The sequence below is a fragment of the Microcoleus sp. Pol1C5 genome (assembly GCF_036701115.1).
In the GTDB taxonomy this organism is placed as follows: domain Bacteria; phylum Cyanobacteriota; class Cyanobacteriia; order Cyanobacteriales; family Microcoleaceae; genus Microcoleus.
In genome coordinates this window covers 1-57,671 of the sequence record NZ_JAUBQE010000048.1, presented here as the reverse complement: position 1 = coordinate 57,671, position 57,671 = coordinate 1, and the positions used below count along the sequence as shown (strand labels likewise).

52 protein-coding genes and 2 pseudogenes (1 of these 54 running past the window's edge) are annotated in these 57,671 nt (G+C 45.7%); 24 read left to right on the top strand and 30 right to left on the bottom strand.

Going from position 1 to position 57,671, the window contains the following annotated elements; all coding sequences use genetic code 11:
* The 5 genes from QUA23_RS23615 to QUA23_RS23595 form a co-directional block, all read right to left on the bottom strand.
* Window positions 1-260: the 5' portion of a phycobilisome linker polypeptide gene (locus QUA23_RS23615; RefSeq protein ID WP_333062033.1), read on the bottom strand. It extends 37 nt beyond the left edge of the window; the window shows 260 of its 297 coding nt (coding positions 1-260); its start codon is at window positions 258-260; the stop codon falls past the left edge of the window.
* A gap of 101 nt (window positions 261-361) precedes the next feature.
* Window positions 362-1,231 (bottom strand): phycobilisome linker polypeptide, encoded by an 870-nt coding sequence (locus QUA23_RS23610; RefSeq protein WP_333078450.1) that lies wholly within the window; start codon window positions 1,229-1,231, stop codon window positions 362-364.
* 193 nt (window positions 1,232-1,424) lie between these two features.
* Window positions 1,425-2,240, bottom strand: a complete 816-nt coding sequence (locus QUA23_RS23605; protein WP_333078452.1) for a phycobilisome linker polypeptide — start codon at window positions 2,238-2,240, stop codon at window positions 1,425-1,427.
* A gap of 149 nt (window positions 2,241-2,389) precedes the next feature.
* On the bottom strand, window positions 2,390-2,878 hold the full coding sequence (gene cpcA, locus QUA23_RS23600; RefSeq protein WP_015175793.1) for a phycocyanin subunit alpha: 489 nt from the start codon (window positions 2,876-2,878) through the stop codon (window positions 2,390-2,392).
* Window positions 2,879-2,980: 102 nt separating this feature from the next.
* Window positions 2,981-3,499 carry a phycocyanin subunit beta gene (locus QUA23_RS23595; protein ID WP_333037001.1) on the bottom strand — a complete coding sequence of 173 codons (519 nt, stop codon included), beginning with the start codon at window positions 3,497-3,499 and terminating at the stop codon, window positions 2,981-2,983.
* A gap of 1,364 nt (window positions 3,500-4,863) precedes the next feature.
* Here QUA23_RS23595 and QUA23_RS23590 point away from each other — a divergent pair.
* From QUA23_RS23590 to QUA23_RS23575, 4 genes are all read left to right on the top strand, one after another.
* On the top strand, window positions 4,864-7,686 hold the full coding sequence (locus QUA23_RS23590) for a cation-transporting P-type ATPase (protein ID WP_333078455.1): 2,823 nt from the start codon (window positions 4,864-4,866) through the stop codon (window positions 7,684-7,686).
* A 300-nt stretch (window positions 7,687-7,986) separates the two neighbouring features.
* Entirely contained in the window at window positions 7,987-9,240 is a 1,254-nt protein-coding gene (locus tag QUA23_RS23585; protein WP_333078505.1) for a DNA replication/repair protein RecF, read from the top strand.
* 147 nt (window positions 9,241-9,387) lie between these two features.
* Complete coding sequence (gene psb27, locus QUA23_RS23580; protein WP_333078456.1) at window positions 9,388-9,786, top strand: photosystem II protein Psb27; 399 nt, start codon at window positions 9,388-9,390, stop codon at window positions 9,784-9,786.
* 472 nt (window positions 9,787-10,258) lie between these two features.
* Window positions 10,259-11,902: a family 10 glycosylhydrolase gene (locus QUA23_RS23575; RefSeq protein WP_333078457.1), complete on the top strand. Its 1,644-nt coding sequence runs from the start codon at window positions 10,259-10,261 to the stop codon at window positions 11,900-11,902.
* A gap of 38 nt (window positions 11,903-11,940) precedes the next feature.
* On the opposite strand, the gene QUA23_RS23570 is transcribed toward QUA23_RS23575, so the two are convergent.
* Entirely contained in the window at window positions 11,941-12,645 is a 705-nt protein-coding gene (locus tag QUA23_RS23570; protein WP_333078458.1) for a Uma2 family endonuclease, read from the bottom strand.
* Between the two features lie 102 nt (window positions 12,646-12,747).
* On the opposite strand from QUA23_RS23570, the gene QUA23_RS23565 reads away from it, so the two are divergent.
* From QUA23_RS23565 to QUA23_RS23555, 3 genes are all read left to right on the top strand, one after another.
* Entirely contained in the window at window positions 12,748-13,647 is a 900-nt protein-coding gene (locus QUA23_RS23565; protein WP_333078459.1) for a polysaccharide deacetylase family protein, read from the top strand.
* A gap of 108 nt (window positions 13,648-13,755) precedes the next feature.
* Window positions 13,756-14,379, top strand: coding sequence for a restriction endonuclease subunit R (locus QUA23_RS23560; protein ID WP_333078460.1), 624 nt, complete (start codon window positions 13,756-13,758; stop codon window positions 14,377-14,379).
* Window positions 14,380-14,452: 73 nt separating this feature from the next.
* On the top strand, window positions 14,453-15,724 hold the full coding sequence (locus tag QUA23_RS23555; RefSeq protein WP_333078461.1) for a bifunctional sterol desaturase/short chain dehydrogenase: 1,272 nt from the start codon (window positions 14,453-14,455) through the stop codon (window positions 15,722-15,724).
* Between the two features lie 110 nt (window positions 15,725-15,834).
* Here the strand turns inward: QUA23_RS23555 and QUA23_RS23550 are convergent, their stop codons facing one another.
* Entirely contained in the window at window positions 15,835-16,650 is an 816-nt protein-coding gene (locus QUA23_RS23550) for a phytanoyl-CoA dioxygenase family protein (RefSeq protein WP_333078462.1), read from the bottom strand.
* Window positions 16,651-16,832: 182 nt separating this feature from the next.
* Window positions 16,833-17,432 (bottom strand): glyoxalase-like domain protein, encoded by a 600-nt coding sequence (locus QUA23_RS23545; protein ID WP_333078463.1) that lies wholly within the window; start codon window positions 17,430-17,432, stop codon window positions 16,833-16,835.
* A gap of 120 nt (window positions 17,433-17,552) precedes the next feature.
* Here QUA23_RS23545 and QUA23_RS23540 point away from each other — a divergent pair, with 120 nt between their 5' ends.
* A complete protein-coding gene (locus QUA23_RS23540; protein WP_333078464.1) occupies window positions 17,553-17,957 on the top strand; it encodes a gamma-glutamylcyclotransferase in 405 nt (134 codons plus the stop codon).
* Window positions 17,958-17,977: 20 nt separating this feature from the next.
* On the opposite strand, the gene QUA23_RS23535 is transcribed toward QUA23_RS23540, so the two are convergent.
* A complete protein-coding gene (locus tag QUA23_RS23535) occupies window positions 17,978-18,697 on the bottom strand; it encodes a response regulator transcription factor (RefSeq protein ID WP_333078465.1) in 720 nt (239 codons plus the stop codon).
* Between the two features lie 54 nt (window positions 18,698-18,751).
* Window positions 18,752-19,018, bottom strand: coding sequence for an ATP-binding protein (locus tag QUA23_RS23530; protein WP_333078466.1), 267 nt, complete (start codon window positions 19,016-19,018; stop codon window positions 18,752-18,754).
* Window positions 19,019-19,560: 542 nt separating this feature from the next.
* On the opposite strand from QUA23_RS23530, the gene QUA23_RS23525 reads away from it, so the two are divergent.
* Entirely contained in the window at window positions 19,561-21,975 is a 2,415-nt protein-coding gene (locus QUA23_RS23525; RefSeq protein ID WP_333078468.1) for an NACHT domain-containing NTPase, read from the top strand.
* Window positions 21,976-22,117: 142 nt separating this feature from the next.
* Window positions 22,118-23,616 (top strand): annotated as a pseudogene (locus tag QUA23_RS23520) (IS5 family transposase).
* 203 nt (window positions 23,617-23,819) lie between these two features.
* Here QUA23_RS23520 and QUA23_RS23515 read toward each other — a convergent pair.
* The 3 genes from QUA23_RS23515 to QUA23_RS23505 form a co-directional block, all read right to left on the bottom strand.
* Complete coding sequence (locus QUA23_RS23515) at window positions 23,820-24,425, bottom strand: zf-HC2 domain-containing protein (protein WP_333078470.1); 606 nt, start codon at window positions 24,423-24,425, stop codon at window positions 23,820-23,822.
* Between the two features lie 139 nt (window positions 24,426-24,564).
* Complete coding sequence (locus QUA23_RS23510; RefSeq protein ID WP_006631278.1) at window positions 24,565-25,224, bottom strand: sigma-70 family RNA polymerase sigma factor; 660 nt, start codon at window positions 25,222-25,224, stop codon at window positions 24,565-24,567.
* Between the two features lie 122 nt (window positions 25,225-25,346).
* A complete protein-coding gene (locus QUA23_RS23505) occupies window positions 25,347-25,838 on the bottom strand; it encodes a molybdenum cofactor biosynthesis protein MoaE (protein WP_333078506.1) in 492 nt (163 codons plus the stop codon).
* 636 nt (window positions 25,839-26,474) lie between these two features.
* Between QUA23_RS23505 and QUA23_RS23500 the strand changes: the two genes are divergently transcribed.
* A complete protein-coding gene (locus QUA23_RS23500) occupies window positions 26,475-26,873 on the top strand; it encodes an SH3 domain-containing protein (protein ID WP_333078472.1) in 399 nt (132 codons plus the stop codon).
* Window positions 26,874-27,010: 137 nt separating this feature from the next.
* On the opposite strand, the gene QUA23_RS23495 is transcribed toward QUA23_RS23500, so the two are convergent.
* On the bottom strand, window positions 27,011-27,991 hold the full coding sequence (locus QUA23_RS23495; RefSeq protein ID WP_333037021.1) for an aspartate carbamoyltransferase catalytic subunit: 981 nt from the start codon (window positions 27,989-27,991) through the stop codon (window positions 27,011-27,013).
* A 639-nt stretch (window positions 27,992-28,630) separates the two neighbouring features.
* Here QUA23_RS23495 and QUA23_RS23490 point away from each other — a divergent pair.
* Window positions 28,631-28,849 carry a DUF4327 family protein gene (locus tag QUA23_RS23490; RefSeq protein WP_006631282.1) on the top strand — a complete coding sequence of 73 codons (219 nt, stop codon included), beginning with the start codon at window positions 28,631-28,633 and terminating at the stop codon, window positions 28,847-28,849.
* Window positions 28,850-29,007: 158 nt separating this feature from the next.
* On the opposite strand, the gene QUA23_RS23485 is transcribed toward QUA23_RS23490, so the two are convergent.
* The 9 genes and pseudogenes from QUA23_RS23485 to QUA23_RS23445 all read right to left on the bottom strand — a co-directional run bounded on the left by QUA23_RS23485 (window position 29,008) and on the right by QUA23_RS23445 (window position 40,656).
* Window positions 29,008-30,249: a protein kinase domain-containing protein gene (locus QUA23_RS23485; RefSeq protein WP_333078474.1), complete on the bottom strand. Its 1,242-nt coding sequence runs from the start codon at window positions 30,247-30,249 to the stop codon at window positions 29,008-29,010.
* 808 nt (window positions 30,250-31,057) lie between these two features.
* Window positions 31,058-33,361, bottom strand: coding sequence for a serine/threonine phosphatase (locus QUA23_RS23480; protein WP_333078476.1), 2,304 nt, complete (start codon window positions 33,359-33,361; stop codon window positions 31,058-31,060).
* A gap of 349 nt (window positions 33,362-33,710) precedes the next feature.
* Window positions 33,711-36,266, bottom strand: a complete 2,556-nt coding sequence (locus QUA23_RS23475; RefSeq protein WP_333078477.1) for a DHH family phosphoesterase — start codon at window positions 36,264-36,266, stop codon at window positions 33,711-33,713.
* 221 nt (window positions 36,267-36,487) lie between these two features.
* Window positions 36,488-37,303, bottom strand: a complete 816-nt coding sequence (locus QUA23_RS23470; RefSeq protein ID WP_333078478.1) for a PD-(D/E)XK nuclease family protein — start codon at window positions 37,301-37,303, stop codon at window positions 36,488-36,490.
* Window positions 37,304-37,454: 151 nt separating this feature from the next.
* Window positions 37,455-38,600, bottom strand: a complete 1,146-nt coding sequence (locus QUA23_RS23465) for a GUN4 domain-containing protein (RefSeq protein ID WP_333078480.1) — start codon at window positions 38,598-38,600, stop codon at window positions 37,455-37,457.
* Window positions 38,601-38,724: 124 nt separating this feature from the next.
* A complete protein-coding gene (locus QUA23_RS23460; RefSeq protein WP_333078482.1) occupies window positions 38,725-39,072 on the bottom strand; it encodes a hypothetical protein in 348 nt (115 codons plus the stop codon).
* A 100-nt stretch (window positions 39,073-39,172) separates the two neighbouring features.
* Window positions 39,173-39,460 (bottom strand): annotated as a pseudogene (locus QUA23_RS23455) (DUF433 domain-containing protein); the annotation flags it as partial.
* 136 nt (window positions 39,461-39,596) lie between these two features.
* Window positions 39,597-40,265 carry a Uma2 family endonuclease gene (locus QUA23_RS23450; protein ID WP_333078484.1) on the bottom strand — a complete coding sequence of 223 codons (669 nt, stop codon included), beginning with the start codon at window positions 40,263-40,265 and terminating at the stop codon, window positions 39,597-39,599.
* 130 nt (window positions 40,266-40,395) lie between these two features.
* A complete protein-coding gene (locus tag QUA23_RS23445) occupies window positions 40,396-40,656 on the bottom strand; it encodes a hypothetical protein (protein WP_333078486.1) in 261 nt (86 codons plus the stop codon).
* Between the two features lie 164 nt (window positions 40,657-40,820).
* Between QUA23_RS23445 and QUA23_RS23440 the strand changes: the two genes are divergently transcribed.
* Entirely contained in the window at window positions 40,821-41,060 is a 240-nt protein-coding gene (locus tag QUA23_RS23440; protein ID WP_006631291.1) for a helix-turn-helix domain-containing protein, read from the top strand.
* Between the two features lie 118 nt (window positions 41,061-41,178).
* Here QUA23_RS23440 and QUA23_RS23435 read toward each other — a convergent pair whose 3' ends face one another.
* Together QUA23_RS23435 and QUA23_RS23430 are read right to left on the bottom strand one after the other, a co-directional pair.
* Complete coding sequence (locus QUA23_RS23435; protein WP_333078487.1) at window positions 41,179-41,763, bottom strand: PAP/fibrillin family protein; 585 nt, start codon at window positions 41,761-41,763, stop codon at window positions 41,179-41,181.
* A gap of 149 nt (window positions 41,764-41,912) precedes the next feature.
* On the bottom strand, window positions 41,913-43,589 hold the full coding sequence (locus QUA23_RS23430; RefSeq protein WP_333078488.1) for a glycosyltransferase family 4 protein: 1,677 nt from the start codon (window positions 43,587-43,589) through the stop codon (window positions 41,913-41,915).
* Window positions 43,590-44,000: 411 nt separating this feature from the next.
* Between QUA23_RS23430 and QUA23_RS23425 the strand changes: the two genes are divergently transcribed.
* The 9 genes from QUA23_RS23425 (at window position 44,001) to QUA23_RS23385 (ending at window position 54,138) form a co-directional block, all read left to right on the top strand.
* Entirely contained in the window at window positions 44,001-44,240 is a 240-nt protein-coding gene (locus QUA23_RS23425) for a DUF3134 domain-containing protein (RefSeq protein ID WP_006631296.1), read from the top strand.
* 130 nt (window positions 44,241-44,370) lie between these two features.
* Window positions 44,371-45,486: a phospho-N-acetylmuramoyl-pentapeptide-transferase gene (mraY, locus tag QUA23_RS23420; protein WP_333078489.1), complete on the top strand. Its 1,116-nt coding sequence runs from the start codon at window positions 44,371-44,373 to the stop codon at window positions 45,484-45,486.
* Between the two features lie 248 nt (window positions 45,487-45,734).
* Window positions 45,735-46,439, top strand: coding sequence for a L,D-transpeptidase (locus QUA23_RS23415; RefSeq protein WP_333078491.1), 705 nt, complete (start codon window positions 45,735-45,737; stop codon window positions 46,437-46,439).
* A 65-nt stretch (window positions 46,440-46,504) separates the two neighbouring features.
* Window positions 46,505-47,470 carry a glycosyltransferase gene (locus QUA23_RS23410; protein ID WP_333078492.1) on the top strand — a complete coding sequence of 322 codons (966 nt, stop codon included), beginning with the start codon at window positions 46,505-46,507 and terminating at the stop codon, window positions 47,468-47,470.
* Window positions 47,471-47,794: 324 nt separating this feature from the next.
* A complete protein-coding gene (locus tag QUA23_RS23405) occupies window positions 47,795-49,654 on the top strand; it encodes an NAD(P)H-quinone oxidoreductase subunit F (RefSeq protein ID WP_333078493.1) in 1,860 nt (619 codons plus the stop codon).
* Between the two features lie 104 nt (window positions 49,655-49,758).
* Window positions 49,759-50,478 carry a carbonic anhydrase gene (locus tag QUA23_RS23400; RefSeq protein WP_333078495.1) on the top strand — a complete coding sequence of 240 codons (720 nt, stop codon included), beginning with the start codon at window positions 49,759-49,761 and terminating at the stop codon, window positions 50,476-50,478.
* A 112-nt stretch (window positions 50,479-50,590) separates the two neighbouring features.
* Entirely contained in the window at window positions 50,591-52,147 is a 1,557-nt protein-coding gene (locus QUA23_RS23395; RefSeq protein WP_333078496.1) for an NADH-quinone oxidoreductase subunit M, read from the top strand.
* 177 nt (window positions 52,148-52,324) lie between these two features.
* Window positions 52,325-53,647 carry a CO2 hydration protein gene (locus tag QUA23_RS23390; protein WP_333078497.1) on the top strand — a complete coding sequence of 441 codons (1,323 nt, stop codon included), beginning with the start codon at window positions 52,325-52,327 and terminating at the stop codon, window positions 53,645-53,647.
* A 284-nt stretch (window positions 53,648-53,931) separates the two neighbouring features.
* Window positions 53,932-54,138: a hypothetical protein gene (locus tag QUA23_RS23385; protein WP_333078498.1), complete on the top strand. Its 207-nt coding sequence runs from the start codon at window positions 53,932-53,934 to the stop codon at window positions 54,136-54,138.
* Here the strand turns inward: QUA23_RS23385 and QUA23_RS23380 are convergent.
* The 3 genes from QUA23_RS23380 to QUA23_RS23370 form a co-directional block, all read right to left on the bottom strand.
* Window positions 54,135-54,353 (bottom strand): type II toxin-antitoxin system HicB family antitoxin, encoded by a 219-nt coding sequence (locus QUA23_RS23380; protein WP_333078499.1) that lies wholly within the window; start codon window positions 54,351-54,353, stop codon window positions 54,135-54,137. The genes QUA23_RS23385 and QUA23_RS23380 overlap by 4 nt on opposite strands.
* On the bottom strand, window positions 54,350-54,571 hold the full coding sequence (locus tag QUA23_RS23375) for a type II toxin-antitoxin system HicA family toxin (protein ID WP_333078501.1): 222 nt from the start codon (window positions 54,569-54,571) through the stop codon (window positions 54,350-54,352). The genes QUA23_RS23380 and QUA23_RS23375 overlap by 4 nt, the downstream gene beginning before the upstream one ends.
* A 98-nt stretch (window positions 54,572-54,669) precedes the next feature.
* Window positions 54,670-55,140 (bottom strand): hypothetical protein, encoded by a 471-nt coding sequence (locus tag QUA23_RS23370; RefSeq protein ID WP_333078502.1) that lies wholly within the window; start codon window positions 55,138-55,140, stop codon window positions 54,670-54,672.
* 190 nt (window positions 55,141-55,330) lie between these two features.
* Here QUA23_RS23370 and QUA23_RS23365 point away from each other — a divergent pair, with 190 nt between their 5' ends.
* Together QUA23_RS23365 and QUA23_RS23360 are read left to right on the top strand one after the other, a co-directional pair.
* On the top strand, window positions 55,331-55,543 hold the full coding sequence (locus QUA23_RS23365; RefSeq protein WP_006631307.1) for a helix-turn-helix domain-containing protein: 213 nt from the start codon (window positions 55,331-55,333) through the stop codon (window positions 55,541-55,543).
* A 154-nt stretch (window positions 55,544-55,697) separates the two neighbouring features.
* The gene (locus QUA23_RS23360) at window positions 55,698-55,892 is read left to right on the top strand and encodes a hypothetical protein (protein ID WP_236506337.1); all 195 of its coding nucleotides are present in this window, start codon (window positions 55,698-55,700) and stop codon (window positions 55,890-55,892) included.
* 110 nt (window positions 55,893-56,002) lie between these two features.
* Here QUA23_RS23360 and QUA23_RS23355 read toward each other — a convergent pair whose 3' ends face one another.
* Window positions 56,003-56,344 (bottom strand): hypothetical protein, encoded by a 342-nt coding sequence (locus QUA23_RS23355; protein WP_333078503.1) that lies wholly within the window; start codon window positions 56,342-56,344, stop codon window positions 56,003-56,005.
* 1 nt (window position 56,345) lies between these two features.
* Entirely contained in the window at window positions 56,346-56,885 is a 540-nt protein-coding gene (locus QUA23_RS23350; protein WP_333078504.1) for a group 1 truncated hemoglobin, read from the bottom strand.
* Window positions 56,886-57,671 lie beyond the last annotated feature (786 nt).

The window sequence follows — 57,671 nt, the reverse complement described above, 5'->3', positions numbered from 1 at the left end:
TGGGATGACTCATGGGATGATTCTGCACCCGCGTTTAAAGGATGAATGCTGACAATTTTCCCGCCCATGCGAGTAATCCGCTGCATTTCTTGATTCATCCGATTGTAAGGCACGGTGATAAATGTACTCGCGCTCGATCGAATCGAATAATCCACATTATCTGTTTCATCGCTTTGGCGCAAGCCGACAACTTCATACCGAAAGCAGCGACCAGCCGAAGCTGTATTGCCACTTTTTCCAGCTACAATTTGACCCAACATAAGCTTCTTGGTAATTGGTAATTCTGACTGTTGACTGTTGACTGTTGACTGTTGACTGTTGACTAGAAGCTAGTAACTACCAACTGCCAACTGCCAACTGACTAAATTGGAGTAATGCTGGCGATTTTCGCGCCCAGGCGTTGAAATTTCTGAATTTGCGAGGACAAATCCTCAACAGGTACGATGAAAGCCTTGCTGCTTCGGCGCACGCTGGGATAGCCGCCCGTGCGAATTCCCGAAACTTCCACGCGCAACAGTCGCCCTTCTTTGCCGTAAGCTGCCGCGCCGCCGAAAGTGCTGCTGGGAGTTACGTTTCTGGCAGAAGGCCGATATGCCCAACCTTCGTTACCGCCGGAGGGACCGACTACAGGCGTAGCGGTGTTAGTGCCGAGTTCGACAGCTAAGCGAGAGTTATTGCCTTCTAGTTGAGATGTATCGCTGTTTGCATAGCCGCGATACAACCGGAACATCCGGGTAAAACCGACGGTTTTTTGACCGCGCTGCGTGTTAAAGCCGCGGTAGTAAGGCACGATACTTTCGCCAAAGTTTTCTTGATACTCTACTGAATCGATGTAAGAATCAATATCAGCGTCGTAGCCTTGTGTTTGGTACAAATCTAAGTGTTCAACTACTTCAGATTCGTCGTAGGGAGCGCGACCGAGCAAGTGTTTGTAGTTTAGTTCGATCGTCCGAGTTTGGAAGCTGTTGTAGAAAAACTTGGTTTTGTACAGTTCTGACTTAGCTACAGCGCGTACAAATTCTCGTACCGTCAAACTGCCGTCCCGCAGCAAAGACTCGGAACTTATAAGTCGCTCGGATTTCATTAAATAGTCGTTGCCTAGCACCTGACGGTAAACCGCACGAATCACAGTTTCAACGTCGTCTTTGGTGTAGTTTGGGCGCAGTTCAACCTTCGGCGCATCGCTCAATGCGGATGTTCCTAGTCTGGACGCTGCTGTTGTAATCGCCACCAGATTTTCTCCTAAATTATTAATGACAAAAGTTTAATGCTTGGTTGCACTTGAAATTTTTAGGACTAAGGATAATATGCCTCAAAGTAGGGTGTGCACTGCACACCTTACCTATACACATAAAATTGAAGAATTTTTTAGCCTTAGTCCTACTTTGCTAAAGACGTTTCAAAAAAACGTCAATACACAAACTTTAAGCTGTGGTAATACTTACCACTTTGCCGCCACGTTTGTTGATTTGCTGCAAACGGCTCGAAAGTTGCTCGTAAGGCACGAGATATTCGGTAGTTGTCCGGCGCACTTGAGGCGAAAACTTAGCCGCACCTTGCATTGCGGTGACTCGGTAGAGTTGGCCGCGAGAACCGCCGGAAGTCCCGCCAAGGGCTTTTCCGGTGGAGGCTGTGTGTATCGGCGAAGCCATATTTCTCGCTACTTCCCAAGTCAGCCGGGCTTGGGTTTGGTTTTGCGATCGATCGCTAGAAGCAAAACCCCGGTACAGTTGAAACATCCGGTTAAAACCGACGGTTTTTTGACCTCTTTGAGTCGCGAAACCGCGATAGTAAGGCACTACACTGTCGCCAAAATTTTCTTGATACTCAACTGAGTCAATGTAAGAATTGATTTCAGCTTCGTAGCCTTCTGCATTGTACAAATCAACGTGGAAAGCAATTTCCGACTCGTCGTAAGGAGCGCGGCCCAACAAATGCTTGTAATTAAGCTCAATTAACCGCGTTTGCGAGTTCGGATAAAAAAACTTTTTCCGATAAGTTTCGGAATGTGCAAGTGACCGCACAAAATCTTTCACTGAAATCTGCCCTTGCATCAGCAGAGATTCAGCACTGGTAAGTCGTTCGCTCGACATTAAATACTCGTTGCCGAAAACTTGGCTGTAAGCAGCGCGAATTACTGCTTTCGCATCGTCTTGCGTCCAGTGGGGACGCAGTTCTACCCGTCCCGCTTCTTCAAATGCTTTTATTCCCAACCGTTCTGCTGCACCTAATCCCGCCATCTTCGCTTCTCCCTTTTTTGCTTTAAAAACTGAAAACTGCTTAAAAAAAGTATTTGCAAAACTAGGCTTAGATCGCAGATGCCCGGAATTCTAAACAACCGCTAACACTTAAGCTAACAGCAGCTTACAATTCCGGGCATCACGCAAATCTAGCTCAGAGCGTTGATTGCGTAGTCGATGTAGGAATTCGCTTCAGTTGCAGCGTCGCCACTGAGACCGTGGTTGCCTTTGATGTACTTGAGAGCTTCAACGTACCAGCTAGGAGACAATTCAAATGTCCGGTTGATTTCGTCAACACCTGCAATCAGGTACTCGTCCATGGGACCTGTACCGCCTGCAACTAAGCAGTAGGTTACCATCCGCAGGTAGTAGCCGATGTCGCGAGCGCACTTTGCTTTACCGGTTGGGGTAGAAGCGTAGTTCGGGCCTTGCATTTGTTGGGTGTACGGGAATTTGTTGTACACAGCTTGAGCTGCACCGTCGATCAAGCGCTGAGAGTTGGCGGTCAAAGCTTTGGCTGCTTCCAAACCTGCTGCTGCTTGGCGGAAACGGCCGAAGGCGACTTGGAGTTCTGTGCTGCTCAGGAAACGGCCTTGAGAATCGGCTGCGGTTACTGCTTCAGTCAAAGGGGTTTTCATTGTTCTGGTTTCTCCCTAATGTTGTGTTGTTTTTGTACAAAAATGATTGTTTGCAAAAATGCGATGCTCGCTTCTTTACAAGAAAGGTTCGCTTGGCTATTTTTAGCCGACTGCATTGGCAGCGCGGTCGAAGTAGCTGCCGATTTCAGACATCAGCGAGCTGCAATCACCACGGGTAACGCCGTTGGGGTCGTTAGCGATCGCGATTGCTGCTTCCTTCATTTTTTGCACGCCGGCTGCAACTGAGCCACCGGGAACTCCCAGAGCTTGGTATGTTTCACGCAGACCGTTCAAGCAGCGGTCATCCAAAACGCTGGCGTCGCCTGCAAATGTTGCATAGGTGACGTAGCGCAAAATGATTTCCATATCGCGCAAGCAAGCTGCCATGCGGCGGTTGGTGTAAGCATTGCCACCAGGAGCGATCAGTTGAGGCTGTTCGGCGAACAGGGTGCGAGCTGCATTGGCTACGATGCTGGATGCGTTGCCGGTGATGCGGTTTACTGCGTCAATCCGTTTGTTGGCGTCGGAAACCATGCTGCTGAGAGCATCTAGTTGACCCTGAGCTAGAAATTCGCCCCGAGCGTCAGATTGGGAAACCACTTTTGTAAATGCGTCAAACATGAAAGAACTCTCCTATTTGAGTTAATTGAGTTTGGTTGCGGTATAAAACCGTTAAGTTAAATTTGTTCAGGCTACGAGTGCCTGCAAGGGTTGAAATTTGATGCCAGCTAATCTGCTGGTCCCATCGATCTCTCCCTTTCCGCTACCTGCACTATTGTTACATTGCAACGGAGGTTTAAGAAACCTTAGAAAATTTTACACCTTTTATGAGATGCGACAAACCTTGTCAATCAGGGTTTTTGTTAACTTTGGCCTGTCGTTTCAACCCTCTGATAATCTTTATACAATGCTCGCCTGCGTTTGTTTATTACAAATTATTACAGAAACTTATCTCTCTAAGAAGGTAAATATTTGGGGTGCAAGTGCGGGCAAATCTCCTTCTAAGGGTAGATGCGCGAGGGTACTCATAAACGAAGAGTTTGCTTCAATTGCCCTGCAGTGGCGGTAGAACCCCCCGGAACCGTCCCATAAGCCGATCGCCTTTGTCGGCTTTCTTTGGAAAAGCCCAATTGTTAAGAAGCATTAAGTAAATTAAAGTTGTCGTAAAAGAAGGCTGGGGGAATAGGGAAAAAACCAAAAATTCTGCCCAATGTCAGGATGGCTGCAAAATTCCGTGTCGGCAAAATCCAAAAGATTGTGAACCCCCTCGCCACAGCCTCAGCTTTTGCCGGAAATATCAGCATTTAGTGACAAAACTCAGCCGTTGGAAGTTGGAAGACCGGGCCCGGTCTTTCATAACGCGGGGATTCTTGTATCATGGGGAGTCCTTGAACTTGACGCCAGAGCCAGCATCTACGGTGTGTCCCCGCAGTGGTTGCAAAAAAACTTTCTTCATCTATATTTTTCTATGTTCTGCTTCCTACAGGCTAGTCGCACAGAAGGGTGTCGGAACCAGATCATTGTCGATGGTGAGACAATTAACAGAGGCGATCGAGACCTGTCGAGGCAGCGCAATTTTTATTTTAAGATAAAATAATAAAAATGGATGAGTTCGGATACGCCCCTTTTATTACGTTTTTTTTAAGGTAGGTTTTGACCTGCGATGCACGCTTTCATCCCCAGACTAAAGTCACTTATGCTCTCCGCTTCTTTTCTGTGTAAAAGCCGAAGGAATTGCTAATTTTTAGTAGTAAGGTGGATAGGTGCTATCAGCCGTAGGCCTACAAACGGCGCGATCGAGCAGCCAGAGGCAGTGAAGTTAAAAGCTTTTTGCTTCCTCGGCATCGAACCGCCCAAAACCAGTCCCAAGTTAAACAGTTTTTTATTCAGAACTCAAAACTTAAAACTCTCTTACTGTAATCAGCCAGATCGATCGGCTGTAGCTGTCCGGCCGCAACCACCTTTATGCCCCACGATCGTAATTTATGTCTTCAAATTCTCCCTCTTCTTGGCACACCGTAGCAATTGACCAAACTCTCCAGCAGCTAAGCAGCAACAAAGACGCTGGCTTGAGCAGCCAACAGGTATCAGAACGCTTGCAGCAATACGGCCCCAACGAACTAGAAGAAACAGGAGGCCGCAGTCCGTGGTCGATTTTTGTCGATCAGTTCACCAACATCATGTTGTTGATGCTGATGGGTGTGGCCGTGATTTCGGGTTTTTTGGACTTTCGGTCGAATACTTTTCCCAAAGATGCGATCGCCATTTTTGCGATCGTCATACTCAACGGCATTCTCGGCTATTTACAAGAAAGCAGCGCCGAAAAAGCCCTCGCAGCCCTCAAAAACCTCGCTTCCCCCCTAGTCAGAGTCGTGCGGGAGGGCAAAACTTCGGAAATAGCAGCCAAGGAACTCGTACCCGGAGACGTGATGCTGTTGGAGGCTGGGGTAAAAATAGCAGCAGACGCACGCTTGATCGAAACATCAAATCTGCAAGTCAGAGAATCTGCTTTGACAGGAGAAGCTCTAGCAGTAACCAAGCAAGCAGAGCTAGAACTTCCAGAAGATGCTTCCTTGGGCGATCGACTCAACCTGATTTTTCAAGGGACAGAAGTTGTTCAGGGACGAGCAAAGGCGATCGTCACCAACACTGGAATGCAAACTGAACTGGGCAAAATTGCCACCATGCTTCAGTCAGTAGAAAGCGAACCGACTCCCCTGCAACAGCGGATGAGCCAGTTGGGAAATGTTCTAGTCTCCGGAGCCCTAAGCTTAGTCGCAATTGTCGTCATCGGCGGCATGATTACCTTCCAAAACGGCAGCATTGGGTTCGATACCAGCAGGTGGGAAGAGTTGTTAGAAGTTTCTCTAAGCATGGCTGTGGCTGTGGTTCCCGAAGGACTCGCAGCAGTCGTGACAGTTACTCTGGCACTCGGAACTAGGCGGATGGTGAAACGAAACGCCCTGATTCGCAAACTGCCGGCCGTAGAAACTTTGGGCTCGGTAACTACCATTTGTTCTGACAAAACAGGTACTCTGACTCAAAATAAAATGGTTGTTCAGCTAGTGTCTACGGGCGACTGCACTGTCGCCGTCGCAGGCGATGGCTATGCGCCGATCGGAGATTTTACCGATCGGCTGACATCGGCCAAAATTAATAATTTAGAGGAATATCCAGAACTCGAATCTTTATTAATTGCCTGTGCAGTTTGCAACGACGCAGTATTGCAACAAGAACAGCAAGAATGGCAGATTTTAGGCGACCCCACAGAAGGAGCTCTGCTGTGTGTAGCGGCAAAAGCAGGCATTTATAAGGAAAAACAGTCTCAATTGCTGCCGCGGACGGCGGAATTTCCTTTTTCTTCGGAACGCAAGCGGATGAGCGTGATTTGCGAAGTGCCGGGCCGATCGGGAAATTCGGGATTTCCCGCAGCAGAAGGACAGCAGTCAAATTATTTGATGCTGACCAAAGGTTCTCCAGAGTTGACTTTGGAGCGCTGCAAAGGCATTATAGTCGGCGATCGAGTACAACCTTTAACCCAGGAAATGCGCGATCGCATCCTCGTCGAAAACAACAACATGGCAAGCGGCGGTTTGCGAGTCCTCGGCTTTGCGTACAAACTCTGGGAAAACGTGCCCCCCGAAGGTTCTGAGGAAACCAGCGAACAAGACATGATTTGGCTGGGACTCGTCAGTATGCTCGACGCCCCGCGCCCGGAAGTGCGGGAAGCAGTGGTGAAGTGCCGCAATGCTGGCATTCGGGTGGTGATGATTACAGGAGACCACCAGTTGACAGCAAAAGCCATCGCCTACGATTTAGGTATTGCAACAGAGGGCGATCGAGTTCTCACCGGTCAAGAATTAGAAAAGCTCAGCCAAGAAGAACTCAAACAGCAAGTCGAACAGGTTAGCGTTTACGCCCGCGTTTCCCCGGAACACAAATTGCGAATAGTCCAAGCTTTGCAAAGTTGGGGCAAATTTGTCGCAATGACCGGCGACGGAGTTAACGACGCCCCCGCCTTGAAACAAGCCGATATCGGCATTGCCATGGGAATTACCGGCACCGATGTCAGCAAAGAAGCTAGCGATATGGTACTCCTCGACGACAACTTCGCAACTATTGTCGCCGCCGCTGAAGAAGGGCGAGTGGTTTATAGCAATATTCGCCGCTTTATTAAATACATTTTGGGCAGCAACATCGGCGAAGTTTTGACAATTGCGGCCGCACCTTTAATGGGTTTGGGAGGAGTGCCGCTGACACCGCTGCAAATTTTGTGGATGAACTTAGTAACAGACGGCGTTCCCGCTTTGGCCTTGGCCGTGGAACCGGGGGAACCGAACGTGATGAAAAGGCCTCCTTTCAGTCCGCGAGAAAGTATTTTTGCGCGGGGTTTGGGTTCTTACATGATTCGGATCGGGATTATTTTTGCAATTTTGACGATCGCGATGATGTCCTGGGCTTACGGATATACCACCAGCCCTAACCATGTTGGAGATCCCGAGGCTTGGAAAACAATGGTGTTTACAACTCTTTGTTTGGCACAAATGGGTCACGCGATCGCAATTCGGTCTAACACTCAGCTAACTATCGAGTTAAATCCCTTGACTAATGTTTTTGTTTGGGGGGCTGTAATTGTGACTACTATTCTGCAATTGATGCTGATTTACGTTCCGCCGCTGAGAGCTTTTTTTGGCACTCATTATTTAACGGGGTTTGAGCTGCTAGTTTGCTTCGGTTTCAGCGCTCTAATGTTTGTCTGGATTGAAATGGAAAAACTGTTCTTGCGCTTTTACAAATCTAGAAAATAGTGTTAACGGCTGACGAAGGTTGAACGAGGTTTCATTATTAGCTATAACGCTCGATTGGGTACTATTTTCAAGAATATCCGCCAGGGGCTGAAACCCCTGGCTTACAGCGAAATTAATCCCTATGAAGACTAAATAGATTGTCTCACGATTAAACATTTATTACTTCGTTATAATGTCATTGCGAGCGTAACGCTGGGCGAAAACCGCCAGACCCAAGGCTCGCGGTTACCAACCCGTAAGGTGCGCCCTACGATGACTGTATTACCAATTACCAATTATCGATTACCACTTACTAATATTATGTATTTGAAAACGCTGCACCTACGGCAGTTTCGGAACTACTTCGATCAAAAGGTAGCGTTTGACGCTCCCAAAACTATTTTAGTAGGAAATAACGCGCAAGGAAAATCTAACTTGTTAGAAGCGGTAGAGTTGCTTTCTACCTTAAAAAGCCACAGGGTAGGGCGCGATCGCGATTTAATACTCGACTCAAAGCCGATCGGGCAAATTGATGCTACACTCGAACGCCAAACCGGAGCGATCGACTTAGCTTTAACTCTTCGCTCTGGGGCGCGTCGAACACTGAAGATCAACGGTGAACCGCTGCGCCGCCATTTAGACTTTTTGAGCGTCTTAAATGTAGTGCAATTTTCTTGTTTGGATTTGGACTTAGTGCGCGGCGGACCCGAAGGAAGGCGCAATTGGATCGATCGCCTAGTCATCCAATTAGAACCGATTTACGCTCACATTTTGCACCAGTACAACCAAATTTTGCGCCAGAGAAACGCTCTGTTGAAACGTTCTAAAGAAATCCGCAAAGCGGAATTTTCCGACAGTTTTGACAAGATGCGATTTATGACACCCGAAAGTCCCGAACCGGAAAATACAGAAGACTTACCCATCCCCAATTCCCAATTTCCAATTCCCAATTCCCAATTCCCAATTCCCCGGTCGGAATTAGCTTTGTGGGACGCGCAGTTGGCGACAGCGGGAGCTCGCGTCATCCGCAGGCGCGATCGAATATTGGAGCGATTGATGCCTTTAGCTCGAAATTGGCACCGTTCAATTAGCGGTTCAGCAGAAGTTTTAGATGTGAAATACGATGCTAATATTGAAGTAGGGGCGGAATTAATCGCTAAAGATAATCTCGAAGGAGTGCGACAAGCATTTTTAGAGAAAATTCAAAAAAGGGCGATCGCAGAACAGTTTCAAGGAACCACTTTAGTGGGCCCCCACCGCGACGACATTACATTTACAATTAACAATACCCCAGCTCGTCAATACGCATCCCAAGGTCAGCAGCGAACTCTGGTATTAGCATTAAAATTAGCCGAATTGCAGCTTATTGAAGAAGTCGTCGGCGAAGCGCCTTTACTATTGCTCGACGACGTACTTGCAGAACTCGATCTGAGCCGCCAAAATCAACTTTTAGAAACAATTCAAGAACGATTTCAAACTCTGATTACTACAACTCACCTAGGCGCTTTTGATGCTCAGTGGCTGCGACAAACCCAAATTCTCTCCGTCGTTGCTGGACAAATCAATCGATTTTAGATTTTAGATTTTAGATTTTAGATTGACAAATTTTCTTTTTCATGGTAAAGGTACAAAAAAAATGAAAATTTGGCATTATTAGCTCTATTCGAGATAGGATAAAGGTTAATTTTGATTGCCGCTTTCGCTTCCATTTTTCTAACCCTTATGAAGCATTACATTTCCCGTCTGTTAGCCCTGGTATTAGTTGTTGTAATCGGCGTAGCTGGCTGTACCAATGTTCCGGCCACTCTGAGTGGAGATTATGGCCAAGACACATTAGCATTAGTGAACAGCTTGAGAACAGCGCTCACTTTGCCAGAGGGCACGCCGGAAAAAGCAGCCGCTCAAGCCCAGGCTCGCACAAGTATCAACGATTTTTTTGCTGCCTACCGCCGCGATCCCGCTCTTACCAAGCTGGCTTCTTTCACGACAATGCGGACGGCATTAAACTCTTTGGCAGGACATTACAGTTCCTATCCAAACCGTCCCGTTCCTGAAAAATTGAAAAAGCGCCTTGAGTCAGAATTTCAGCAGATTGAAGCTGCTCTTAACAGAGGAGCTTAATCTCAAAATTTAGGATCAAGGATAAATTTTAATAATTCATCTTTCATCCTTGATATTTGAGTCTTAACAATTTTTAGTAGAAATATCAACTGCTTTTAGCGCCCAGTGTACCAGGCGCTTTTTTATGCAGCATTTATGGAAAAAATACTGAAAAATTGAACTGGATATGATATCAAATCCGGGCTTTTTACCCCCTTTATTTTTGAGTCCGCGAAGGCGCGTGCCTGCGCGCCAACAGTTAGGCAGAGGAAAGTTTGTATAACATAGCAGCGGTTTAATTGCCGAGTCTTATCTTACCCGATGCCCTTATTGAATTTAAATAGCCGCCAGATAGAATTTGCATTGTGCGATCGACTTGTGCCATAACTAAGTCAACGGAAAAAAGTAGAAAATTTGTAGCTGCTTGTTGAGCGCGATCGCATTTTTGCGATCGCCACCCAATTTAAACTAGAAAACCCCATTCAAATCTCCCATGAAAATTGCACCAACTCGCATCGCGAATTTTCAACACCAGCGACGCTTTTTCAGTGCGGTAACTGCTGTTTTAACCAGTAGCTTCATCAGCCAGCTTGTTTGGCCGTTTATCGGAAATCAACCAGCTTTTGCCCAAACATTAGCCTATTGCCAATTATCCCAAGAACAAGTCAATCAAAAAGAAGACTTGCGCCGCGCCGCGCTCTCGGGAAAACGGGAATCTCAGCAAGCATATTTTGCTGTTCTGAACAAACACGCGCGGGAAATAGCAGAATGCCGCCAAAAAACTTGGCCCGAAACCCAAGCAGTTTGGCTGCGTTTGTATCCCTGCGATGTCAGACCCGGAGAAATCGATCGAGTATTAGACAAAGTTGTGAATAAAGGCTACAACCAAGTCTATGTTGAAGTATTTTATGATGGTCAAGTGCTGCTACCAGTCGCAGACAATCCTACGGCTTGGCCTTCTGTTTTGAGAAATCGCGGTTACGAGAAATACGATTTGTTAGAAAAGGCGATCGCCAAAGGCAAACAGCGAGGTTTAAAAGTTTATGCGTGGTTATTTACCATGAACTTTGGCTATAGCTATGCTCAGCGTCCCGACAGACAGCAAACCCTCGCTATCAACGGTAAAAATCAGACAAGTTTAACAGTAAGTGAAGGCGCAGCAATTAACGAGGACTTCGGAGAAGTTCCGGGCAATCAAGCCTTTATCGATCCGTACAACCCACAAGCACGGCAAGACTATACTTTGTTAGTAAATCAAATAGTCAAGCGCAAGCCCCAAGGAATGTTGTTCGACTACATTCGCTATCTACGGGGCATCGGACCCGCTTCAGTTGCTACCAAAGTTCAAGACTTGTGGATTTACGGCCCAGCATCGCAGCAAGTTCTTTTGCAGCGGGCTAGCAATCAGCAAGGGCGAGATTTAATTCAGCGATATTTGACTAGAGGATTTATCAATACTAATGATGTTCAAGCAGTAGTCAAACAGTATCCAACTGAGCGAGAACCTCTTTGGCAGGGCCGAATTCCGCAGGTGATGTCAGTAGCAACTCCACCTTCTAGAAGGGAGAATGCCGCATCAAGAACAGCCTCAACAACTCCCGCCACTAACAGGCCAAACCCTGCAACTCCCACACCAAAACCGACACCTCGGCTTCCCGATACCGGCATTCTGCAAAAAGATTTGTGGAAACTAAGCGTTGCTCACGCAGTCCAAGGGATTTTAGATTTTTTGGGGGTAGCAATTCAACCAGCTCAAAGGATGGGAATTCCTGTAGGAGCAGTCTTTTTTCCCACTGCAAATCAAGCGATAAATCAAGGGGGATATGATTCGAGATTGCAGCCTTGGGACACATTTCCGGCTACTGTAGAATTCCACGCCATGTCTTACGGAAATTGCGGGGATGTAAGCTGCATTGTGCCACAGGTGCAGCGGACAGTAAGTTTAGCGCCTGCGGGAGCAAAAATTATTCCTGCTATTGCTGGAGATTGGGGAAAACCTCTGAAAAATCGACCGTCTTTGGAGATTCAAATGGCGGCAATTCGCTCGGCGACTCCGCAAATTAATGCGGTGAGTCATTTTGCTTTTGGGTGGCAAGAACCGGAGGATGAAAGGGCGCGGCAAACTTGCCGGTTGTAGGGGGATTAGTTGTTGTAGAGATGCGATTTGTAGCGTCTCTACAAAACGGGATTTGGGAAAGCAGCTAACTGTTGGACAAACTCTTGATGTGCGTCACTGTTTAAGCCGACTTGAAGAGTTGCGATCGCACTTGGCATATCCCCGTCTAAGAGTGCTGAAACAGCCAGCCACAACCCCGGAAAAACTCGGCTGCGGATAATTTTTTCTGCATCGGGTAGCAGAGAAATATATTCTTCTTCCTGCAAGGAAAACCAATCAATCCGGCGATCGATTACTTGCCAAACGAGATATTCTCTCACCATGCTGCGGCGGTAAACTCGCTTTTTGTCCCGCAGATCGATCGTAGCGGTACTAGCAGCAATTTCGGTAACAAATTCCGGCGCGCCTACAATGTAGCCGTCATCACTGAGGCTAGTTGCACCGCCGCGTCGGGAATCAATTAGCAGTACAGCATAGGGCTGGGGTTCGTTATCCACGTCGAGACGCACGGTGGGCTTATCGCAGAGCCGAGTATGTTTGGTAAAAGCAGCATAGAAGCCAAGACAAGTCATCAGGCGAGCATGGGGTTCGGCGTGGGGATCAAAGGGTAAGGGTGAAGCAATATAAACAATTCCTTCGAGCAATTCTGCTTTTTTGAGTCCCGGCATGGCTGTATAGCGTCGCTCGAATTCGGCACGGGTTAGCAAATCGCCATTTTCCAAAGGAGGGATGCTGATGCAGCTAAGATTTGCGGGAGCAATCATGGCTTTTCTCCTGTTGTTATACATCGGTATCTTGCGATTTTATCTAATTTTCGGCATAGCTGTAAGCCAGAGTTATATTATCAGAAATAAATGCTGTGGCAAATGAGTACCAAATTGGCCAGTCAATGGGCGCTAAAAATCTTGTTCTTAATCGGATCGATCGCCATAATTTCCCTTATTTCTGAAACGGGACAAACTGCAAACTCAAATTCGCTCGCCCAACAAATCGCACCCGTCGAAAATCCCCCACCAAACCTGCTGAAACCCCGAAAACTAAAAATATCCCCTTCTCCCCCCGCAACTCCCTCTCCCAAACCTCCAGAACAGCCTTTAATATTCGCACCGCCCGCGCAATTTCGCAGCCAAATTGTTTATAAAGCCAGTATTAACAACTCAAAAGTTATCGCCCTGACATTTGACGATGGCCCTTCGCCTGAAACTTTGAAAATATTAGAAATTTTGCAGAAACATCAAGTTGTGGGCACATTTTTCTGCTTGGGTGCAAATTTGCGGGAGTATCCAGAAATTGCGAAAAGAGTTGTGCAAGCGGGAAATGCGATCGGCAACCATACTTGGCATCACTATTCTCACAATGTTACCGAAAAAACAGCCTCGGATGAAATAGATAATACTGGTGTTCATATTTATCGATCGAGTGGGGCAAAAAGTTTCTTGTTTCGCCCCCCCGGCGGCCGCTTAAATAACGGTTTAGCAGTTTACGCTCAAAAGAAGAATTATGTAGTGGTGATGTGGTCGATCGACCCTAAAGACTTTCTGCAACCTCCGGCGGCTGCGATCGCCCGTAGCGTGCTATCTCAAGCGACATCGGGGGCGATCGTATTGTTGCACGACGGCGGCGGCAATCGCCAGCAAACAGTCGAGGCACTATCTGTAATTATTCCCAAACTCAAACAGCAGGGATATCGTTTTGTAACCGTGCCGCAATTGCTGGAAATGCAAGCCACGCAAAAACAGCGAATTGCCGATCGCAAATCCCAATGAACAGACATCTGGGCCAAATCTGCTTTATCTGCATTTCATCTGCGGTCAACAATCAAAATTCTGCTAAACTTATTATTAATAACTATAAAAACCTTTATTAATATCATAATGCAAAAACTTCAAGCAATAGATATCAACCTCCGCTATCTAATCGATAACTTCGGCTTGCAGCGAGTTCGTAACAGTGAATTTTTCCAAGAATGGCAAGAAAAATTGCCCGAAGTAACAGACTCAGAAAAACAATTGCTCGATCGCGTCCAAGACATATACTTCAACTTGGTAGACAATCCGCCTGTATTGGAAAATCCAGTCAAGCTAACAATCATCAGCCCTATTTTATTTATTGCCGGTCTGTATGAGTTCCCTTTTCCAGTCAAAGCCGAAAACTCGATATCCATTCAACAGGAAGACGAAGGCAGAATCATCGAAGGCACAATAGATATCCTAAATATGAAAGCAAACTTGTGGGTGACAGTAATTGAATCCAAACAACTTTCGTTTTCAACTGACGAAGCACTTGCCCAACTCCTGACATATATGCTGGCAGATCTTAACCCAGAATCTCCTACTTTTGGCATGATTGCCACAGGTGCTAACTTCAATTTTGTCAAGTTAGTTAGAGGGGAAACTCCCCAGTATGCGCGATCGGCTGAATTTGTTATTTCCAATCCCGGCAATGAATTGTACCGGGTTTTGCAGATTTTAAAACGCCTGAGTCAACTTCCCGACTAGCAATAAAAGCCATTTTGAGTTATCTTTCAAAGCAGACAATATCTAATATCTCAAATTTCAAACTGGTGCGAGCATGGTAAATTACTGGATAGTCGGCGCTGTGGCAATAGCTTCTGTCTGCTGGGCAGAAATAATACGAGACTTTTATCACGTCGTGTCCCATTATTGGACACCCCTGCAAAAGCTGCACACCTGGCATCACCGCGTTTTCCGCCCGAATTTGACCCCCGTCAGCGAGACAATTTACAAGCAAGCACACTGGCGTCACGACGTGCCCGAAGCTGCGGCGATGATGGTTTTGGGCTTGTTGCTGTGGGTTGTAGCTTATTTTGGGCTGCCGGAATATCACTGGGGCGTAGCAGCGGGTTGTATTTATACTTTAGGCTTTTTGTTGAGCGCGATCGCCCGCGGGTGCGGCATCAAAGGCGCAGACGAATTAACCGACATCACCCACCAACCGGGAGACTTCTTGACTCCCCCTGGCAAGTGGTTAGTTAATAAACCTTATCACTGGCGGCATCACTTCGACAATCAAAATGCTTACTATTGCGGTACTTTCACCTTAATAGATAAACTTATGGGTACAGCACTTTCTCTCAAAGGCAAAACTGTAGCCGTCACCGGTGCATCGGGAACTTTAGGTCGTTCGCTTCTCAAACACCTGCACAAAGCTGGTGCAAAAGCGATCGCCCTCACCTCTGGAAATGAGGAAATTACTTTAAATTTAGACGGCGAAAGTTTACCTATAAAAACCGTAACTTGGCAAGCTGGCCAAGAGGCAGACTTAGCCCTATTTTTAGAAAAAATTGATATTCTCGTCATCAATCACGGAATTAATGTACACGGAGAAAGAACAGGAGAGGCGATCGCAAACTCCTACGAAATTAACACTTTTTCCGCGTGGCGGCTGATGGAACTCTTTTTCTTAACAGTCCGCACTAACGAAAACATCGCTTGCAAAGAAGTCTGGATCAACACTTCCGAAGCAGAAGTAATTCCCGCTGTCAGTCCCCTGTACGAACTCAGCAAACGCGCCCTGGGAGATTTAGTCACCCTGCGGCGGCTAGACGCGCCCTGCATCGTTCGCAAACTGATTTTAGGGCCGTTTAAAAGCAACTTAAACCCGATCGGCATTATGTCGCCAGATTGGGTAGCACAGCAAATTGTCAAACAAGCTAAAGCCGATGCGCGCAATATCATCGTGACAATTAATCCTTTGACTTTTATCGTTTTTCCAGTTAAAGAGTTTTTTGTTTCTCTCTACTTCCAAATCTTCAGCCGGAAACCAGTCTCTTTGGCAGATATAGAATTAGAGCGATCGGACATTGAAGTAAGAACTAAGTAATATCCAATCCCGTTAAATCAACCTAATGCTTCTAGGGTTCTAGGTGAAGTACGCATGACTTACGCAGTACATTCTGGCTTCACCTAGTGAACGTACAGTGATAATTGGTATTACTTCTTTCCTAGCAACTCTGCTCTCTTTAGAAGTAGTTTCAGCCTGCTTGGCAACAGTTGATTGAGATCCCAGCGATAACCAAGGTATTTCAAATGATTCCAGGGGTTCAGGAAACCTGTATGAAGATTAACAAACTCTGGCTGGGACTTACCGTTACGGGCAACCACAAAATAGGGTGGTTTGATAGAAGGATCGACGTGATTGAGGGACATATATTCAATCACATAAGCCCAGCGAGTTTCCTGCGAAACATTAGGTGTGGTACTGTGAAGTGTCAGCGAGGAAAACAAAACAAGATCCCCCGCTTCTGCTTCAATGAAGAGTGGACTGTCAGGAGTTCCATCATACACAGCATAGTTACCTTCAAATTTGTGCGGCAGCCGTTTTTTGTTACTGCCCGGTTGTAACCACAGCCCACCATTTTCGGGGGTCATTCTGGTAAGTGCAATCCACAGTTGGTAGTGATTATCCTTAAGGTTGCTGTAGCCATTGTCCTGATGCCAAGGAAAGGTTTCTGCTCCCGGTCCTTTGGCTACTGCCTGATCCCACCGCACCCAGAAATTTGGACCAATGAATTGTGTAAGCAGTTCCACCAGTCGGGGTTGAGAGATGAAGTTTTGGATTTTTTCACTGTATTGGAATAGCTGACTGTGAAAAGTTAAGCTTCCTTTATTCAGATTATTGTCAATGTGCTTCGGATCGGCTTCTTTAATATCCTCGATCAGTGTTCTCATCTCGGCTTCGGAAAAAAAAACCCGAAACTTAACATATCCATCTTGATTAAACTGATCGATTAATTTTGTCTGTCCCATCTACTTTACCTCTTGAATCAATTTCTCCGTTTTAAACAATGTTTGGTACAAATTAAAAATTTAGTTAATTTGCAACAGAGACGAAGCAGTCATAGCAAAAATGGCTGGCAAAATTGTAACTTTAGAAATCCGGTTTCTCCAAGAAACCGGATTTTTATATCTAAATTTTTTTGCCTGTCAGCTTAATTACTAACCTCAGCCATTTCAATCACGCGACCGTCGTAATCCTTGACCAAAAAATTCAGCGGCTTTTCGCGGCGAATTTTATAACTAATTCCGCGAGTTTGTACCCTCATCAATAGCTGATCCAAACATTCGCGATCGAAACAAACGTGACGCGGGCGATTTTTTTCCCCTACACCGGCGCCGCTAATAATGTGCAGTTGGGTATTTTTCATCAACTGATACCACAAACCCTCGGGACTCCCCATCGTTTGAGAGCTTGTTGCCCTCCCGACATTCGGCGACAAATACAGCGGATCGATACCAGTTGTCCCCAAAGTTTGCTCGTAATTGTAGTAGTAGTGCAGCGGCACTTCTGCTACTGGCAGGTTTAGCATACCTTCATAGAACTCCCTCGCTTGTCCGAGATCCGATACCATGACCGTGTGTACCTTCGGAGCACTGGTGAGAAACATCCACATCGCCCCCGCATAGGCGGCCAGCAGCATCACCATAATCCCTTGAGTCGAAAACAAGCTGTCCAGGGGCAGGGACGGCAAAAAAGAGCTCAAGTACAAAGGCCGAAGTCCAAAAGCAATAAAACTAACTGCTAGAGTCATGAATTATAAGAAAGGGTAAACAACGAAATTTATCAAGATTGCAGTCGCGATCGCCCGCGAGACTTAAACTATTAGCTTAGCCATCTATGTTAGCAAAAACTAGCGGTTAAGCCCTACCCGATGAAAGTCTTTGTATACGGCACACTCAAACCGGGGGAGTGCAACTACCTCCGCTACTGCGAAGGAAAAGTTGTGGATGCTTGCCCCGCGATCGCCCGCGGTCAACTTTTTGCGCTGCCGATCGGCTATCCTGCGATGATGGCCGGAGATGGCACAGTCTGCGGTTTTCTCCTCTGTTTCGCAAACTCTGCTATTTTGGACGATTTAGACCGATTGGAAGACTATCATCCGCTGCGGGAACCGACACAAAACGAATATCAGCGACAGGAAATCGAAATCTTCGATCGACACCTCAAACCTTTAGGCACGGCTTGGGCTTACTTCATGTTACCCGATCGCGTTCGTTCCCTAGGAGGCATCTGGCTGCCCGACGGCAGGTGGGAAAATCGGTTTTTCACCAAATAAGGTGGTTAATGCCGATGAGCTTAGGAAAGTGCCATTGCAGTGGGCGAAGGCGGCTCGAACCTGTAACCGTAACCCCGAATAGTTTTAATAAACTGCGATCCAGTAGCATCAACTTCAATCATTTTCTTGCGAATCTGACCGATATGTACGCTAACAACTTTCTCTTCTCCTGTGTCGTTGCAGTTCCACCCCCAAATTTTTTCAATTAGCTGTTGGCGACTCCAAGATTGACCGGAATGACTTGCCAAAAAATACAGGATATTAAATTCCAAGGCTGTTAACTTGATAATGCGATCGTTGAGTGTTGCTTCCCGACGTGCTGAATCGATCGCGAATTGATCGAATACAATACGTGATGGAGTCACAGGCCTCATCCGTCTCAACACAACTTCTATACGAATTGCCAACTCTGCCAAACCAAAGGGTTTACAGATATAGTCATCAGCACCGGCGGACAGGACTTTAATTTTATCAGCTTCGTCTGTGCGACTGCTGAGCATGATCACAAAAACATTTGTACGGCGCTGCATTTCCTGGCAGAGGTGATAGCCTGTAGTATCCGGCAAGTTCCAGTCGAGAACTACTAGCAGTGGCTTTAATTTCTCAAACAATTCTAAAGCCGTATCGCCATCTGCTGCCGAATCTACATGATATTTCTGAGTTAAAAAACGATGAACTAGAGTGCGGATGGAAGCGTCATCATCCACCACGAGAATCTTGGGAGTAGTATCAGTAGTCATAACAAAAAAGTTTCTTTTTGTTGTCAATTTAAAGCTGGGAATTACAGAACAGCTTTAGTCAAGGATAAACCCCAGCTCGCTCCAAATAACTGGTAATTCTTCAATTAACTTAGCTTGGAGGTCAAAAGGCTCTCCCATATCCCAAATTTTGACTTCTAGGCGTTCGTTAAATACGGTTATTTCAAGGTTGATCGGAGTTTCCAAGGGCAGATTTTTATGAGCGTGGCGAACAGCATTTGTAAACCCTTCTATCGTAGCAAGTTTGCACTGCTGCAAAACTGCTTCGGGAATGGTAGATACTCTAACTGCTCGACCCACCATAAAACTTGAACAACACTCTTGAGGTCAGTATTGAGTTGAAGGTGAATTGTTTTAATTGGCTGGTTATAAGTTTGACAAGATTGGTAATTTGGTTGCTTTTGCCACCCCAAAATAAAGGCATTCCACAATTCAAGTACCCGCTTTAAATAACCAGATTGAGGCGGAGGTTGGGGTGTTATTATACCTGGATGAAAACATTTCACAATTAATAGACAGTTTCGCTCGTCAGAAGTGCGTGTATAGCTTAGCTTATCGGCAATTTTGCTAATAAGTTTTATGCCTATTCCACGGGAAGGAATGTCATTTATACTATTTCTCATGTTGCTATCCTTTCTCATTATTTAATAGGTAATTTTTAGAGACACAACAGAATGGCATTCTGAAGGGTTAATTTTGCCTGATTTATGCCTGACTTTTCCCGTATGCCCTGCAGTTGTTGTCAGGATCATTTTCTCTTTGTTGCTGGGGTCTTGACAAACTCAGTTTGCGATCGCTAAACTGATCTAAAATTGACATTGACAATTAGAGAAGTAAATTATATAATGACGACCCTCAAAGCCTCTGAGGAGGGATTAGTAAAAATTAAGCAAGCGAGAAGAGAAAGTGGCTCGACAATAAAAGACCCCAAATGGTTAGTAGAAGCTAGTGAAAAATTAGAACCCGATCGAACTTGGACAGAGGCAGGCCCTTATGCCGATGGTCTGTCGCTGCCAACTTGGAGGCGTTTCTTACGAGGACAAGAACCCATTAAAGCCAATGCTTTCAAGGCTTTCTGCACGGTTTTGCAGTTGAATTGGGAAGAAATTGTCGATCGTCCTCCACCAGAAAATACGCAGCCATCGAATTTAGACATTGATTCGGTAGTGGAAGAGATCCGGCAAAAATGCCACAGCAAAATCCAACAGCTTTACAGCAAAATGCAACTGTTAGATATTGCACAGCCCGTTGATGTCAGCAACCTCTACGTTGAAGTCAACATTTTGGAGGAAATTACCAGTTGGCAGCCGGGAGAAATTAGCGACTTACTGAGAGACTTCAATCCAGATGCGGATAACTTTAACCGCTTAGGTTTAGGTAAAGTACGCCAGAAACGAGTATCAGGATTGGATGCGGTAAAATCTCACTCTAAATTGATGGTACTCGGCAAACCTGGTTCCGGTAAAACTACTTTTTTGAAACACATCGCCATTCAATGCGATCGCGCCAAATTTGAAGCACACAAAATACCGATTTTTATCTCTCTTAAAAACTTTGCTGAAATCACTAATTTTGACTTATTAGAATATATCAGCGACGAATTTGCCAGTTGCGGAGTTGAGGCGCGATCGCAAACTGAATTCGCCCTCAGTCAAGGCAGAGGTTTGATTCTATTGGACGGCTTAGATGAAGTGCCAGAATCAGATAGCGATGCAGTCGTCAGACAGATTTGTCAGTTTGTCCAAAAGTATTACAAAAATCAGTTTATTATTACCTGTCGAATTGCCGCTTCTAAGTACAGATTTCACGACGAAGCTTTTACCTGTGTTGAGGTAGCCGACTTTAATTGCAAGCAAATCGCAGCCTTTGCGCTCAATTGGTTTGTGGCATTTTCCCATAATGTGGAGGCAGGAAAAGCTTTAGCATCTCAATTTATAGAGCAGCTAAAACTGAAAAACAATCAGCAAATCCGAGAACTTGCAGTAACCCCTATCTTGTTGAATCTGACTTGTTTAGTATTCCAAGCAAAAGCAAATTTCCCATCCAACCGAGCCAAGTTGTATGAAGAAGGAATGGAAATTATGCTCAGAAAATGGGATGAAAGTAGAGGTATTCAACGAGATGAAGTTTATCGCGATTTGAATTTGTGCCACAAAAAATACTTACTTGCTTTTGTGGCAGCTATTACTTTTGAGCGGGGCGATTACTTTTTTGAAAAAAATACAGCTCAGGAATTGATTGCGGATTATCTGGCTAACTTACGGGATGACAAAACTGACCGCATTCAGTTGGAAATGGATAGTGAGGTTGTGCTGAAGGCTATCGAGGCACAACATGGGTTATTAGTGGAGAGGGCAAGAGGGATTTATTCGTTTTCTCATCTAACCTTTCAAGAGTATTTCACTGCTAGACAAATTGTTAACAATTGCGCTCCACACGCTTTACAAAAACTGGTCAGCCACATCACCCAGAAGCGTTGGCGAGAAGTCTTTTTCTTGGCGGTTGGGATGTTGCGAAAAGCTGATGACTTATTGCTGTTAATGAAACAGCAAGTTGATGCACTCGTCGCTGATGATGAGCAGTTGCAGCAGTGTCTAATATGGGTCAACAAAAAATCCCTTTCTGTTGATTTTCCCTACAAACCTGCGGCAGTTAGAGCATTTTACTTTACCCTTGAATATCCCCTCCTTGACTGCGGCTTTGCCCTTTCTCTTGACCCTTATCTGAAAAAAGTTGTGGGACAAGCTCTGGAACAGGTTCTTAACCTTGCACTTGAAGGTGCTCTTGACCTTGCCCTGAATACTGTCCTTAAGGATGCGCTTGAGCCTACCCTTGGTTACATCAGCCTTACCCTTGAACGTACCCTTGTCCCTACCCTTGACCTTGTTCTTGACTGCGACCTTGTACCTGCCCTTAAGCCTGAACAAAGGCAAGCGATACAAAAACTTCTGGAACAACTACCCGATCCAAAAAGTGACAAAGAGATATTTGCAAAATGGTGGCAAGATAACGGTCAGGCTGGGGATAAGCGATTAAGACAAATGATGATTTTGTATCGCGATATGGGTCACAATTGGCAATTTAACGAACAGCAGAAGTCATTGCTGAGGAATTATTATGATGCTAATAAATTGCTGGTAGATTGCCTCAATAGCGGTTGTAATGTATCTCCTACTGTGCGGCAGGAAATTGAGGAGACATTGCTGTTGCCGATCGCAAATCTGCAAAAAACCGATGACAAGTGCGATCGCCCGCTCTAATTCCACTAGCTACCTACTTAGGGCTTGCTGAATATATCGAGCGCATATTACGTGGGCTGGGTTAAGAGAGCGTGCGATCGAGAGTAAAGTGCAAGATAAATAGGTAGAATAGGTCAAAACCCGTGCATCACCACCTGCGATCGTGTACAGAAAAGCTGAGTTTGCTCCCCTCCCACCCTTAGACTTTGAACTAGCCAATGGATCTAAATTGTCAGCCCTCAACCGTTGGGTAAAAATGGCCAAAATAATCCCGTGGTCGGAATTTGAATCAGAATATGCGGCCAACTTCCCCGCAGACAAGGGTGCACCAGCTAAATCGTTTAGGATGGCATTGGGGGCATTAATTATTAAAGAAAAATTAGGAATTAGCGATCGCGAAACCGTCGAACAGATCCGGGAAAACCCCTATCTGCAATACTTTATCGGTCTATCAAGCTACAGTAATGAACTACCATTTGACCCATCACTATTAGTACATTTTCGGCAACGAATTAGTCCAAACCTAATTAATAAAGTGAACGAACGCATGGTTGAAAAAATGCGAGAAATCACGCCAATTAAACCCGAAAAAAAAAAAAGGATTCGGACGCCAAAAATAAGTCACCCAATCGCGGTAAGTTGATCGTAGATGCAACCTGCGCCCCAGCCGATATTAGTTATCCGACGGACTTAGGACTATTAAATAAAGCCCGAGTTCATACAGAAAAAATCATAGACATCCTGTATAAACAAATCAAAGAAAAAAAACATAAAAAACCCAGAACCTACCGTAATAATGCCAGAAAAGACTACTTAGCAGTAGCCAAACAAAGACGACCTACCCGCAACAAAAGAAGACAGGCAATTAAAAAACAACTTCAGTACATCAAAAGAAATCTAGCTCATATTGAACAGCTAATCAATTTAGGCGCGACCCTAGAAGCTTTGAATAAAAAGCAATATAAAACCTTGCTAGTTCTCACAGAAGTCCTTCGCCAACAACAGTGGTTATTTGACAAAAATAAACAGAGTATTGAGGATAGAATAGTAAGTTTAAGTCAACCCCATATTCGTCCCATAGTGCGAGGAAAAGCCGGAAAAAGTGTAGAGTTTGGAGCCAAACTATCAGCCAGTTGTTTTGAAGGATATGTGTTTTTAGACCGGATGAGCTGGGATAATTTTAACGAATCGGGGGACTTAAAAGCACAAGTAGAAGCTTATTATAGATTCACAGGGTATTATCCAGAGTCCGTTCATGCAGATCGGATTTACCGTACAAGGGAAAACCGAGCATGGTGCAAAGAAAAAGGAATTAGAATCAGTGGGTCACCCCTAGGAAGACCCCCAGCAAATGTGAGTAAATCAAAAAAGAAGCAAGCCTTAGAAGATGAGAGGATTAGAAATGCGATAGAGGGCAAATTTGGGACTTGCGTAAACGAAGATTCGGTCTGAACCCTTGTGATGGCAAAACTTGATAATACATCTGGTACAGTTATTGCAATTACTTTTTTGGTCATGAACCTTGCTACCTGGTGGCGTCGGGTTTTTTGTGTGTTTTTATGTCTATTTGGAAAAAGAACACCTGTTTTTGGGTTGAAGATAATCCCCAATTATAAATGGGGGGACTCGCTACAGAAAAAACTTATATTTAAGTCTGCTTGAATATATCGTGAGCTCCTGTTCTTAGTTTGCGATCGATTATTCAGCAAACCCTACTTCGATATTAAGATGCGATCGCCCCACAATACGTCATTCAAAGCCAGGAAAGTGTCAAAGGATATATCCACTTGAAAAACTGGGAAAAACCGCAAAAGCCCCCTTTTTTAGGGAGCTTAGCAACTTCATTTATGCTCAAAACAGAAATCCTATTGCGCCTTTGGCAATGACTTTTGAGGGCTTGCTACACCAACTTTGGGAATATCCATTATCGGTGCATTCACCCCAAGCATCAAATCGTTGGGATTAACAATCTCCATCAGAGGCTCGTTCAAAGCCACCATCAAACCGTCAGATTCAGCAGGAATGGGAGATCGAGCAAACTCGGGAGCAAACAATTGGCGGCCGCCACCGACACCAGACACCACCGCAATCAACAAAGCTGCGATCGCACCTCCACCCAAAATCCAAGTTCGTTTCGGCTTGCGTTCCACCCGCTGCAAAACCTTCGCCGCCAACTCCTGTGCAGATTGTTCCGAAGCAGGCACCGGCATTGACTGAAAACTCTGCTGCATCATCAGCAGTCGCGAGTACAAACGCTTCGTAGTGGGGTCATTTGTCAGCCACTCCTCCACTTGCCGACGTTCTGCAGCCGTCACTTCGCCGTCGAGGTAAGCACTCAGCAATTCAAAGCGATCGCGCATCATAGTAGTTACATTCCCCTGGGGATAATTGTTGTTAGCTTGATTTTCAGCGAGTGAATCCCCGATACCTTGCTGATGCTGATTTTTATCCGATTCAAAGTGATAATTCATATTTCAAAGTTGCTTTTATTGGGGAAGGATGCCCTGGCTATTAGAATGATTTACTGCTTATTTATATTTTAAAAGAGAAGTTTTGATATGACAGCAAACATGACCAAATCTTCTTGATCGACCTCTAAAAGCACTATCGCTAATTACCATCGAGATATTTTTGCAATTCCAACTGCAATCTTTGGCGAGCTCTAGCAATTCTCGACTTGACAGTTCCCAGAGAAACTCCGGTCATTTCGGCTATTTCCTCATAGGCTAAACCTTCTATTTCTCTTAAAACAATTGTCGTGCGGAATACTTCAGGCAAATCTGCGATCGCCACCCGCAACTGGTCGTAAAATTCTCTAGTCGTCAAATCTTCATCAGGCCCCGGACTGTCCGCCGGAATTTCCCAATCTACCTCGCCATCTTCCAGAGCACGGGGTACGTCCAGCGACAGCGGAGTTCGCACCCGCTTGCGCTTCCGCAACTCATCGTAAAACAAATTAGTGGCGATGCGGCTCAGCCAGCCCCGAAATTTAACAGGCTCTTGCAAACGGTTAATATTGCGGTAGACCCGAATCCACACTTCCTGAGCCAAGTCTGCTCGGTCTTGCCAGTCAGGGGCCAAATGATAGAGTACCCTGTCTACGTGGGACTGATACCGCTTCAACAGTTCTGAAAAGGCCGTGCTCTCAGGTCGATTTCCTTCCTGACAACGCAACACCAAGTCATAATTAGAGAGTTTTTCGGCTGGCAATTGCACTCTTTGAACGGTCGCCACAACCGCAGACCAGGACACGGAAATAAAGTCGCTCATCGGTGGAATTGGCTCATCGAACATTCCACACTTTTTGACGCTAGCAGATCCCGATTGGTTCCCGCACTCGGAAACTGCCATCGGCTTGAGTCATCAGACACTCAATGACTGCTGACTGCTTACTAATGCCCGACTACCTCGCACGCTCCAATACTAACCCAACTACTAGAACCGTCAGCCCAATGTTCCTTTTTCCAAATCGGTACATTGTGTTTGAGCGTATCTATGGCGTACTGGCAAGCTGCAAATGCCTCCCCCCGGTGGGGACAGCCAACAGCCACCAGTACGCTGATTTCGCCCACCTGCAAGTGTCCGACGCGGTGGTGAATGGCGACCCGATTGACATCGACCCACTGGCGGCGGATTTCCGTAGCGATTTGCTGGAATACTCGCACGGCCATCGGTTCGTAGGCTTGATATTCTAGGGAAACTACAGCTTGACCGTCAGTTTGGTTGCGGACTGTACCGCTCATTATTACCACGGCTCCGTTCGCAGGGTCATCTGCCAAAGCATATATTTCCTCTACAGACAACGGCGCTAAGGTAATGGCGAAGCTGTCTGATTCATGGCGTTGAGGAATTGTCCCGATCGAAAGTGCAGCGCTAGAGTTCATTGCCAAAGAAGTGGTGCTGGATAAGTTAATTGATCTTGACACAAATCAAGTCGCGATGGATTTGTCTTGCATTCTTGTCGGGGAGACAGGGAGACTAATTTTTAGACCAATCTCGTAGCACGGGCAAGGGTCCGACGCCATCGCCCCGAACTTCTGCACCAGTGCGATCGGCTACACTATGACTGGCCCGAAGCAAATTAAGATTGTGCTTGAAGACGAGCGGGATGCTTGTTCGATCAAATTAACTGCCTATATTGCTGTAGCAATTCAATAAATAAGCACCAAAATAAGTAGTGTCATTCGCAACTCAGTACAAGCAATTCAAAACCCCAATCGATAACTTCGTTCCCTTTTTAATGACACAGTTAAGTTTAATTCTGCCCAGAGTTCTGATCCGCGTCGGCAAAATTTTTAGCAGCCGATGTAAACTTTATTTATTTTTTTGTTCCGGAAAGCTACATCAATGACATGATATACCTGTGCAGGGTTCAGGAACATTAGCCAATACTCGGCATAAGCAAGACCTTAACGCCCTTTTGTAGCTTTTATGAAACATAAGTTAATAATTTGGGCTGTTAATTGAGGTTTTGACCTGAGTCTGCACCAAGAAAGGTTAACAACAATCACGAGGAAACTATGGAAGCACTAGCATTGAGCCACTCTTTTGTTGCTTATGAATCTCCAGAGTCCGAACTCCAGGTCAAGTCGTTAGACCAACTGGGCTTGAAAATTCCTAATTCTGCATGGATAGGCGTTGCAGGTATGGCAGTAGCCTTATCTGTTCTGAGTGTCGGTGGCGAAGCCCAGGCTGCTTGCTACTCCCGCTGCGGCAAGAAAAGCCATCACGGCCATCACAGCTACGCCAAAGTTGTCACGAATGGCGGCAGACTGAATATCCGCAACCGCCCCGATAGCTGTTCTCATGTAATCGGCAAGTTATATTATGGAGACCACGTAAAATTGACCGGTCGTTACAAACACGGCTGGGCCCAACTGAAAGGTGGTGGCTGGGTGTCTGCGTCCTGGCTCTCCTAACTCTTAACTAGAACACTTTACATTTCTAGAAAGAGTTTTAATCGTTACCCGGTATGACCGGGTAACGATTATTGTAAAGACGCGATCGATCCTGAAAATCATGGAATATCCGAAATTCATGACTAACAACTAACAGCCTAAACCTTACCGCCGCCGATTAGATAAAGTAATGCCATCCGCACCGCCACGCCGCTGGTAACTTGCTGAGATATCAGGCTAAACTGGGCATCGTCCATCAAATCCGAACTAATTTCCACGCCGCGGTTAACCGGGCCAGGGTGCAACACCTTCACATCCGGCTTGCAGAGTTTGAGTCGATCGCGCGTAATCCCGTACAAAGAATGGTATTCTCGTAAACTCGGCAGCAAATGGTCGCTCATCCGTTCCTTTTGCAGCCGCAAAGTCATCACAAAATCAGCATCGGCCAAAGCAGGTTCAAGCTGCCAATGCAAAAATAACTTGCCTTCCCTACCATCGCCACACTCAGCAAACAACAGCGGTAGCAAAGTCGGCGGCCCGGCCAAATGAACCTCTGCCCCAGAAGCCGTTAAACTCCAAATATTAGACCTAGCAACCCGCGAATGCAAGATATCCCCCACCACAGCAATTTTTTTGCCCGCTAAAAGTTCCAGCCGCGGACGTTCGGTATCTAACAGAGCACAAATAGTAAATAAGTCTAGCAAACCTTGCGATGGGTGTTCGTGCTGGCCGTCTCCTGCATTGAGAACGCTGACTCTCGAACCCAAGCGATCCATTTCCGAAGCAATCGTGCTGGGAACTCCAGCTTGTTCGTGCCGGATTACCATCAAATCCGTTCCCATCGCCAGATAAGTCTTAGCCGTATCCAGAATAGTCTCCCCCTTCGTTAGAGAAGAACTTCCGGGGGTAAAATTCAGCGTATCCGCTGACAGCCGCTTCGCCGCCAACTCAAAACTATTGCGAGTCCGGGTAGAAGGTTCAAAAAATAAATTCGCGACCACTTGACCCTGCAGGGCCGGCACTTTCTTCGTGCGGCGGCCGAGCACCTCCCGAAAACTGGCTGCAGTTTGCAGCACCGTATCGTATTCGTCCGAGGTAAAATCAGCCAGAGTGAGAATGTGTCGCCTTGTCCAAGTCATACAATTTTAGATTTTAGATTTTAGATTTTAGATTGACTCAATCAGGACGGATGATGGGTTTGGAACTTGCTGGTACGCCCGCTCAGCAGTCGCCTTTGAATGTTCGATCGACATTTAGGGGTGGCGATCAACAGTATCCAACAATTTTTGATCGCTTTTGCGGTGAGTAGAGTTATAATCAGTTTATGTAGCTCAGACCCCACTCTCACAGCGAACCCAGCGTCGAAGGTGAAACAGGTGTGGTTTACCCGCAGGAAAGCGGAAATTACGCTTTAGCAGCGAAAGAGCAGTAGTTGCAGTTTCTCCTACGCAAACTCAGCCTTGTCAAGAACAACCCGAACGCAGCCCTTGCATCTACCACTATGTGGAAACAATCGAGGCGGCCAACCTTCCACTGTCAATCGACAGCATATAGCGGGACATTTTAAAGATGATTAATTCTTTGAAGTCGGTCTTGACTCTTCAGTCCTGCTTATAGGCCCTTGTCAAAACGAACTCTGTTAAGATACAAGTTGAATATGTAGCTTCCCGACAAAAATCTACACGTATCTTGGCGAGACTGTTCTTGGCGAAACTGCGGTAAAAAGTGAGAGCTGGGAAGTGGTAATTACACAAGATTTAAACAATTCAAGAGGTATTATGAGCCAGCAGGTTATACAGCCGATGGTTAAGTTCCAGCGTCAGGTGCATTCTCTCGTCACGTCTGACATTATCAAGCCAACAGACAGTATTTGGAAAATTGCTCTGCTTTACGGGGACGAATGGCCGTATTGGAAACAGCAATTGCTAGAGTTTGATTTTTCTATGCAAGACCCCGTGAGCGAGTTGATAGCTGTAGAAGCTTGGGACGAAGAATAACAGAGAAGACGGAGGACTGGAGTGTCGGAGAGAACTTTCGAGGCGATCGGGTAAATTTTCTTTCATAAATTTCCGTTGCTAACTTCTTCCCTCTTCCCTCTTACCTTTGCCCTCTTCCTAATGACTTGTGACTTTTGACTTGTGACTTTTGACTTCTATTAAACCGAAGTTGCTAAAGATCGAGCTAATTGTTGAGCAGTTTGAAAGCGATCCCCAGGCTTAGCTGCCGTGGTTCGCAAAATGGTCTCCCGCAGCTTGGGGGCGATGGTCGGAATATTTTCGAGCTTAAACCCGTAACCTCCAGCTATTTTCCCGTAAAAGTTTTGAGGGCTTTGGGCCGTCAGCAAAAAAATCAAAGTAGGCCCAATAGCATATAAATCCGACTGAGGGAGAGGTTGTCCCCGGTCTTGTTCTGGTGCGGTGTAGCCTTCAACGCCGATCCGAGTCCCTGGAGGAGTGCCGATTTCTTTAACAGCACCAAAATCCAGCACTGTAATGCAATTGTCGCGGTGGCGCACCAGCAAATTAGCAGGTTTAATATCCCGGTGGACGATCGGGGGTTTTTGAGAGTGAATGTAGTCCAAAACCTCACAGGTTTGGATCATCCACTCTATTGCTTGTTGGGGAGCAACAGGCCCGCGGTTGTAGATGCGTTTTTCTAAATCCTCGCCGTGGAGCATTTCCATCACCAAGTATTTTTTGCCCCCTTCCACAAAAAAGTCAAAAAACTGAGGAATTCCCGGATGGTGAAGGGCCTTGAGAGTTTTAGCTTCACGTTCAAACAGTTCTTGAGCTTTGACTATTTGAGCCATGTCAGCATTCATTTCCTTGAGGACTACCAGAGAAGCTGCGGGGGAACTTCCGGGTTGTTGAGCTTTCGCTTTATCTCGATCCCAGGCTAAAGTCGTTGTCCCCATACCCCCTTGGCCCAAAGTTCTCAGCACTTGGTAGTGACGGACTGTGCGATCGACTTTAATCGGTTCGCCGCAGTGGATGCAGAATAAATTCCCCGGCGGGTTTCCCGCGTGGGTACACCTCGGTGCCACGAGATTGACGGTGGGGTTCGCCTCAATCTTGCCACCGACTTCAATAGTAACCACTTGGAAATGCAGAATTGGGCCGCCCCGCGCCAACTGGATCAGGGCACCGTCGGATATCCAACCCTGAGACATGAGAATACCGTTCACCAAAGTGCCATTTGTCCCGGAATTGACTAAGTACCACTGGCTGGATCTCCCGCTATTAACTCTTTGCAATTCCAGATGCTGCCGCGACACTAGAGCATTGGGGATCACAACGTGATTTTCAGGAGAGCGGCCGATGCGAATAATGGATTCGCTCTCGAAACTCCACTGTTGCAGGGGGGTCTGTTTGTCTGGATCTAAAAGAGTCAGCAGCATTTTCGATTGATGTGGTTGAACTCCCTGATGTGGCAGTGAGAGTTGGCGGAAATTTACAGATTAGGGGCGTAGGGCTTTGAAAAATTAGAAATTAAAAATTAATTATGAGCTTCACAGGTGAGTTTCACTAAACCTTTATAATATCCTGATTGTGATTAAATATTCCATAAACCATGAATTTATAAATAGTTTTTTGGGAACAATTATTCATAAAATTTGTGATGGGTCTATCGCTCCTTAAAACACAGTCGATCAATTTAACAATTGCAACAACAAAAACTAAGTAAACAATCGCTAAACTTTTACGTAAATTTGATGTAGCAGATTGTGATGTCAGCCCCACATAGATGTAGGGCTGACACTTCCCACCTATGCCCACCTTGCCACGATAGCGATCAAGTATAAAACAGATTTCGCATCAGCCCGCCTGCTGGGTCACTTCATTTTAGTTGATTTTTTTTCATTAGACCAACTATTTTTGTAAGTGAAAGTTCTTTCAACTATGATGAATCCACTTCCTATCAAGCCACTTTTTCCGGTAGATTCCCTGAACAAATTCTCAAAATTAAAGCTACGGATAAATGGTTGGTACTTCACAGCTTTTCTGCAATCGTATGGGTCTGTAATCAGTTTGTTAACACTCAAACCGAAGCTTTTTTAACACCGGATACCTAAAAACAGAGCGAACACTAAAGCCTTGCCCGGAAACGACAGAAGCTGTTTTTTTTCTGTGCAACAATTGCAGGTTTAACCCAGACCGTCACGGGGGAAAAGCGCCACCTTTGAAAAAGTTGGCAGCATCCAAATTCTAAAATCGAAATGCGCCTACCTGCGCCCGAATGATAATTGCCGTGATATTGTCGTGACCGTTGCGTTTGTTGCCCAGTTCAATCAACTGGGCAACTCCCTGGTCGAGATCGGCTTGGGCATTGAACAGGGGTTCGAGAGTGTTCTGCCAGTGAGTTTCCAACAAATCATTATCTGTCAAGCCGTCGGAAGCCAAAATTAATAAGGTATCTTCGCACAAGTCTAAAAACTGCACGTCAGGCTTGAGAAAATTACTGTCTCGCGGGCCGAGGGCTTGAGTTAGTTGATAGGCGTCGGGACGGGCATAAGCAGTTTCCGGGTCAACCCCGCGCTTAATTTCGCGCTGACCTACTTCGTGGTCGGAGGTGATTTTTTCTAGGGTTTGTCCCTTTCTCAGTCGGTAAAGGCGGCTGTCGCCGACGTGGGCAACGGCGAATTGGGTGTCTTGAACTAAGACTGCGACTAGAGTTGTACCCATGCGGGCGCTGCCGGAGCGTCCGTCCTTTTGATTGATTTCAAAGATGGCTTTGTTGGCTAGCAGGACTCCCTCGCGGATGGTGTCTGCCGGAGGTAGTTGATTTTCCCAACGGGTTTGAAAGAATTCTCTGAGAGTTTCAGCCGCTAGTTGACTGGCTACTTCTCCGCTGTCGTGTCCGCCCATGCCGTCGCAGAGAATGTAAAGCCCTTTGGTTTGAAAAATGCGACCGAAGGAGCTTTCGAGTTTGTTTAGCTGAGTCCAGATGCTGAAGAAGTCTTCGTTGTGGTCGCGCGTGCGGCCAACATCGGTGAGGCCTGCGTCTTCTAAGCTGTAAATCTGGAGTGGCATGGGCTGGGTTAAGACCTCGCCAACGTCGGGGGGCGACTCGTCGGGGCTGCGGTAAGGCCTGCGCGTCGGGGTTGAGCTTGGTAAAGGTGCGGGTTGAAGTTCGAGAGGGACTGTTTCTAGGCGCGATCGCAATTCTTCGATTGTGTTAATCTCGCCTCTGTACATTTGTTGCAGCAGTTCGAGCAAGGCGCCAAACTGAGTGCGACTATCGGACTGGCTAAATATCACCTGCCACAGTTGCCCCAAATCTACCAGTTGCAGGTTTGAGCCGGCGGGTTCGGGATAGAGGTATTGCAGCCGCAAAGAAGCCAAGGAAAAGGAAGAGTCGGGGTTGACTCGCAAATTGGTCAGTTCCAACAAGCTTTGCCGACAGCGCCAGGGTTCTAGGGCAGCCCAGAGTTCTGTCATTTCGTGCAGCCAGTATAAAATTTGCTGGGTGGAAGTTTCGGGTTGACTCCAGCGTTCTACCAGCAGTGGCCATTGGGAGCAGTCTTCTAGCAGCAGGACTGCTTGTTCGTTGTCTGACCAGCTATCGTGAATGACTGGCAGGTTTTGAGAGAATTGCCACCGCAGTGCCAGATAAGGTTCAGCTATGCCTTGGCAAAGCTCTGCTAAGGCGGAATTGGTTGAATTTTCTCCGCCTGTGATTGCTGCGGTATAGGGGGATGTTCGTCTGGCGACGCTGGCAGAGTTGGCTGCTAGCATGGCTTTGAGGGGTGACATTTCCAGCGGCTGACAGTCCAATACTGTTACTGCTACTGTGTCTGAGCGTTTTCTCGGCGGCACGGTTTCTAGGAGTTGGTAGCGCTGCTGAGTGTCTAAATAAGCTCCGGCTGGCTGGGAAGGGATTAAATATTCTGAATTGGGGACGGGGAATTCTGGAGATGGAGGGGAGGTGTGAGCTATGTTTGGGCTGTCGGGGTTCTCGGTTGCTTCCTGGATTTGTTTAGGCTGTGGTGCGGTTGTAAAATTCTGCTCAGACGGGGTTATTTCGCGATCTGGTGCTGTATTCGAGCTTTTTTCTGTTGTTTGAAAGGATGCTGGTGCGATCGCCCCCACGGCTACCACAGCGTCTATTTCTGGGCTGCTGAATTCGGCAACTTCGGTCAGTGGAGAAGTTGGTTCTACGGCTGTTTGGGGTTCGGCTGGGGTGGTTATTTCTGTTTTAATGGCGTCTGTGATTTGTTCAGCAGAGTTTGGGGGCGATACGGTTTCTGGAACTATGTCTGGTTTTTGCCCAAACTCGGCTGGGGGTATGGTTGACTCGTGTGGCTCGACTGCTGGAAAATTCGATCGACCGCAGATAATCGCCCGCCACACTTGACCTGTTGCGACGCCGCAATTCTGACATTCTTTGGCGCTAAAAGCGACTTGGGCACCGCATTCGTGGCAAGGTTTGTAAATTAGGGAATTTCCGCATTGTTGACAAAACTTGTTTGGATTGGGATTTTCAAATTGGCAGCGGGGACAGAGAAGCATAGGGGTTTTAAATTGGAGATGGGCGATCGAGTTTGGCGGTGGGGAGTTTTGGGTTTTGGGCTGTGAGTTAGGAGTTATGAGTTTTGGGCCTGACTCGCAACGGATAACTCCCATGGCCCTATGCCTTATTTTATCGGGATGAATTCAGAACTCAGATATTTCTTAGAACTGAGATGTTGTCTCCGTGTCAGGAATAGGCCTGTTAAGCCACACCTACAAAAACCTTTCTCGCTTCACAGGCGAGAAAGGCAGCCCCATCGGCGGCAGCGAGTGCGGGTCCGACAATAAAAGTTATCTCATGAGTGGAACTGTCATCCTGCCTATGCTTAACAATGCTGCTAGATATCAGTTAGAAGGGATTTGCTGTAGAATCTTCTTGGAAAACGGTTTCTCGGGCGATCGACACAATTGTGGAGAGGGGTACTTCACAGAAATATTTCCGCCGGAATTGTTCTTCGGAGACTGCTGCTAGGAATTGCGCTGCAAAACGCGCGGCAATCGGGGAATTTGGCACTGAGAATTGAATGGATTGGCTATCTAATAAGGGTTTGGGGATTTCCTCTGGCGCGTCTTGCTGCTGTGGGGTTTCGGGTTGTCTGGCGATGTGGAAAGCTCGATCGCGATAATTTATTTTGAAACCGAGAGATGTTAGGGTTTTGAACCCGAGTTGCAGGGATGTGTCGCTGATGCCGAGTTTTTGGCGGAGTTGTTGTCGGGTGACGGGTTTGTTGGTGCGGCTGAGGTATTTGGCTATGCCGATTAGCTGTTGGCAGATTTGCTGTGGGGGTACGAGTGGGGGTAAAGTATAGGCGATCGCGAGTTTTTTCTGAGTGTACTGTGCTTGCCGAAACCAGATCCGCAGTTCGTCCCAGCTTGCGGGGCATTCTTTGAGGACGATCGAGTTTTCGCGATCGACCTTTTCGGAATTGTAAACTAGATTGTCGATCGGCATTTGAGATTCTAAGTTTGTGCTAGCGCGTAATAACTCTTCATCGTTATTTCTATTGCGCCAGTCTACAATCCAATCTATTTGAGTCTGAGAATTTATTGGGTTGTCTTCCGTGCGTTCTTGCACTGATACAAGGCGCACTTCATAGCGCGATTTGTAAGTATTAAAATCGAGTTCTACGGTAACATCGCAGCGGCCTTGGGGAACTTCATTTTGATTGTGTCCCCACCAAATGCCGGGAAATCCCGTATCGCTAGATTCGTCCCTAATTGTAAATTCTGTTTTGATATATTCTACTTTTTGCCCTTTCAAGTCCTTGATTTTTTGATTCCACAGATTGTCAAACCAGCAGTTTTCAATTAGCAATTTGGGGACGGGGTTGCCCATGCCACAAGGTTCCAGCAATTTTAATTCTTGAAATAAGTCTTTGCCTAATTCGGAGACAGTAATTTTTAAGTCGGCTTGAACGGGGGCTGCTGTTAAGCTATCGGTGCTGTATTGTTGTCGCAGTTGCTGATTTACCGCATCTGTAAATAGGGGGATATTTTCAACTGGGAGACTCAATCCGGCAGCGAAAGGATGACCGCCAAATCTGTGCAATAAATGCGCTTGATCTTTGACTAATTGGTAAAGGTCGATTTGATTGGCGGAACGTGCGGAACCCCTGGCAATGTTGGATGGGGAAAGTGTTGGTGATTCTGAATCTAAGAAGGAGGTAAATTGCATTTCTGGGGAATTTTCATTAATCTTTTCGCTTCCTTCTGTGCTGAATAAAATCACGGGGCGGCCGTATTCTTGGGCGATTTGTCCCGCTACTAATCCTAATACTCCTACTGGCCATTGCGGGTCGCTGAGGACAATGACGCTAGTAGTTGAAAGGTCGAGTTTGGCTAGTTTGTTGGCGGCATCTTTGGCAACATCTTTTTGTAAAGATTTACGTCTGCTGTTGGCAATTTCGGTTAAATTTGCTAGTTCTTCGCAGCGTTTTTTGTCGCGGCTGGTGAGGAGTTCTACGCAAAAGCTGGCGTCACCTTGAATGCGGCTGACGGCGTTGATTCGTGGGCCGAGGCCGAAGGAAATGTCGGTTGGGCGATCGCCCGATCTTTTGCACAGTTCGAGCAATTTTGCAACTCCTGGGCGGGTGGGATTTGCGATTTGTTTTTGCAGTTGTTGGATGCCGATTTGTGCTAGGTAGCGGCTGTCTCCTGTAAGTTGGACTAAATCGGCAATTAAGCCGATCGCTACTAATTCTAATAAATCTGTGAGCGGGCGCTGCGGAATATCCGGTAATGTGTGATACAATGCTTCAACTAATTTGTAAGCTACTCCAACTCCTGAAAGGTTAAATAGTTGGTGGTTTGGGGGAAAGTAGCGGGGATTGATAATTGCTTTAGCTGGCGGGCGATCGTCCGGTAATGTATGATGGTCGGTGATAATTGTATCGATATTTAAGCTGGTGGCGTATTCGATTTCGGCGATGTTTGTACTGCCAGTATCACAGGTGATAATTAAGCTAATTCCCGATTTTGCTAAGGCATCTATTCCCGGGATATTGAGTCCGTGAGATTCGGTTAAGCGGTTTGGAATGTAATAAATTAGTTGGTCGTTTTGAGCAAAAAATTCTCCCAGCCCGTCCCAAAGTACGGAAGTTGAGGTAATGCCGTCGGCGTCGAAGTCTCCCCAAATTGCTACTTTTTCGCCGCTGTTTCGTGCTTGCTGGATTCTTTCTATCGCCCAGTTCATTTCTAGTCCGAATTCAAAGGGACTTGCGGGTTGATAAAGTTTGGGATTTAAGAAACCGGGTATTTGTTCGGGATTCTGAATTCCTCTATACCAGAGAAGTGTGGCGGCATAGTTTCCGGGGAGTTCTGGTGCATGGTTTCTGACAGCTTGAATCAGCCAAGCTGGGGGTTGGGGTAAGGGTTGATTTTGCCAGTTGTGAGCGGTTGCTGTCATTCGATTTTAGATTTTAGATTTTTACCACAGATGAATCTAGGGGCTTTTTTGTATGTTAAATAAAACTTAAGCGAGTCACTGGTTCCCCGGCTCTGCCTGGGAACCCATTTCCAGAGGCTGTGCCTCGCTTACGAGCGGGAAAATTGGAGGCAGAGCCTCCCTATCGGCGTTACCAGGCAGAGCCTAGTAACGAGTAAAATGCGGGGGGGTTTGTTTATATATTAAATAAATATTTCGTCGATTATAGCAAGATTTGGTAGCCAATCCGTGGGAGTTTCTGCTGCAAGATTGGGTAAGAAAGCTGTGTTGTCTGTTGTGCGGTTGCAGCGAGTGGCAAATTGACAGGAATTGCAAAGATTGGAACTAATTTCTACTTGGGGTAAGAATTCGCCGCCTTCGGTATAGCGCTGTCGCCAGTCGGTTAGCTGCTGTAATAGGTGGGTTAAATCTTGTTTTGTGCGATCGTGTTCTGTTTGGCTGTAATAAAATGTGAGTTTTTGCGGGGGTTCTTCTCCTTGCAATTGTACGAACCAGTATGTCATGGATACTTGTTGGGGGGAATAGTCGCTGGTTTCTACTAAGACGTATAAATAGAGGCGAGTTTGCCAACTTTCGGCTATCCATTTTGATTTTTGAGGGCGGGGATAGGTTTTCCAGTCGAGAATTTGGGCGGCGCTTGGTTCGGCTATTAGCAAGTCATAGATAACGGTGAATAGGTAGTCTTGGAAAATTAGGGTGCGGGGGTGTTCGGCTTGGCGGAAAATGTTGTCGCTATTTTCTGAAGCGGCGAAAAGTTCGGGGGCGGTGTTGATAAATGCTGCCACACATCGTCCCAGTTCGGGGTCTTGTTGAATGATAAATTCAAGGGGAAGTCCGAGTTCTCGCTGCTGCATTAATAGGTGAAAGTGGCTTCCCCATGTGAGTTTTTCTTTGTGTTCTGGGGAGCCGGTGGTGGCTAGGAGTTCTAGGTAGCTGTGTTGGAATTTGCGGGGGCATTCTTCGAGGATTTTGAGTTGGGTTTGGGAGAGTCGAAGCATTTTTATTTAGGATATTACGGCTGGGATTTATGAGGGGATAATTTGAGCATTGCGTTTTGGATGAGATTGCGATCGCACTTCTGTTAGATTTTTTGGAGGAACGGGCGCTCTTAGTTTACTCACTCAATACAAAATAACTTTATTTTTCCACTTATGAGTCATATTGACGCTTAACAAAAACCCTAAAAAGTGAGGTATCGAAATTACATTTATTAGAAGATCCCGGTAACATTACTTTGATGGGAAGATGTCCCCGTGGAGCTTTTCTGAGAGAGTATTTAATATCAGAGTAATATATCCAATCACCCTTCACGTACCAACCAACCTTCTCAGAAAACTTCCCTTCAAACTCATTATAGCTAGAAGAGATGCTATCGTTAGGTTTATTACCAACAATGCTCTCCCAAATCTGCTTTTGCACACTAAAACCAAAGAGTCCTTTGCTATGTTGCACCCACAGGTTATTCATATAATCGAGGTCTTTAATCGGTAATCTTTCAATATCGCAACCCGATAAGAAGTTGTAAGAAAACATAGAATTTATTTTAATTGTATGTTTTCCTAAAATTTCTAGTATAAGCTTTTCTGTTTCCTCATCAGCTTTTATCCATTCTTTAGCTTCGAGCAAGCTATCTAATTTATAATACTTTCCCCCGACCACGGAAGTGGATTTAGCAGACGAACTATATTGAGAAGCAGCCGCATATTTAATAACTTCTTTAGCTGCATCAGCTTCATTATTTATTGGATTAGACGTATTATTTAAAGACTTTGCCCAATCAACCACTCTTTTTTTGACTTTCGGGTTACTGCGGGCTTTCTCTTCTAAATCTTGGGCTACTTGATCCTCAGCTTTATCCGCACTATATCCCTGATTTTTAAGTTGATTTACAACCTCGCGAAACTCTGCGACGACATCAGATAATTCTTGATTGGTGTTAATGTAACAACCTTGTATTTCTATATAGTCTCCCTGAATATAGTTGCCCTGAATAGATGGATTATAATTACCACCGCCTGTGTAAATATTGTGATCTCCTGTTTTCCTATTGTCTTCTAAGTTAGTTATTGATTCTGGTGGCGTATTAACAGCTAAATCCCATAATAATTTAGAAGCTCCGAAGATTACAACGCTAACTATCAACCTAGGGAGAGTCAGAAGCCCTGTGCCAACAACCGCAAAACTTATTAGTCCAAGTAATACGCTAAAGAAGTAATATTGTTGCTTTTTACTTCCTGGTAGCCTAGATATTAAAATACTTAGTTTATTAAAAATTTGTTTTATTTTACTTATCATTAACTTAGGGAAATAAGCTGTTCGGCATTAAAATTTAACTTGTAGGGCGGGCAGGATGCCTACCCTACAAGAGTTTGAATAAGCAGGGCTGTCCAGATTAAATGCGCGACAGCTTATCTGTCCTTCAAAGAGGAATACCTAATAATCCTAGGGCTACCTTGACTACCCCTACCACCGCTTCACCAATCAGACCATTGGCAGCGGCATCAACTACATACTGTCTCAAATTCACTAACCTGCTTTTGACCTGAGAATCATTATTAGCCTGAGACACTAAGTCACTGGCGACTTTCTGCTGAGCATCCTGTGGAGTGTATCCCTGTGTTTGAAGTTGAATTAATGATTCTTGAATCTTAGTCACTACTTGAGATAAATCCTGACCCGTATTTATGAAATTGCCTTGTATATAATTGCCTTTGATTGATGGGCTATAGTTACCGGAACCCATATAAATGTTGTGATCGTTCGCCATATCTATGTTTCCTTGAATTTGATAGTTGTGAATAGAGAATTAAGGAGTATTATTCTTAATTCATAAAAATCCCGCCACCATTGTAGCCATAATCTTCGTCCTAGTCAACACTACCCAAGAGATTTAATCCTTTTAGTTGTTTTCTCATTGCAGGTTTAACAGCAGGATGAATCAATTCTTCAGAAATTCGATGGCGCTCAATATAAGTATTTATTTTTTCCTGGTTATCCAAATAAAAGCTTAGCGCGTCAAAAAATTGAGCTAATTTCAGGTGAGGTAAGTGCATCGGGATTTCTTCAGGAGTAATACCCAAACGCCACAATTCAACAATTGCCCGAACGGAAGTCCTCGTTCCTACGATAATTGGTTCGGCTTGCAAGATTTCAGGATGACGTGTGACCTAACGCGAAACTGATTGTACATTCATGGCAGATTAACAGGGCAGATATATTTTTATTATATGTTATGATTGAGGCAATAAGTGTGTAAAAAAGTAAGGGCGATCTCACTTTTAGGCAACCTCTCTACAACTTCCCAATTTGTTGAGCAAACCACATCGCCGCCGTCCCATTTCCCTCACCCAAAAGTTTCAAAGTCTCCGATAGCAAAGCTATTGGCAATCCCTCAAGCGCACCGGAAATTTCGCATTCCTGATATTTCCCGTTTTCCTGCAAGCGAAATGCCAAAACTCTCTCGCCTTGAATATCTACTACCCAATACTCAGGAATTCCCAAAGCAGCATACAACCGCTTTTTTTCATCTAAATCGCTGGCCAAAGTAGTATCGGCTATCTCCCCGACTAAATCGGGAACTCGCGACTGATTCAGATTAATTCGGCGAGGTTCCCCTTTTTGCCATTGGTGGAAATCTCCGCCGATGTATAAAACTTTATCTGGTGCGCCCGCTCCCACTTTAGGTTTCTCAATTACACAACCGCTGAGAGAATCAAAAGTTTGTCCTATTTTGGTAGTAAACCACACGAAAAATATGATAGTAAACAGATCGTTAAATCTGGCGTGCTGAGGCCCTTCATTACCCATGTCTATCCAAAGATATCCTTCATAAAAAAATATTCTGGCTTCCTCCAAAGATGGATCTTCGCAGGCTGCTACATAATCTTCCCATGTCGCGGCTTGCCATTGAGGAATTTCACCGAGTTGAGGCAAGATGAATTTTACAGTTGTAGAAGTCATGATTTAAAAGCAAATTGAGGATAAAGTTATCCTAACTTAGGTTGATATTTATCTGCTGCGGTAATTGGTAGTTAGTAATTTGTCAAATTTTATAACCCCCCTTTTTTCAGGGGGGCTCAGATCCTTGTGCTTATCGAATTGCTGGGGGCGCCGCAATTGGTACTTCTAAGTCTGGTTGCAAGTCAAAAACTACCACAAGCGTTGTTTGAGGCATGAGTTGACGCAGACACAGCAAGTGTCCGTCAGCATCCGATCGACTGCGAAATCGCCCCACAACCGCCCGCTGCATACTGGGCATGAGTTTGGCGATCGCCCAAGGGTAAAGGCGTTTTTGGTACGCGATCGCACTAGGATTCGCTGCGAATCCCTGTTGATAACCGTTTTGTGGCATGATGGTTTAGTATCCTCTATGGACTACAGGAAAGGGCGTTAGTAAGTCTCTTGCCGGAAATCGACTAACGCCTCTACTACTATGATTAAACACCAAACTCTCCTCATGTGTCAAGATTTGGCGCTAAATATTAACACTTGCTATATTAAAAGGTTTATTCAGCTATGGATTTGAGAGCCTTGAGAGAACGTGCAGGGCTGACAATCTTAGACGTAGCACGGGAACTAGAATGCGCGGAGTCTTCAATTCGCAACTGGGAAAAAAGCCGAACCTTGCCAAAGATGGAAGTTTGGCAAGTATTCCGAATGCGAGATTTGTATCGATGTAGCGAAGCGGAGTTGGTGCTAGCTGTCAGAAAGTCAATGCCGACGGAAAAGAAAGAACAGACAAAGCTGACGGAGTAACAATACTTATGCAGTCTTGAACTGTTTGTTAAAGTAATAGATTTTATTTTTTCAACCGCAGAGGCACGCGGATAAACGCGGATGAAATTGCGATCGCACTTAATCACACATCACAAAATCACTCTTTTGTCAATACAAATACGCTGTCTTTATTCCCCCGTCCAATCCGCAAATCCTTATCCAAATAAGTAATATCCAGCCATCCCTGCTGTTCGCGAGTATCCAGCCCAAAATCTACAGCAGCGAACTTTTTCCCCGACTCAATCTCATTGATAAACTTACCTGGAGATTCATAACCAATCAACCTGCTTAAACCTAATATAGACCGCTCAAACTTCACCTGCACTCGCCGTTCGGAAGTTGGCTCAAATCTCGCAGCTACACTGACAATTCCTTCCAAATAAGGCAAGCCGTAAAGTTCGCCAATGTTATAAATTTTAGATTCTTTGACGCGGATAGATTGATAAATTTGACCCAATTTCACCAAGGGAAAACTGTCAAGATTCAGCAGGTCGCGGCTGGTGGTGTACAATAACCGCCAGTCACCATTTAAAAGCTCTGCAGCTTCGACAGGCCGTGAGGTGGGGTTGTAATCTTCCAATTGGGAGATCGCGCTTAAAATTGCTTGTTTGTCGGTGGGAGTAGCCAGCAAACCTCGATTCTTACCAGCTATTATCTCTAAGAGTGCAGATTTTATAAGCATAGTTTTTTTAGAATGAAAGCACGACACGGATTTGGACAGGGCTACACTGATTAATTATCGAACTTGAGGCAAAAATCAGACCGATATTCTCTTTAGTTTCAAGCGAGACGGACGAAAGTTTGTGGAGACGCGATTTCAATCGCCGAGGACTAAGAACTAATCACTAAGATATCAAATTTCACCAAATAAAGCAGAGTCCGATACAGGGAGGCTAATTCTTGCTCGTTTTTAACGTAGCGTCGGATAACTTCCCCCACGCTGATCGCACCTTCGTGCTCGATCGCATCCAATATCTCCATCTGAATGTTAACAGAGATTCTTCTGTCTTGACCGAAGCTGGTAAACCAAATTGTTTGCAACTCTCTGAGAAGTTCTGATGTGGCGATCGCACCCAGACTCAGCATCATCTCATTGCTTAAACTTCTAGTCGCATAATTACCTAATACCCGAAACGGATCGTCCCCTAGGGGATAAGGCGGCTTCCCGGGTTTTAAAGGTGCTGACTCCGGTGCCGCAAGGCGAATCTCTGCTAATTCCTGCCACAATTGTTCGTAAGCAGCAATTACTACTTTCCAATCATAAATTTCCCTCGCCCTTTGTCTGGCATTTCCCCCCATCCGCTTTCTCAATTCGGGGTTTTCAATTAATTGGCACAACGCCAGGGTGCAAGCATCAATGTCAACTGCTGTGGCAAGGGAAGTGTGACCCATGTAAGTCGGCCAATTTAAGCTGCCGTCAAGATAATTTAGGGCTAAATCTAAACAAGATTCCGGGGGCGGGATGAGTGTGGGAATGCGGAAGCCGTCTATTTCGTGGCGTACAGATTCTTTGTATCCGTTCCAATCGGAGACTATGGCCGGCAGTCCGTTCGCCATGGCTTCTATTGGTGTCAGTCCGAAGGATTCTTGAATGTTGTCGGACAGTGAAATGAAAATGTCGGCCGCCGACCAAATATTTATTCTAATTTCCGGCTGTCTCCCATCTAAAAAAATAGCATTCACCGACGGACAAAATATTTGTGCGCTCTTTTTAAAGTCGGGTTCTTCTCTCGGATCTTCGATCCAACCGGCTTGAATTAAGTGGATCTTGGCCTTTGTCTGTTGTGATGCCCGTTCTAGGGCGATGTACATGGGTACCGGATGACCTTTTGCAGAAAAAGTCAATCGACCGACAAATAACACAACAATATCTTCGGGAGAAATGCCGAGTTCTTGTCGAAGTTGGCGGCGACTTTTAACTGCTTCCACACCCTGCGGAAACGCGCTGCAATCGACTCCTAGGGGAATAACGGGGAATTTAACCAAAATTTCCGGTTTACCGCCGTTGCGCTGGGCTAAATATTCAGACCACTCCCTCATAACTCCTTCTACTGCTGTTTTCACGGCTGTAGAGGTGCAGATCAGGGCGTCCCAAGGCTGCATGGGTGCGGTTATCAAATCGCCGATCGCCCCCATGATGTATTTTGTACCGATCGTGTGAGTAACGCCGCAAACGCTGTAGGCCCGCTGATCGACAAATCTGCGCGCCCACGCCATCTGCGACAGAACCGGATCGGGTCGGTAAATTGTGCCTGGTTGAGATAGCAAATCCGGTCGTTCCATCGGAATCCAGCGAACTTTCCGAGGTTTTTGCAGCCAAGGTTGGATGTGCGAACAAAACTCCTTAAAGGTTGTTGCGTTATCGGCGCAACAATAGAGAGAGTCAGCGGTTCCGTGTTGGACTAAGCTTTTGAGAAATCCTTCTCCGGCTGAATGACGCCCCAGAAGTTTTTGCCCTCCGGTGTGGTATCCCTCTTTGTTGTATAAAACCGCTGCCGTTATATCCATTCTGAGATTTATTGCTTGAGAGTTGACTGAAGAAGCCAGAGGGCATTCGGGTTCAGGCTTTGATGAAAACCAGGAGACTGTTGTGAATCAACCCCTTGCCGTTAGGGTAGCTTGCAGATATAGGATCGCCGCGTGTCTCGCGATCTCTTAAAGACGATCGTCTTAGATTACAATGCTTACGGCTAAAGAAGGATTGGCAAGAGCGGATTTTAGTGTTATTCTGAGGCCGATGCTTGGGGGCGATCGCCTTTTGGGTCTCCCATCTTATCCGATCCGGAACCAAACAGTGCCTGTGGTATAATGCTTTAGCCTTGCTAAATGCCCGATTTGCAAGTGCTTGATCAAAGGAGCAGTTCGTCGGCAAAACGTTACCTCACTCGATCGCGTCTTTGTCTTTAAAAACCGATAATCATGTACAACCCATCTCTGCGTCAAATTCCTCGCCACTTACCTGCGGATGTAATTCCATTAAAACAGCAATCTTCTCTTTTAGACTGGTTGGAATCTAACAATCGCCTGTTAGCAAGGGATGTCCAAGAACCCGACTATCTGCACGAAGAAGAAATTTCTGAACTTATGGCAGTTGACGACAGTCCTTACGATGATTTAGAAGAGGAAGTAGAAGAGGATGTGAGTGTAGGCGAAGAATAACGGGTAGAAGGGTGAAGAAATCAACCGGAAACAGGGAAGAAAAACTAAGAGATTTCTCAATCTCCTGTATCGCACCCTATTCCCCCATTGTCAATTGCTTATTCTCAAATAGTGTGTGGTGAGGAGTGTTATGGATAACTTTGTGGATGAGAAAATCCCTTTTAGTCTACCTTTCAAACTTACAGGCAAGAATTTATTCCTGCTGCTGGGTTTGGGACTCGGCATTGTAGCGATCGGTTTAGATGTAGCAGCGGATAGATTTTTGAATTTACCTGCATCGCTATTTATGCCGCTAGTTGTTTGTGCTTTAGTTGCGTCGGGGTTGGGCTATGCAGTTGTTCCCCTACTCCAGCAACTAAAAGCTGGACAAATAATTCGCGAAGACGGCCCCCAAGCACATTTGAAAAAAGCGGGAACCCCGACAATGGGAGGCATCTTTTTTGTACCTGCAGGGGTAGCAGTCGCTTTACTTTGGTCTAAGTTTAACTCAGATGTTGTTGCCGTATCCGCTTTAACTTTAGCTTACGGTTTCATTGGCTGGATTGATGACTGGCAAATTCTGCGACGCAAGTCGAACAAAGGTATTTCACCTCGGATGAAATTGGCTTTGCAAATAAGTTTTGCTGCTCTATTTTGTCTGTGGCTGATGTTTCATCAACCTGCAATTTCTACGAATGTTGCTTTGCCTTTCGGTTGGGTATTGCCATTAGGTTTGCTATTCTGGCCTCTGGCTGGTTTTGTGCTAGTTGCCGAAAGCAATGCTACTAATCTTACCGATGGTGTTGACGGCTTGATGGGAGGTTTGGGGGCGATCGCACTTTTGGGATTAGGTGCATCTGTAGCCTCTACTTCGCCAGAATTAATGATTTTTTGCGCTTGCATCAGCGGCAGTTGTTTCGGTTTCTTAGCACACAACCGCAATCCAGCCAGTGTGTTTATGGGCGATACAGGGGCTTTAGCTTTGGGCGGTGCGTTGGGTGCGGTAGCTTTATTAACAAATAGCCTTTGGATATTATTAATTATCAGCGGGATTTTCTTTGTAGAAACGCTGTCAGTAATTGCTCAAGTAGGTTATTACAAAGCTACAAAAGGGCCTGATGGCATCGGCAAGCGTCTGTTAAGAATGGCTCCACTGCACCATCATTTAGAGTTGTGCGGCTGGTTGGAAACTCAGGTTGTGGGAATCTTTTATTTAACTAACGGGGCGTTAGTGTTAATGATTCTGATGTTGACGGGAAACAGTTGAGAACGGATTGCGTGACGGATTGCACAGGGGATGTAAGAGATATTTTCTACTATTTGAAAGACACAGGCAAGATGCCTGTTCCACAATAACTGAATGCAGTTGTGGAACAGGCATCTTGCCTGTTTAAGGCTCAAGCCACACGCTTTTGGGCTGTTCCACATTTCTTAGTCTCTTAGAGAGGGACTTCGTTTCTCTAGTAAATAGCAGTTTCAACCGCTGAACAATCTATAATATTTCTAGTTAAGGCAATGGAAATCAAAAAAATCAGGGGCAATATAGGGAGAATTTTTGCTACAAGCCTTCTCTTGCTGGCTGCTAGCTCAGTTTTTTACTGGAACCTCGTTAGGCTGGGTTATGCTGTTCCAATTCCCTACATTTTAGACGTTTTCTGCTTAAATAACTGTCCGGCTGATGATTTAAATATTTTGCATACCCAATTCCCGCCCGATAATTTATTAAACTACGACAAGCCGCTAATACAAATTTTAGGCGAACCAGATAAGTTAGATAAAAACAGAATTTCCATCCTAGTTGAAAAATCAAAATACAGGCTGACTGTATACGATAGCAAAAAGCCAGTAAAATCTTATCCTGTAGTATTTGGTGGCAATCCCACAGGTGATAAATTAAAAGCAGGGGATTTGCGGACGCCGGAAGGTATTTTTAGTATTAAAGATATGTACCCTCACGAAAGTTGGTCAAAGTTTCTGTGGCTGGATTATCCAACCAAACAATCTTGGCGCAAACATATAAAAGCTAAGCAAGATGGTACAGTTAGGTGGGGCGACAGTGTAGGCAGCGAAGTCGGGATTCACGGCGTTCCTGCTAATTCGGATAATATTATAAAATATCGATCGAACTGGACTTTGGGATGCGTTTCGCTGGAAAATAAGGATGTTGAGGAATTATATCATTTTGTGCAGAAGGGAACGGCAGTAGAAATTGCTAAATAAGGTAAACTGGTATAAAACTTGTTTTTCTGAAGCAACAGGCAAGATGCCTGTTCCACAAGAACTTAATGAACAGTGATGTGTTTTTCCCGCAAGTTTCGGTGGTAGTGCCAGTTTACAACGGCGAGGGGGATTTGCCGGATTTAATTGAGTGCCTGCGATCGCAAACTTATCCGCCACACAGAGTAGAATATCTATTAGTAGACAACAACAGTCGCGATCGCACTTCAGCAATCATCGAAACTGCAGCTAAGTTCGATAAAATAACCATTCGCCACCTCACCGAAAATCAGATTCAAAGTTCCTACGCCACCCGCAATCAAGGAATTCGCGCCTCCACAGGCGAAATCATTGCATTTACCGATGCAGACTGTCGCCCGGAATCTGACTGGCTGGAAAATTTAGTTAAGCCATTCGTTGACTTAGAAATAGGAATTAGCGCTGGGGAAATACTCGCATTGCCCGGTAAAACTATTTTAGAACAACACGCCGATCGCCAAAATACTTTATCTCAAAAACATACTCTCGCTCACCCTTTTTGTCCCTACGGTCAAACCGCCAACTTAGCTTTACGGAGGCTAGTTTTAGAACAAATAGGATTATTTCGCCCTTACCTTACCAGTGGCGGCGATGCTGACTTGTGTTGGCGGATTTTGCGGGAAACATCCTATAAAATGTATTTTGCGGAAAATGCGATCGTCCGACACCGCCACCGTTCTACAATAAAACAGTTGCAAAGTCAATGGTATCGGTACGGCGAATCTAATAAATATTTGCACGAACTCCACGGTGTCGATTTGATGCGAGAATTCACAACAGGGGAATATTGTTATCGGCTGGCTAGATGGCTGTTCAAGGAATTGCCTGTGGCTGCTGCCAAAAGTGTGTTAGCGAAGCCCTCGAAGAGGATCGCCCGATCCGATCTGGTAGATTTGTTTAATACGCCGATCGGTCTAGTGAATGTTAGGGCAAGGTCGATCGGACAGCGCCAAGCGAAACTTCCTTTAGCAGCTTGGGACATTGAGCGGTTTTAATATTTTAGACAATTAATGATTGTTCGATCGCACTTGCGATCGACAAATATTCCTTTGTATGCAATCCGCCCCTCTATATACGTATAAGTATAGTTTATAGGTACAGATAAATATGCTGAATCAGAAATATGAAAATTTAATGCAATACTTAATATAAAATTAATAAGTCGATTCTGAAGCGCTCGGTTTGACGACGGGAACCAACTCAGAGGCAAATTCCCAAATTTTCTTTACTTCTGCCTTGTGGCTTTTGAGTGCTGTCGTCAGCGCGATCAAAATTATTCTCAGATTTTTAAATTTTTGTAACCTTTACAGGTAATGCCCATGGCTCAAATCTTACTCCAGACGGTTTGGTTTATACCTTGCTATCCACTCATCGGCGGAGTTCTGTCGATGCTGTGGTTTCCAGCAGTTACCCGCCGCACGGGGCCAAGACCATCCGGTTACGTGAACGCTATATTAACCTTGTTCGCTTTTTTACACGGCGTCATCGCCCTGACAGCTATCTGGAACCAACCTACGCAACACCAGTTGATTCCCTGGCTGAATGTAGCAGGTTTAGACTTAACTATTCCCGTAGAAATCTCTGCTGTCACCGTCGGGGCGACAGTTTTGATTACCGGACTGAACTTGCTAGCGCAGATTTATGCTTTCGGTTACATGGAAATGGACTGGGGCTGGGCTCGGTTCTTTTCTCTGATGGGGCTGTTTGAAGCTGGGATGTGCGGCTTGGTACTGTGCAATTCCCTGTTCTTCAGCTACATGATTTTGGAAGTTCTGACTTTGGGTACTTACCTGCTAGTCGGGCTGTGGTTCAATCAGTCTTTGGTGGTGACAGGAGCCCGCGACGCTTTCTTAACCAAGCGGGTGGGTGACTTATTCCTGCTGATGGGAGTAGTCGCCATTCTGCCGCTGGCTGGAACTTGGAATTTTGACGAGTTGGCTGTTTGGGCCCAGACTGCAAAGCTTGACCCCACTGTAGCGACGCTGTTGACTTTAGCTTTGATTGCCGGACCGATGGGTAAATGTGCTCAGTTTCCCTTGCACCTGTGGCTAGATGAGGCGATGGAAGGCCCGCTGCCGGCGACGATTTTGCGGAACACCGTAGTTGTGGAAACTGGTGCTTGGATATTGATTAAGTTGCAACCGGTGATTGCTTTGTCGCCGATCGGACTGAAGACAACTATTATTGTAGGCGCTGCGACAGCGGTTGGTGCTTCATTAATTGCGATCGCCCAAATTGACATCAAGCGCACGCTTTCCTATATAGTCAGCTCTTACATGGGCTTAGTATTTATCGCCGTCGGCACCGGACAAGCCCAGACAGCCCTGACATTGATATTTGCCTACAGCTTGGCAATGGGTTTGTTGGTGATGAGCATCGGTTCGGTAGTTTGGAACAGCGTCACTCAGGATGTCCGAGCTCTCGGCGGTTTGTGGGGAAAGCGGCCAATATCAGCGATATCGTTTATTGTCGGTAGCGCTGGATTGGTGGGACTGCCACCCTTCGGCTGTTTCTGGGCTTTAGAAGACTTCACATCTGGGCTTTGGCAAACTCACCCTTTCTTGTTAGGAATAGTGCTGTTTGTAAACGGCGTCACTGCTTTTGGCTTGGTGCGCGTCTTCGGGTTAGTTTTCGGTGGCAAACCAAAGCAAATGACCGAACGCTCGCCGGAAGTTCACTGGCCTTTTATCTTGCCGATGACTGTTTTAATGGGCTTTACTTTGCACGTTCCGCACTTGCTGGCGACGTGGCAGGTCTTGCCTGGGGCAAGTTTGAATTATACCGCCACTGGACTGCTAGTTTTGTCAACCGCGATCGGCATCGGTGCAGGAGCATTTGTTTACCTAAACGAGAAATGGGAAAAACCTGTGCGAATCGGTTCTCAAGCCCTGCAAGACTTTTTTGCTTACGACTTTTACACTGCCCAACTTTACCGCGTGACAGTGATATTTGCAGTTGGTTTGGTTTCCCAAATCATTTCTTGGTTCGATCGCAATATTGTGGACGGATTTGTGAACTTAATCGGTTTTGCAACGGTTTTTGGCGGGCAAAGCCTCAAATACAACGTTAACGGTCAAACTCAGTTTTACGCCTTGACAATTCTGTTCGGAGTGGCAGTTTTGGGACTGCTCATAAGCTGGCCACTTCTAGCTCGCTTGTCGCTGATTGTGGGCGGGTAAAGAAATATAATCTTGAAGATTTTAGGTGACAGTTTTCATCTAAAATCTTAAAAACATGAAGTCTTGAACAAAGATTTCAAACTCGTTCAAATAAGGGAGCATAAATGAACTCAGACCACAGACAATTCAATCTTTCCCGGCGCAATTCCCTCAAATTTGTCGCAGGTGCTATTGGTACAGGGATACTCGCAGTAGGAGCAGGCGCTGATTTGGCTGCACCCGAACCGGCAATTGCTCAAAGTGACTTGACTCCCGATGCAGCTCTGAAACAGTTAATGGACGGAAACAAACGGTTTGTTGACAGCAAACGCCAAAATCCCCACCAAGACTTTGGGCGCCTCACCGAAGTTGCCAAAACTCAAAAACCCTTTGCTGCTATTCTCGGCTGTGCAGATTCCCGCTTTCCTTCCGAGATTATCTTCGATCAGGGATTGGGAGATTTATTTGTCTGTCGCGTGGCCGGAAATGTTGCTACCCCCGAAGAAATTGGCAGCCTGGAATTTGGCACGCTGGTACTGGGAGCAAAAGTGCTTGTGGTAGTCGGTCATAAAAGGTGCGGTGCGGTAGACGCAACCATCAAAGGAGCTCAGGTTCCCGGTCAAATTGGCAGTTTGCTCGACGCAATTAAGCCTGCTGTAGAAAACTCAAAAAGCCAAGCAGGCGACAAGCTAGAAAATGCCTCAAAAGCCAATGTTGTGATGCAAGCTAACAAGTTGAAAGCATCTCCAGTTATCTCTAAGTTAATTGCGGAGAATAAACTGAAAGTTGTGGGTGGATACTACGATTTAGACACGGGGAGAGTCACTATTCTTTCTGAGTCGTGATGAAATTTGGAATTGATAATTGGGAAAAAGTTTAACATCTAAACTCTCAAATTATCAAAGACAAGAGGCTGCAAAATTGATTGTTCACTCTTCACTCTTCACTTCACACATTATGCTTAGTGCCTTGCTCTGGTTGCCCGCGTTGGGCGCTGCGGTAGTCGGGTTCCTGCCCGGAAATATCAATGGGATGCGTCTGCGTTCAATAGCCTCGGCTTTTGCGGCAGCTATTTTCCTTTTGAATATCTGGCTTTTGACTCAATTCGATCCAGCCAATCCGGGACTGCAATTTCAAGAATATTTGCCCTGGATTCCACAATTAGGTTTGAGCTACAATTTGGGCATTGACGGCTTGTCCTTGCCGCTGCTAGTTTTAAGTGCTTTGCTGACGCTATTAGTCATTTATGGCACTGGCGAAGGGATGGCTCGACCCCAGCTTTACTATGCTTTGATTTTGCTGATCAATGCTGGTATTGCCGGAGCTTTGATGTCTCAAAATTTGCTGCTGTTTGTACTTTTTTACGAAGTAGAATTAATTCCTTTTTACCTGTTGATTGCAATTTGGGGCGGAAAGCAGCGAGAATATGCTGCCATGAAGTTTTTGATTTACACGGCTGTTTCGGGACTTTTAGTTCTAGCGGGGTTTTTGGGTGTTGCTTGGCTGAGTGGGTCTTTAAATTTCGATTACACTGCGATTACCACTCAAGAATTGCCCTTGAACACGCAATTGATCCTGCTAACAATTGTGCTAATTGGGTTGGGAATTAAAATTCCTTTAGTGCCATTGCACACTTGGCTACCAGATGCTTACGTCGAAGCTTCGCCAGCAACAGCAATTTTGCTGGGAGGGATTCTGGCGAAGTTGGGAACTTACGGTTTAGTGCGGTTCGGCTTGCAGATGTTTCCCGAAACTTGGTCGATTATAGCTCCCGCTTTAGCGATTATCGGGACTGTGAGCGTGATGTACGGTGCTTTGAGCGCGATCGCCCAAAAAGATATTAAGCGCATGGTAGCCTATAGTTCGATCGGACACATGGGCTACATCCTCGTTGCCTGCGCGGCGGGTACGAAACTCGCCTTAATCGGTGCTGTCGGGCAAATGGTAAGCCACGGCTTGATTTTAGCTTTGCTGTTTTATTTGGTAGGCATCATCGAAACCAAAGTTGGCACGCGGGATTTGGATGTACTCAACGGTTTGATGAACCCAATGCGGGGCTTACCCACTGCCAGTTCCCTGTTAGTTTTGGGCGGTATGGCAAGCGCCGGAATTCCCGGTTTAGTGGGTTTTATTGCCGAATTTTTAGTATTTCAAGGTAGTTTTTCAGCATTTCCAATTCCAACCTTACTGTGCATTTTAGCCTCCGGGTTAACAGCAGTTTACTTTGTAATTCTGCTCAACCGCACCTGTTTCGGCAAGTTGGATAATGCCACGGCTTACTACCCTCCAGTTACGTTTGCTGAAAATATGCCGGCGCTGGTTTTGGCGGGCATCATTTTTGTGTTGGGAATTCAACCTGCTTGGCTGCTCAAGTGGAGCGAATCTACTACAAATGCAATCGTTGCTACTCTGCCGGCGGACAGAAATGCCCAAGTAGCTATTAGCTATCCCGTTGAACATTCGGCGATTTCCATCGCGTCTATACAACAAACAAAGTCCCCCGACGCTAACTAAGAGAATCTACTTGTTACCAGGCAGAGCCTGGTAACGCAAATCCGGAGGCTAAGCCTCCTATTTTCCAGTTCAGGCATGGATATCGGTTCCCAAGCAAAGCCGGAGAACCAGTTAAAGAATTGCAGCTTTTTGCAATAATTCAAAATATTTAGATTCAGTCAATCAAAGGAAAAAACAATGGTACAAACCCCTAATAAACCAGCAACTAAACTACCTCCTTCCAAGCACGAATTTGCGGAAGTAATTCACAGGCTGGAAGCTGGCGGCGCTATGATTCCAGATACGCCGGAAAATCTGATGCAAATCATCGCTATTTGGAAAGCTTACGCAGTGCCGATGGACTTTTACTGGCGGGATTTGCTTTACATCGCCGAACGAGTATTTTTGCACCCACTTCCCTTCTTTAAATACTTTTTACCCCAAGAGTATTTAGATTTACAAAATCACTATGCAGGCGACGGTGCAGATTTGCGGATATGGCGCGGGACTGGAAGTGTTCACCCCGAACTTTTGGAGTTCATGGAGAAGGGAGAAACAGGCAAATTGCCGCGGCTTTTTCACCATTTGTGGCACGATCGCATTAACATGGAATTTGCGGAAGAGTGCATGAGGTCAATGCTTTGGCACCGGGGCTTGTACGTGCCTACCAATCAATTCGATCCTTATTTGGACAGTGACGAATATAAGGCTAATGCCGATCGGGCAATTAAAGCTTACTTCAAAAAAGACCCGTTCATGCTGGCACTGCACAAAGCATTTCCAGAAATGTTTTTAGAACAGTGCCGCCAAATGTCTTATTACAGCAATCTCGGTTTATTCTGGGAAGTCATGGCGCCGGTGTTTTTTGAGGTTTCCGACTTGTACGACGAAGGGAAAGTTACCACAGTCCCGCAGGCGATGGATTTCCTAGTAAATGGCATATTTGCGATCGCCGGTCGTCCGATTTACCACCACGTTCAAATCGACGGCGAAACCTACGAAATCATCCCCAAATCTAAGGGTTTCACTTGGCTTTACGAAGCAGCGTTACCTTACGTGGAAGCTGTATTTTATCGCACTTCGCCATTCCGAGGCACCAAATCTTACAACGCTCAGGCTAAGGAAGTTCCTGACGACCAAAAAGACTTCCACTTCGGAGTGCTTTATGCAGACAAATTCCCCGTAGGTACGGCGGGGATTCCGCCGACTTTGCTAGCACAAGATATGCTGCATTTCCTGCCGCCTTATTTGATGGATTTCTACAAACAGCGCTGTCGCGGCGAAGATGATATCCTCAATCAAATTGGGGTGACATTTCAGCGATCGATGTACTGCGTTACTTCGGCGGTGATTCAAGCTTTGCGGACTGCTCTTTTGTATCCTTTAGATGACCCGAATCCAAAGCATTTGAAAGCAAATCGGGCTTTCTTTGAGGCTCAGATCGATCGCTTCTGTCGCCCGGAATACGGTATGAAATATGCTGCGAAGCTCAAGAATATCCAGACTTCGGATTACAGGTAAAGGATGTTTGTCGGAGGCATCTTAGTTTCTAAGTCCGCCAGTCCGTTAGTCCGCCAGGGGTTGAAACCCCTGGCTCAAAGCTCAAGTCGGTTGAAACCGACTGGGAAAAATGAAAGCTTTTTTAAATCGTTTCAAAAGTCCTATAATATTAAGCTACTTGGCATCATAATTATTCCTCTCTCTCTTCTTTTCCTCTGATTTCTCTGCGTTCTCTGCGTTCTCTGCGGTTTAATTATTCCCATACAACCGGAAACGATCTAACCAATAACAAATAACCAATAACTATGGACAGCAACGAGCTAGCCAAATATATCGAAGCAAAGGACGGGATTTCCAAACCTTGGCTGTTGGTGCAACTGCGGCTGAAAAAATTGCAAGAAAGGCGATCGGAGATTTCTGCGGAAGAGTATATGACAGAACTTACTGACCTTCACAAAGATTTAATGAATCTGGGGGAATGGTGGCTGGGAATCGAGGATGAGGTTTTCTAGGCGATTTGAAGAATGCTAGGTGCGGGGATGGGTTCACCTTCTTCCTGCCAAGCTTCTAGATACATTTCGAGCACTTCTTCGCCATGTCGGATGGCTTCTTCGCGGGTTTGGCCGTGGGTACATGGCATGACAACGCGCTCGGCAAACTCTGGAATTGTCACGAGGAAAAGTTGATCCTCGTCAGACCATTGGACGATCATACTGTATCGGTTCATGAATCTTCCTCCTTTAACTCGTCGAGTTCGGCTAACAATATTGCCAACTGCTTCTCTAAATAGCGTGGCACATCATCTCCGTCTTTGCCTGGAATTGTTAATGTCTTCCCAATCAAAGGGTGCTGCCATCTTTCATGGCTGCCTTTTCCGCGTTTTGGCAAATAAATAAAGCCCTCACGGGTAATCTGAGCTTTTAACTCGCGAATTTTTCTAGGCATGGTGATTGTCCATTTTCTACCTCCATTTTCTCACTTAGCCATTTATTTTAATTTTTCCTTTGCCCATTCTCGCAGTTGCTCGTCGGGGCGATCGCACTTTAAAATTTCTCCATCAAATCTTTTTCTTGGGCATAAACATCTCGTAGCTGTTGCAGCGCCGCCCCAGAAATGACCGATTTAACTGTAGCTACCAAGAGCCCCCACTCCAGCAAGCTGTCAACTGAAACAGCTTGTTTGAACTTGTACGTGTAGAATTTCGTCCAAAATGCTGGTGCTTGCTTGCTTTTCCAGCGTTTGTACCATCTGCCAAAATCTTGAGGTGCGATCGGCTTTACTTCTAAAATAGGGGGAAAATCGGCGTAGCTGACAAACCGGCTGATGCCTTTGGCGTGCACGTAAACCATGTAGCGACACCATTCAATGCGGTAAATCTCGTCTGCTGCGATATTGAACAGGAGTGCGACTGTTTCTTCGGTAACGAATCTCGCCAGGGGATGAAGGATTGGCGATTTATGAATTATTCTGGATTCTGCGATCGTCCGCGATTTTGCCGGAGTTTCTGATATCATGGCTGGTAGACCTATGGATATGGTAAATGCACTTTTGGATAGAGAGTAAATCTCTAGATATTTAAGTGCATGGGACAAAAAATGTTTGTTCCTATGGTTTTACAGGTGATCGCCCTTTAGTTTTCCAGGCCGGGGGGCGATCGCTCTTTACATATAAAATTTTACGACGCAATTGCATCAACTGTCAAGCATGGGTTTAGTCAGGCTAAAAATTCGGGAACTAGCGGCGGAGAAGGGCTGGACGCTTAAGGAAGTATCCGATCGTTCCGGGGTAATTTATAGCACTGTCAGAAGCTATGCTCGTCGTCCTGAAATGGCAATGGTTGACTTTACTTGCCTGCGGAAGTTAGCTCGGACTTTTGATGTGATGATTGAAGATTTGGTTGAGGTTTTAGAGGAATAGTCGATCGGCCTTGAGTTGTCTAGACCGGGGGCGATCGCTTTTTTGTATTTTTTACACTATAGCATGATTAACTGTAGTTAGTCAAACATTATTGTACTTAATCGAAATGAGGATGGTAACATCAAGGAAAGTTATTAATAGTTGATTATTCTTCGTGGCAAAAACTAATACTGCGATCGCGGTCAGTTCCGTGATTAAGGAAGTCATTCAAAAACAAGCCCAAGCGACAAGACTAACTCAGAAGGAAGTCGTGTACTTGGGAATGCTGGCAATTGATGCACTCGATAAGGAAAGCCGCCAAGAGTTAGCTGACAAGGTGCATCAGATGCAGGTGAATGGGGAAATTTGAGACGCGATGAGGGCGATTTCCGACGGGATAGCTACGCTTCACGCACTTCTGGGAAAGTAAGGCAAGGGCGCTCCTATGGAATTAGTCTACTGAAACAAATTCTCGTTTTTTTACCAATAAATTGGGGTCTTCTTCTCCTCAATAGGAGCGTTTTCCCATCTAGTATTTGTACCCGTTTCGGTGCTCTTAGCCCCACAAAGTCTGCTCAAATCAACTATCGTGCTATCGGAGCGCTGATAAAAACAAAAAGGTCGATCGTTGGATTGAGCTTGGGGTGGAGCAAAAATAGCAGGCATGGAAAAGCGCTCAGAAGACTGCCTTGGCATTGGAGATACTGGAACTTTCATCTCGGTGGTTGGCTCTGACGGTTTTGCACGGGCTGCGTCGGCTGTTACCATTCCTGACAGTAGCAGAAATGCAACCGAAAGCAGGAGGAGATTCGAGTGTTTCATATTACTTTTCGACAATCTTGCTTCTCAGACTATTGACAAATCCCAGCACTTCGGCTTTATCTGGTGGATTGACCCTATTTTTATCGAGAGCTTGGGATATATCATTAGCAAAAGCATTAAATTCACGGTCCGTCAGACCTCCATCCATTCCACTATGGGAAAGCTTCATAGTCCGCCCTGTATAAACACAAGGCCCCCCTGCTGCTTGGCAGAATTGATCCACTAACAACTGACGCAGCCTCTGTTGTGAGTTTGTGCCCAAGCCAATAAAATATTTACCAATTAGTGCGTCATTGAATATGAAAATTGCTGAATCATCAATGACCTTTGCGATCGCGTTGTAGCCTCCTAACCTAGTGTAGAGAGAGCTTCCTGAAGAACCTTGTGCAATCAGATCTGTAGTTACTTTTTCTGCTGATTCTTGTGCTGACATCGCCGGCGTAGAACGAGCCAAACTAGGGCTTAATCTGAAAGTAGTCACAACTATGACTGTGATACAAATTAATGTCAACAACATTGCCAAAGATTTACTGAGTTTCATTGAAAAATTTCCAATTGTGATGGTAATATGGTTAATTGAATCTTCAGCACTAAGTGATTTACAGATACATAGGCTTAAGAAGCAGGAAGCCTATGTCTAATCTCAACTAAACTTAGTCTTTAGCTCTGTGCGATCGTAAAAAGGCGAGGGTAAAGAGCGATAAATCGTCACATCATTTGATAACTTTAGCATCAAATTATCCTACGGTAGATTTTGTAATATTTCTTAGATAAGTCACCATTTGCTGATTGATTGACTTCACATTGTGTTGGGTATTGTCAAAATGCGGTTAAACAATTTGCATCGCAGCTAAAAGCTCAGGTTAAAAGTGCTACGATTTAATCGAAGTTGTTAATCTCCGGTTAGTTTTGTGACCAGAGCCAGTGCCCCCATTGCAGCCAGCCCCATTATTAAGGAACTTGTGCAGAAAAAGGCGCTAGCAACCTGACTAACGCTGAAAGAAATTATCTCTGTCGGGATGCTGGCGATTGACGAGTTGGACGAAAAACGCTTGTAATAATTGGCTGATAGGGTGCATCAGATGCAGGTGAATGGGGAGATTTGAGGGAGAAGGGCGATCTGGCTTTTGGTAGAGTGAAAAAGCCGATCAACCCTCAAGTCACTTATGCGATCGAGTTGCCCTCTAAAATGGGTTTACGTGCAACGAATCCTGCATGAGCTTTTGGCAAGTTGTACTCACCATAACTACGTAGGGCTTGCTGAATAATTAGCTAAAAGGTTTATACAGCAAGGCTTAGGGGATAGGGCGATCGAACAGATCGTGCA

Bases quoted from the DNA above. Each gene is read 5' to 3' on its own strand.
- QUA23_RS23585 (WP_333078505.1), top strand. From the start codon at position 7,987: ATGTATTTGAAAACGCTGCACCTACGGCAGTTTCGGAACTACTTCGAT.
- QUA23_RS23500 (WP_333078472.1), top strand. From the start codon at position 26,475: ATGGAAGCACTAGCATTGAGCCACTCTTTTGTTGCTTATGAATCTCCA.
- QUA23_RS23380 (WP_333078499.1), bottom strand. From the start codon at position 54,353: ATGAACCGATACAGTATGATCGTCCAATGGTCTGACGAGGATCAACTT.
- QUA23_RS23575 (WP_333078457.1), top strand. From the start codon at position 10,259: ATGAAAATTGCACCAACTCGCATCGCGAATTTTCAACACCAGCGACGC.
- QUA23_RS23570 (WP_333078458.1), bottom strand. From the start codon at position 12,645: ATGATTGCTCCCGCAAATCTTAGCTGCATCAGCATCCCTCCTTTGGAA.
- QUA23_RS23490 (WP_006631282.1), top strand. From the start codon at position 28,631: ATGAGCCAGCAGGTTATACAGCCGATGGTTAAGTTCCAGCGTCAGGTG.
- QUA23_RS23545 (WP_333078463.1), bottom strand. From the start codon at position 17,432: ATGACTCTAGCAGTTAGTTTTATTGCTTTTGGACTTCGGCCTTTGTAC.
- QUA23_RS23530 (WP_333078466.1), bottom strand. From the start codon at position 19,018: ATGGTGGGTCGAGCAGTTAGAGTATCTACCATTCCCGAAGCAGTTTTG.
- QUA23_RS23540 (WP_333078464.1), top strand. From the start codon at position 17,553: ATGAAAGTCTTTGTATACGGCACACTCAAACCGGGGGAGTGCAACTAC.
- QUA23_RS23390 (WP_333078497.1), top strand. From the start codon at position 52,325: ATGGTACAAACCCCTAATAAACCAGCAACTAAACTACCTCCTTCCAAG.
- QUA23_RS23385 (WP_333078498.1), top strand. From the start codon at position 53,932: ATGGACAGCAACGAGCTAGCCAAATATATCGAAGCAAAGGACGGGATT.
- QUA23_RS23405 (WP_333078493.1), top strand. From the start codon at position 47,795: ATGGCTCAAATCTTACTCCAGACGGTTTGGTTTATACCTTGCTATCCA.
- QUA23_RS23375 (WP_333078501.1), bottom strand. From the start codon at position 54,571: ATGCCTAGAAAAATTCGCGAGTTAAAAGCTCAGATTACCCGTGAGGGC.
- QUA23_RS23355 (WP_333078503.1), bottom strand. From the start codon at position 56,344: ATGAAACACTCGAATCTCCTCCTGCTTTCGGTTGCATTTCTGCTACTG.
- QUA23_RS23555 (WP_333078461.1), top strand. From the start codon at position 14,453: ATGGTAAATTACTGGATAGTCGGCGCTGTGGCAATAGCTTCTGTCTGC.
- QUA23_RS23440 (WP_006631291.1), top strand. From the start codon at position 40,821: ATGGATTTGAGAGCCTTGAGAGAACGTGCAGGGCTGACAATCTTAGAC.
- mraY (WP_333078489.1), top strand. From the start codon at position 44,371: ATGGATAACTTTGTGGATGAGAAAATCCCTTTTAGTCTACCTTTCAAA.
- QUA23_RS23525 (WP_333078468.1), top strand. From the start codon at position 19,561: ATGACGACCCTCAAAGCCTCTGAGGAGGGATTAGTAAAAATTAAGCAA.
- QUA23_RS23350 (WP_333078504.1), bottom strand. From the start codon at position 56,885: ATGAAACTCAGTAAATCTTTGGCAATGTTGTTGACATTAATTTGTATC.
- QUA23_RS23365 (WP_006631307.1), top strand. From the start codon at position 55,331: ATGGGTTTAGTCAGGCTAAAAATTCGGGAACTAGCGGCGGAGAAGGGC.
- QUA23_RS23535 (WP_333078465.1), bottom strand. From the start codon at position 18,697: ATGACTACTGATACTACTCCCAAGATTCTCGTGGTGGATGATGACGCT.
- QUA23_RS23510 (WP_006631278.1), bottom strand. From the start codon at position 25,224: ATGAGCGACTTTATTTCCGTGTCCTGGTCTGCGGTTGTGGCGACCGTT.
- QUA23_RS23465 (WP_333078480.1), bottom strand. From the start codon at position 38,600: ATGATAAGTAAAATAAAACAAATTTTTAATAAACTAAGTATTTTAATA.
- QUA23_RS23565 (WP_333078459.1), top strand. From the start codon at position 12,748: ATGAGTACCAAATTGGCCAGTCAATGGGCGCTAAAAATCTTGTTCTTA.
- QUA23_RS23550 (WP_333078462.1), bottom strand. From the start codon at position 16,650: ATGGGACAGACAAAATTAATCGATCAGTTTAATCAAGATGGATATGTT.
- QUA23_RS23370 (WP_333078502.1), bottom strand. From the start codon at position 55,140: ATGATATCAGAAACTCCGGCAAAATCGCGGACGATCGCAGAATCCAGA.
- QUA23_RS23470 (WP_333078478.1), bottom strand. From the start codon at position 37,303: ATGCTTCGACTCTCCCAAACCCAACTCAAAATCCTCGAAGAATGCCCC.
- psb27 (WP_333078456.1), top strand. From the start codon at position 9,388: ATGAAGCATTACATTTCCCGTCTGTTAGCCCTGGTATTAGTTGTTGTA.
- QUA23_RS23480 (WP_333078476.1), bottom strand. From the start codon at position 33,361: ATGCTTCTCTGTCCCCGCTGCCAATTTGAAAATCCCAATCCAAACAAG.
- QUA23_RS23430 (WP_333078488.1), bottom strand. From the start codon at position 43,589: ATGGATATAACGGCAGCGGTTTTATACAACAAAGAGGGATACCACACC.
- QUA23_RS23450 (WP_333078484.1), bottom strand. From the start codon at position 40,265: ATGACTTCTACAACTGTAAAATTCATCTTGCCTCAACTCGGTGAAATT.
- cpcA (WP_015175793.1), bottom strand. From the start codon at position 2,878: ATGAAAACCCCTTTGACTGAAGCAGTAACCGCAGCCGATTCTCAAGGC.
- QUA23_RS23415 (WP_333078491.1), top strand. From the start codon at position 45,735: ATGGAAATCAAAAAAATCAGGGGCAATATAGGGAGAATTTTTGCTACA.
- QUA23_RS23395 (WP_333078496.1), top strand. From the start codon at position 50,591: ATGCTTAGTGCCTTGCTCTGGTTGCCCGCGTTGGGCGCTGCGGTAGTC.
- QUA23_RS23560 (WP_333078460.1), top strand. From the start codon at position 13,756: ATGCAAAAACTTCAAGCAATAGATATCAACCTCCGCTATCTAATCGAT.
- QUA23_RS23410 (WP_333078492.1), top strand. From the start codon at position 46,505: ATGAACAGTGATGTGTTTTTCCCGCAAGTTTCGGTGGTAGTGCCAGTT.
- QUA23_RS23515 (WP_333078470.1), bottom strand. From the start codon at position 24,425: ATGAATTATCACTTTGAATCGGATAAAAATCAGCATCAGCAAGGTATC.
- QUA23_RS23590 (WP_333078455.1), top strand. From the start codon at position 4,864: ATGTCTTCAAATTCTCCCTCTTCTTGGCACACCGTAGCAATTGACCAA.
- QUA23_RS23435 (WP_333078487.1), bottom strand. From the start codon at position 41,763: ATGCTTATAAAATCTGCACTCTTAGAGATAATAGCTGGTAAGAATCGA.
- QUA23_RS23460 (WP_333078482.1), bottom strand. From the start codon at position 39,072: ATGGCGAACGATCACAACATTTATATGGGTTCCGGTAACTATAGCCCA.
- QUA23_RS23595 (WP_333037001.1), bottom strand. From the start codon at position 3,499: ATGTTTGACGCATTTACAAAAGTGGTTTCCCAATCTGACGCTCGGGGC.
- QUA23_RS23475 (WP_333078477.1), bottom strand. From the start codon at position 36,266: ATGACAGCAACCGCTCACAACTGGCAAAATCAACCCTTACCCCAACCC.
- QUA23_RS23400 (WP_333078495.1), top strand. From the start codon at position 49,759: ATGAACTCAGACCACAGACAATTCAATCTTTCCCGGCGCAATTCCCTC.
- QUA23_RS23505 (WP_333078506.1), bottom strand. From the start codon at position 25,838: ATGAACTCTAGCGCTGCACTTTCGATCGGGACAATTCCTCAACGCCAT.
- QUA23_RS23425 (WP_006631296.1), top strand. From the start codon at position 44,001: ATGTACAACCCATCTCTGCGTCAAATTCCTCGCCACTTACCTGCGGAT.
- QUA23_RS23445 (WP_333078486.1), bottom strand. From the start codon at position 40,656: ATGCCACAAAACGGTTATCAACAGGGATTCGCAGCGAATCCTAGTGCG.
- QUA23_RS23605 (WP_333078452.1), bottom strand. From the start codon at position 2,240: ATGGCGGGATTAGGTGCAGCAGAACGGTTGGGAATAAAAGCATTTGAA.
- QUA23_RS23485 (WP_333078474.1), bottom strand. From the start codon at position 30,249: ATGCTGCTGACTCTTTTAGATCCAGACAAACAGACCCCCCTGCAACAG.
- QUA23_RS23495 (WP_333037021.1), bottom strand. From the start codon at position 27,991: ATGACTTGGACAAGGCGACACATTCTCACTCTGGCTGATTTTACCTCG.